We start from the raw sequence: 57,671 nt of genomic DNA on the forward strand, positions 1-57,671 counted from the left end.
TACGAGGGCGACCAGCTCGGCCAGGGCAAGGAGAACGCCCGCAACTTCCTCAAGGACAACCCCGATCTCGCCAACGAGATCGAGAAGAAGATCCTTGAGAAGCTGGGTGTCGGAGTCAGGCCCGACGACAGCGCCGCCGAGTCCGGTACGGACACGGCAGGCGGTGCCGTGGCTCCGGCCGACAGCGCGAAGTCGGTGCCCGCCCCGGCCGGCAAGTCCAAGCCGGCCAAGACCGCGGCGGCCAAGAGCTAGACCGTGACGCGTCGTACGGAGTGGCCGGTCAGCGCCACTGACCAGCACGCCGGACCCGGTCGCGGAGACGCCGCCGAGTACATGGCCGGGTCCGAGGGCGCGTACGAGGCCGAGGCCGGTCCCGGCCGTGACACGGGCTCGGACGCCGGATTCGGCGAGGGAGCAGGCCGTCGTGCCCGTTCCCGCACCAGGAGCAGCGGCTCCCCTTCCTCGTCGAGGGCCGAGAAGGGGGAGCCGCGAGACCCGGTCGAGCAGGCGCGCAACATCTGTCTGCGCCTGCTCACCGGGACCCCGCGCACGCGCAAGCAGCTTGCGGACGTCCTGCGCAAGCGGGAGATCCCGGAAGAGGCGGCCGAAGAAGTGCTCTCGCGCTTCGAGGACGTCGGGTTGATCGACGATGCGGCGTTCGCGGACGCCTGGGTGGAGTCCCGGCACCACGGACGCGGACTGGCCCGCCGAGCTCTCGTCCGTGAGCTGCGCACCAAGGGGGTGGACTCCGCCGTGATCGACGAGGCCGTCGGGCAGCTCGACTCGGAGCAGGAGGAGGCGACCGCCCGCGAGCTGGTCGCGCGAAAACTGCGCTCCACCCGTGGCCTGGATCGGGACAAGCGGCTGCGCCGCCTTGCGGGCATGCTCGCGCGCAAGGGGTACGGGGAGGGCATGGCCCTACGGGTCGTGCGGCAGGCGCTGGAGGAAGAGGGCGAGGACACGGAGGGTCTGGACGAGCCCTTCTGACCGGGCGCGTACGGACTGGTACGGGGGAGCGTTGGAGGTGTGGCCGCCCATGGTCGGGCCCCCTGCGGGGGAGGGCGGAGCGATCACTGCCCGGCGAGGGCGGCGCGGGTGATGGTGGCGTCGATCAGGGCGAGCGCGTCGGCGGCGGTGCGGCCGGGGCACCGGTTCCAGGGCCCGATCAGCCCGGTCCAGCCCTGGGAGCGGAGTTCGGCGACGAGCCAGGCGCCGGCCCGGTCCACGGTGTCGAGGGAGCCGTAGCCCAGGCGGTGCGCGGTGAGGAGGGCACCGCAGATGCACCGTGCGCCGCGTGCGTTGCGGAGCCGGTACGGGGTGTTCTGCCAGCCCCATTCGGTCAGGATCTGCCTCGCGTAGGCGAGGTGCGTGGAGGGCCGCACCTCGGGCTGGCCGATGCGCCGCCAGGAGTGGAGCCGGTCGGGGAGGACCGCACCCAATCGCCCGGGAAGCGGCCGTTCGCGCGGCGCGGTCGCAGGCAGGGCACGAACGGAGTCGGCGATGAGCTGATCGACCGGCACGGACAGCAGATCGCGCCAGTCGGCCGGCTCACGGCCGGGCGGCAGCTGTTCCGGGGCGGCGGGGGAGGAAGTTACGGGGTCGGGGGCCGTGGCTTCCCAGCCGGTGACGATCTGCTGCCACGCCTCGGTGTCATGGAGGCGAGCGGCCTGGGCGTCCAGTTGATCGGGGGTGAGGGTGAGGGCGGGGGTCGGCATGGGTGCGAGGTCTCCGTCACGTCGGTCCTTGGCGTTGAGGCGAATGTCCGTCGGGTACGGGGATTGCTCCACCGGAGCGTGGCGTTCGGGTGTGTCGGGGCGGATTCGGGGGAATCGCGGGCGGCGTGACGGGGCGGCTCCGGACGGGATGAGACACGGCAGGCTCCAGTGCGCGGGTGGCGGGTGGCGGGTGGCGGGTGGGAAGAAGCAGGTATCTGCGCACGGAGCGGGGTGTGAGGTGGGGCCGGGGATGCCTTGAGGAGTGAGGCGGAGACGCCTTGCGGGGTGGAGAGCCTGCGCAGGGGCGGGTACGGGGCGGGCGTCGCGGTCGCTGTGGAGTTCGTGACTCGACCGGTGAATCGCTCGTCACCGGCGCCGCTGCCTACAGTCGCGGGCCGGCAGTCGGTGATCTGACGCCGCCTCATGACCAGGTCGGCTGCTACCTGGACAGCCCTCGGCCACGGACCTGCCCCCGCCCTTTGCCCCGCTGCGGCGCAGTCCGTCCCGCTGGTCCCCGCAGTCCTCGGCAGCGGATCGGCCGGGTCGGTCGGGCCGGCCGCCTTCAGTAGCCGCTACGCCCGGCGACACGGTGCCCACCGCAGTGCCGCCCTGTTCGTGCCGGGTGGGCACCGCCGCGCCGCCGCCGCACTGGCCGCCACCACGCTGCCCGGCCGATTCACACCCAGGCCCCGGGCCTTGCAACCCTGCGCCGGGAAACCCGAGCCTGGTTCGCACCCCGAGGCCCGGGCTCCGCCCGTCACCCCGAGACCTGGGCCCCGCCCGTCACCCCGAGGCCCGGGCTCCGCCCGTCACCCCGAGGCCCGGGCTCCGCCCGTCACCCCGAGGCCCGGGCTCCGCCCGTCACCCCGAGGCCCGGGCTCCACCCGTCACCCCGAGACCTGGGCCCCGCCCGTCACACCTCGACGACCGGTAGCCCTGCGGCGCGCCACGCCTGGAAGCCGCCGATCAGGTCGGTTGCCCGGTGCAGTCCCAGCTGTCGCAGGGATACGACGGCGAGGCTCGATGCGTAGCCCTCGTTGCAGATCACCACGATCCGGAGATCGTGGCTCACCGCCTGTGGGGCTCGGTGGCTTCCTCGCGGGTCGAGGCGCCACTCCAGTTCATTGCGCTCGACGACCAGCGCTCCCGGAATCAGTCCGTCCCGTTCACGTAGCTCCGCATAGCGGATGTCCACGAGGAGTGCGCCGTCCGCAGAGGCGGCGGACGCCTCCTGCGGGCCGACCCGGACGTAGCCCGCCCGGACCTGTTCCAGCAGCTCATCGATCCCGATCCCGGCCCCGACCTCAGCCCCACCCTCAGCCTCAGCCTCGCCCTCAGCCCCGACCGGCTCCGTGTCGCCCTCGTGGCTGTCGCTCACAGCCAGTCCTCCGGCCGTTCGACCTGCTCAAGGCGGAGCAGCGCACCGTTGCGGCTGTAGCGCCGGATCCGTGGCAGCGGCGGGTAGTACGCGTGGACGGAGACGGCATGCTCGGAGTCCGACTCGTTCAGCACCTCGTGGACGTGATGGCGGCCGAACGCCCTGCCCTGGCCGGTGGCCAACTCGCGGGAACGGTCGATGCCCTCGGTGAGTTCGAGGGTCTTCCAGCCGTCGGTGGGCAGCCGGGCGGCGAGCGACAGCTCCTTGAGCGTGCCGGCCGCGGTGGTGAAGGCGCCGACCGAGTCGGCGTGGTCGTGCCAGCCCGTACCGGTGCCCGGCGGCCAGCCGATCAGCCACGCCTCGCTGCCGCCGGGCCCTTCGAGCTGGATCCAGGTACGGCCCTCGGGATCGAGGGGGAGCGAGGCGACGATCTCGGCGTCGGCGGCGACACGGCGGACGAAATCGAGCAGCTCCGCGGCCGTCGGGCCGGAAGCGGCATCGGCGGCGGAGGACATGCGTACAGAGGGTGATGAAGGGGCAGACACAGGGACCGTCCTGAGGGTTCGCGCGGAGGCCCGCCCGTACGGCAGCGCGCACGGCGGGGCAGGGGAAGGCGATTCAGCAGGACGGCCGACACACGCAGCCCGCATAGCGGACGAGGTCCATATGGACCCTCCGCCACAGGCGCACATCGGTGTCGGTCACGTTCCGGAGTACACCATCTGCGTCCGCATCGGTCAATTGATGCCCGCGGTCTGGTCGGAACGAAGAGCCGCGCGCACCGCCCCACCACGTACCGCGTCCGCCGCCGCGAAGAGATCCCGGGGCTGCACCCCGCCGAACGACGCCACGAGATGACCGTCCGGCCTGACCAGCAGCACGGTGTGCGCCGACGCCCCCGGGTAGCTCTCCGTCACCAGCAGCTCGCCCTTCATCGGCAGGGCGTCGACGGCGGCGGCGAGGCGGGGCATGACACCTGCGGTCATCCAGTGACGCCGGTCCCAGACCCCGGTCCCGGGCGCCACCAGAACCACCAGCAGATGCCCCTGTCCCAGCCGTTCCCGCAGCCGTACGGTCGTCCCGTCGGGGGCCGTCACCCGCACATCGGCCACCGGCGCACCGGGGGGCGTACCGACAGATGTGTGCGCCTCGGCGCGTGGGGGCGCAAGGGGCGAATGCGAGTAGGAGGGGGGCGCACCGAGGGGGCCACAGCCCAGATGTCCGTCGGCGAGCAGCGAATCGTGCTCCCGTGCGCTCCCCGGTACCAGCGTCCGCAGCCCTCCGCCGCCACGCAGTATCGGCAGCGACTGGTCCGCGGCGCGCAGCCGCGCGGCGACCGCGGCCCGGCGCTCGGCCTGGTAGCTGTCGAGCAGTACGTCGGAGGTGCCGTGGTGCCAGTCCTGGGCCAGCTTCCAGGCCAGGTTCTCGGCGTCCCGCAGCCCCTCGTCGAGCCCCTGGGTGCCCAGTGCGCCCAGCAGATGGGCGGCGTCACCGGCCAGGAAGGCACGGTCCACCCGCCAGCGCAGGGCGAGCCGGTGGTGCAGCGTGTAGACGCCCGTGTCCAGCAGCTCGTACGGAGGCGTCTCCCCGCACCAGCCCGCCAGGGTGTCCCGGACCCGGGTGATCAGCGCGTCCGGGGTGACGAGCTCGCCGCGCGGCGGCAGCAGCCAGTCCAGCCGCCAGACGCCGTCCGGCAGCGGCCGCGCCGTGACCTCGGCGCCGCCGGTGCGCCACGGCGGCAGCCGGTGCAGCACGGCCTGTCCGGGCCAGGGCAGCTCGGTACGCAGCGCCGCGACGGCGTGCCGCTCCACCGCCGTACGCCCGGGGAACCGGATGTCGAGCAGCTTGCGCACGGTGGACCTGGCGCCGTCGCAGCCCACCAGGTAACTCCCGCGCCACCAGGTCGCGTTCGGCTCCCTGGTGTGCACGGTGACGCCGGTGGCGTCCTGCTCCAGAGTGTCGATCCGGCTGTACGGGGCCACCCGCACCAGCTCCTGCGCGGCCACCGCGTCCCTCAGCTCCCGCGTCAGGACGTGCTGCGGCAGATGGACGGGGGCCGGCAACGGATCGCCCTCGGCGGAGTCCTCGCCGAGCGGCAGCTCACGCACCAGCTGCTTGCGCCGCATCGACCGCCACCCGGACCACCGCACTCCCTCGTGCCGCAGCGCCTTGCAGCCCAGCCGCTCCACCAGGGCCGCGGTGTCCTCGCGCAGCACCACGGTGCGTGCGGGGCGCGTCTCGTCCTTGCCCGGGTCCTCGTCGAGCAGGACGGAGGGAACGCCCTGCGCCGCGAGGGCGAGCGACAGCGCCAGGCCTACCGGCCCGGCGCCGACGACGATCACCGGGTCCACGGCGCGGCTCCTGAGATCCGTTCGGATGACGCGGACGCGAGAAGCGAGCGGATCGAAAGATGGATGGCGGGTTGAGGAGGCGTGGCGACGGAGAGGACAGGGGGCGCGATCACAGAACGTATGCAACCTACTGCCGGTGCCCGCGTCAAGCGACACCGGAAGGCGGCGAGGGGCGGTGGCTCATCCGCCACCGCCCCTCGGGAACCTCGTACGACGAGCCGTCAGACGGCGCTCGCGCCGTCGACCGCGGGCGACGGCGTACCGGTGGTCCCCGGTGCGCCCCCGGACCTGGCCCGCCGTCCGCGCTTCTCGATCCAGGTGGCGAGTGCCGAGAGCAGGAGGCACATGCCGATGTAGATGGCGCCGATGACGATGATGGTCGAGACGTAGGGGTACTGCCCGTTCACCTGGGTGTTGGAGGCGATCAGACGGGCGGTCTGAAGCAGCTCCGGGTACAGGATGATGAAGCCCAGAGAGGTGTCCTTGAGAGTGACCACGAGCTGGCTGATGATCGTCGGCAGCATGGCTCGTACTGCCTGCGGGATCAGCACGCTGACCATCACCTGGGTCTTGCCCATACCGAGGGCGTACGCCGCTTCGCCCTGTCCCTTGGGCACGGAGTTGATGCCCGCGCGCAACACCTCGGCCTGGACACAGCCGTTGTAGACCGACAGGCCGAGCGCCAGCGCCCACATCGAGTAGTCGGTGAGGAAGCCGACCCAGATCGCGTAGATGGTGATCAGCAGCGGGATGGAGCGGAACAGCTCGATGAACGCGGTGGCCAGCCAGCGGACCGGTTTGTGGTCCGAGAGACGGCCCACCGCGAGGATCACACCGAGGATCAGCGAGCCGATCGCGGCCAGGCCGAAGGCCTTCAGGGTCGCGAGTACGGCGTCGGCGATGTTCTGCCGGATGCCGGAGTAGTTGAAGATGTCCCACATCTCGGGGGCCAGATGCCCCTTGTCGGACAGCCGCACGAAGCTGAGGACGAGCAGGGCCAGGATGGCCAGGGACCCGGCCACGGCGTAGAGCCGGTTGCGTACGGCGGCCTTCGGGCCCGGTGTGTCGTAGAGAACGCTGGCACTCATCGGGCGACCTCCATACGACGTTCGACCAGCCAGAACAGACCGCTGATGGCAAAGGTGACGACCAGATAGCCGAGGGCCACCCAGATGAAGACGGGAGCGATGGCGTAACCCCGGTCACTCATGAGCTTCTGCCAGCCGAACAGCTCCGTGACACTGAATGCGCCGGCGATCGCCGAGTTCTTGGTGAGCGCGATGAAGATGCTGCTCAGCGGCGGGATGACGGTCCGTGTGGCCTGCGGCAGCACCACGATCCGCAGCGTCTGGGAGAACGTCATGCCGATGGAGCGGGCGGCCTCGGCCTGGCCCAGCGGAACGGTGTTGATGCCGGAGCGGACCGCTTCGCACACGAACGACGAGGTGTAGAAGCCGAGTGCCAGCGAGCCGAGCAGGAACGGGCTCATGCCGGGGAAGAAGATCTCCGGCACGACGAAGAAGGAGACCAGGAAGAGGAGAGTCAGAGGGGTGTTGCGCAGCAGCGTCACCCACGCGGTGCCGAAGATCCGCAGCGGCGGCACCGGCGAGACCCTGAGCCCGGCGACGAGGACACCGAGGACCAGCGCGATGACCGAGCTGACAGCGGTGATCGACACGGTTCCTATGAAGCCGTCGCGAAACTCTGGAAAATTGTCGAGCAGTACATTCATGAGGTCTCCGCGTCGGCAGGCAGCGGCATCTGGGCAGGGGAGAAGGGGTGCCCCGTACGCGCTCGGGGAGGCAGAGGCGCGTACGGGACACTTCGGTCAACCGGTGGCGTCAGTAACGCTCGACGGCCGGCGGAGCGGTGTACTCGGAGTCGGACAGACCCAGGGTCGCCTCGTAGATCTTCTGGTACGTGCCGTCCTTGACGTGCTTCTCCAGCGAGTCGTTGATGGCGTTGCGCAGCACCTTGTCGTCCTTGTTGAGACCCACGCCGTAGGGCTCCTCCGTGAACGGCTTGCCGACGACGCGGAGCTTGCCGTTGTTCTGCGCCGCGTAACCCTTCAGGATCGAGTCGTCGGTGGTGACCGCGTCGACCTGCTTGGTCAGCAACTGCTGCACGCAGTCGGAGTACTTGGCCAGTTCGACGACATCCGCGCCGTACTCGGGCTTCTTGATCTCCTGGAGCGGCGTGGAGCCGACGATGGAGCAGACCTTCTTGCCCTTCACGGCGTCCTTGCCGGTGATGGACGTGTCGTCCTTGCGCACGAGCAGGTCGGCACCTGCCTTGTAGTACGGGCCGGCGAAGCCGACCTGCTTCTTGCGCTCGTCGTTGATGGTGTAGGTACCGACGAAGTAGTCGACCTGCCCCTTGGAGATCGCGGTCTCACGGATGCCCGAGTCCACGGTCTTCCACTCGATCTGGTCCTTCGAGAAGCCCAGGTCGGCGGCGATCATCTTGGCGATCTCGATGTCGAAGCCGGACCGCTCCTTCGTCGACTGGTCCTCGAAACCGAGGTAGGGCTGGTCGGCCTTGGCGCCGATGATCAGCTTGCCGCGCTTCTTCGCCGCCTTGAAGGCCGGCGAGTCCAGGTCGACGCCGGATGCGACGGTGTACTTCGGCAGCTCGGGGGCGCCCGAGGCGCCGGGCTTGGTGCCGGACGGCTTGTCGCCGGCCGAGCCCTCCTTGCCACCACAGGCGGTCGCTGTCAGGGCGAGGACGGCGATGGCCGCGACGGCGGCCGACTTGCGGAGATTCATGTGAACTTTCCTTATGCCGTAGGTCGTTGTCGTCAGTGGTGAAGGATCTTCGACAGGAAGTCCTTGGCCCGGTCACTGCGCGGGTTGCTGAAGAACTGGTCGGGCGTGGCCTCTTCGACGATCTTTCCGTCCGCCATGAAGACGACCCGGTTCGCGGCCGAGCGCGCGAAGCCCATCTCGTGCGTGACGACGACCATCGTCATGCCGTCCCGGGCGAGCTGCTGCATGACCTCCAGCACCTCGTTGATCATCTCCGGGTCGAGCGCGGATGTCGGCTCGTCGAAGAGGATCACCTTCGGGTCCATCGCCAGCGCCCGCGCGATGGCCACGCGCTGCTGCTGACCGCCGGAGAGCTGGGCGGGGTACTTGTCGGCCTGCGTCGCCACACCCACCCGGTCCAGCAGCGAACGGGCCTTGTCCTCGGCGGCCTTCTTGTCCGTCCTGCGGACCTTGATCTGGCCCAGCATCACGTTCTCGAGCACCGTCTTGTGCGCGAAGAGATTGAACGACTGGAAGACCATGCCGACATCGGCACGCAGCCTGGCCAGCTCCCTGCCCTCCTGGGGCAGCGGCTTCCCGTCGATCGAGATCGCGCCCGAGTCGATCGTCTCCAAGCGGTTGATCGTGCGGCACAGCGTGGACTTCCCGGACCCGGAGGGCCCGATGACGACCACGACCTCGCCACGCGCGATCGTCAGGTCGATGTCCTGGAGTACATGCAGCGCGCCGAAGTGCTTGTTGACGTTGCTCAGTACGACAAGGTCGTCCGCCGCAGGCGCGGCGTCCCCGGCACCCTTGGTCACTGAAACTCCGCTCATCGGCTTCATGCTCCGTCCTCCTCGGTTGGCAAGGACCCTAGTGACGCGGTGCTACCAGCGTCATTACATCTGAGCGGAAATTGAGGATAACGATCCGGCGGCAACCGGACACTCCGTGTGAAGGGTGCGCGAGATGTGACGCCTGCGGCGTACCGGGTGGATAACAGATGGCCGGATGCGGCAGGCGGGCCTTGACTGATCTGCCTCTCATCGGAGTGGATGCCCTGGTACGCCATGACGTGAAACGCCTCGGTACGGGGAAGTGACGGGGAGTGTACGAGAGACCGCACCGACACCCGCCGACACCCGCCGGCAGGCGCCCCGTCGAAACCATCCAGGAAAGCCGTCCGAGAAACGGAGAGGGAGGCCATGAGACTGCTGCTCGTCGAGGACGACAACCACGTCGCCGCCGCCCTTTCCGCGATCCTGGCCCGGCACGGCTTCCGGGTCGTGCACGCGCGCAGCGGCGAGGAGGCCCTGCAGGCGCTGCTGCCCGCCGACACGGAGCCGTTCGGTGTCGTGCTCCTCGATCTCGGCCTGCCCGACCAGGACGGCTACGAGGTGTGCGGCAAGATCCGCAAGCGCACCTCCACCCCGGTGATCATGGTGACCGCGCGCGCGGACGTACGGTCGCGGATCCACGGCCTCAACCTCGGCGCCGACGACTACGTGGTCAAGCCGTACGACACCGGCGAACTCCTCGCCCGTATCCACGCCGTCAGCCGGCGCAACGCACCGGGCGAGGACACCGTGCCCATGCCCGTCGCCGGGTTGCGTCTCGGCCATGTCCACATCGAGCTGCCGACCCGCCGGGTCAGCGTCGACGGATCGGAAGTCCAGCTCACCCGCAAGGAGTTCGATCTGCTCGCGCTGCTTGCCCAGCGCCCCGGCGTGGTGTTCCGCCGGGAGCAGATCATCAGCGAGGTGTGGCGCACGAGCTGGGAGGGCACGGGGCGCACGCTCGAAGTGCACGTCGCGTCCCTGCGTTCCAAGCTGCGGCTGCCCGCGCTGATCGAGACGGTGCGCGGAGTCGGCTACCGCCTCGTTGCGCCGTCCGCGTAGAGGCGTACGACCCAGGTGCGCACCCGGCTGCTTCCCCTGCTCATCGTTCTCATGGCGGGCGTGCTGCTCGCTCTCGGCTTCCCGCTGGCCGTCAGCGTGGCCGCCGCCCAGCAGCAGCGCGTCGTCATCGACCGCATCGACGACACGGCACGCTTCGCCGCACTCGCGCAGTTCATGACCGATCCGGCCGCCGGGTACGACGAGCGCCGGCGCACCCTGCGCAATGAGCTCGACACCTACGCGTCCGTGTACGGCATCCGGGCCGGTGTCTTCCGCCGCGACGACAGCGCCATGGCCAAGGCCCCCGCCGCCTGGCAGCTTCCGCTGGAGGGGGAGGGGCGCGAGGCGTTCAAGGAGGCCCTGCTCGGGCGGCGCAGCCACGATCCGCCGCAGGTCTGGCCGTGGCAGAACGGCCGGGTCGTCGTCGCCTCACCCGTCGTACGGGACGGCGATGTCGTCGCCGTGGTGGTCCTCGACTCGCCCACCGAGGGGATGCGCTCGCGCACGATCCGCGGCTGGCTGCTGATCGCGGCCGGCGAAGCGGTCGCGATGCTGGTGGCCGTCGGCGCCGCGATCCGCCTCACCGGCTGGGTCCTGCTGCCGGTGCGGACACTGGACGCGGCCACCCACGACATCGCCAGCGGACGCATGCGATCGAGGGTCGCGGCTTCCGGCGGGCCACCGGAACTCAGGCGCCTGGCCCGGTCGTTCAACGAGATGGCCGACAACGTCGAGGACGTGCTGGAGCAGCAGCGCGCCTTCGTCGCCGACGCCTCGCACCAGCTGCGCAACCCGCTCGCCGCTCTGCTGCTGCGGATCGAGCTCCTCGCCCTCGAACTCCCCGAGGGCAACGAGGAGATCGCCTCCGTGCGCACGGAGGGCAAGCGCCTCGCCCAGGTCCTCGACGACCTGCTCGACCTGGCGCTGGCCGAACACGCCGCGGCCGATCTGCAGCTCACGGACATCGGTGCGCTCACCGCGGAGCGCGTCGCGTCCTGGCGGCCGGTCGCCGAGGAGAAGGGGGTACGGCTCCGGGCGGACGGCTCGCCCGCGGTAACGGCCTGGGTGGATCCCATCGCGCTGTCGAGCGCGCTCGACGCGATCATCGACAACGCCCTGAAGTTCACCCCTGCCGGGGAAGAGGTCGTCGTCACGGTCGCCTCCGGCCGGGACGACGTCACGGTCGTCGTCACCGACCGCGGGCCCGGCCTCACCGGGCAGGAGATGGAACGCATCGGCGACCGCTTCTGGCGCAGCACCCAGCACCAGAACATCCAGGGCTCCGGCCTCGGGCTCTCCATCTCGCAGGCGCTCCTGGCGGCCGGCGGCGGCTCCCTGAGCTACGCGGCCCGTGAACCGCACGGGCTGCGGGTCACGGTCTCGGTGCCGCGCAACGGCCCGCAGGGCTGAGCGGAACGGCACGAAGAAGAGAGGAAGAAGGGCGATCAGGGCTTGACCGAGCGGTAGTAGCGGCTGGCCCCTTCGTGCAGCGGCAGCGGATCGGTGTAGATCGCCGTACGCAGATCCACCAGCTGGGCCGCGTGCACCTCGCGCCCGATCCGGTCCCGGCTGTCGATCACGGTCCGGGTGAACGCCTCCGTCATCGCCGGATCGGAACGTTCCGTGGTCACGAGCACATTGGCGACCGCGACCGTCGGCACCGCCTGGTCCTGCTGCGCATTGTGGTAGGCGTCGGCGGGCATCATCGCCGAACGGTAGTAGCGGGCGGACCCGCCCGCCGCCTGGAGCTCCTTGACCAGCCCGGCCTCCAGCGGCACCAGCCGGATCGCGAACCGGGCCGACAGCTCCTGCACCGCGGACGTGGGCAGCCCGCCGGACCAGAAGAAGGCATCGAGGCGGTCGTTCTCCAGTTGCTTCGGCATGGTGTCGATACCGGCGGAGACCGGTGTCACGTCCTTCTCGGGGTCGAGCCCCGCGGCCGTCAGCAGCCGGTCGGCGACCAGCCGCACGCCCGAACCCCGCTGCCCCACCCCGACCCGCTTGCCGCGCAGGTCCGAGACCTTGCGGACCTCCGAGTCGCGGGGCACGACCAGCTGGATGTAGTCGTCGTACAGCCGCACACAGCCCCGCAGCCGGTCCGCGCCGGGCTTGCCGCCGCGCAGGTAGGTGGCAAGGGCGTCGGTGGTGGCGATGGTGAAGTCGGCCTTCCCGGTCGCCACCCGGGCGATGTTCTGCTGCGATCCCTCACTGGTCTGCAGCCTTATCGACACCTCGGGCAGATCCCTGGCCAGGTCGCCCTTGAGGCGCTCGCCGTAACGCTGGTAGACCCCGCTGCGCACACCGGTACTGAAGGTCAGCGTTCCGGTCGGGGCCGGCTGCCCCAGCGGCAGCAGCCACCACAGCAGCAGCCCGAGCACGACGGCGAGGGCGGTGCACAACTGGAGAACGCGTCGCCTGCCGATACGGGAGAGTGCCTGGAGCATGGCGGCGATCCTGCCAGCCCGCTCCGGCGATGACCAGGGCCGCTTCCCGGCGGCGGGCGGTCACCGGGCGGGGTATCCATCATCGGGGCCCGGTCGGAGCCCTTACCCTGGACGGGTGAGCGGCAACGACGTGGCTGGTGGAGTAGTGGACGATTTGAAAACGTACGAGGTGCGCACCTACGGGTGCCAGATGAACGTCCACGACTCCGAGCGGCTCTCGGGGCTGCTGGAGGGCGCGGGTTACGTACGTGCCGCCGAGGGCTCCGACGGTGACGCCGACGTGGTCGTCTTCAACACCTGCGCGGTGCGGGAGAACGCCGACAACAAGCTCTACGGCAACCTCGGCCGGCTCGCCCCGATGAAGACCAAGCGGCCGGGCATGCAGATCGCCGTCGGCGGCTGCCTCGCGCAGAAGGACCGCGACACCATCGTGAAGCGCGCCCCCTGGGTCGACGTCGTCTTCGGTACGCACAACATCGGCAAGCTGCCCGTGCTGCTGGAGCGCGCCCGTATCCAGGAGGAGGCGCAGATCGAGATCGCCGAATCCCTGGAGGCCTTCCCCTCCACGCTGCCCACCCGCCGCGAGTCCGCCTACGCGGCGTGGGTCTCCATCTCCGTCGGCTGCAACAACACCTGCACCTTCTGCATCGTCCCGGCGCTGCGCGGCAAGGAGAAGGACCGCCGCACCGGCGACATCCTCGCCGAGATCGAGGCCCTGGTCGCCGAGGGCGTCTCCGAGATCACCCTGCTCGGCCAGAACGTGAACGCGTACGGCTCCGACATCGGTGACCGCGAGGCGTTCTCCAAGCTGCTGCGCGCCTGCGGGCAGATCGAGGGCCTGGAGCGGGTCCGGTTCACCTCGCCGCACCCCCGCGACTTCACGGACGACGTGATCGCGGCGATGGCCGAGACGCCCAATGTGATGCCGCAGCTCCACATGCCGATGCAGTCGGGCTCGGACACGATCCTCAAGGCGATGCGGCGTTCGTACCGGCAGGAGCGCTTCCTCGGCATCATCGAGAAGGTGCGCGCCGCGATGCCGGACGCCGCCATCTCCACCGACATCATCGTGGGCTTCCCCGGCGAGACCGAGGAGGACTTCGAGCAGACCATGCACGCGGTCCGCGAGGCGCGCTTCGCCAACGCCTTCACCTTCCAGTACTCCAAGCGCCCCGGCACCCCGGCCGCCGAGATGGAGGGGCAGATCCCCAAGGAGGTCGTCCAGGAGCGGTACATGCGCCTGTCGGTCCTTCAGGAGGAGATCTCCTGGGAGGAGAACAAGAAGCAGGTCGGCCGGACGCTGGAGATCATGGTCGCGGAGGGCGAGGGCCGCAAGGACGGCGCCACCCACCGCCTCTCCGGCCGGGCCCCCGACAACCGCCTGGTCCACTTCACCAAGCCGGACGAGGACGTGCGCCCCGGTGACGTGGTGACCGTCGAGATCAGCTACGCGGCCCCGCACCACCTGCTCGCCGAGGGCGCACCGCTCGCCGTGCGGCGGACCGGGGCCGGGGACGCCTGGGAGAAGCGCAACGCCGCCGAGACCGCCGAGCCGGCCGGAGTGATGCTGGGACTGCCGACCGTCGGAGTCCCGGCACCGCTGCCCGCCGCGGCGGCCCCGGGCTGCGGCTGCGACTGACACCGGGCCGCCCGACGGCGGCCTGCGCGCTCGCCCCCGGCCGCCACCCGAGGTGGCCGGCCCGCAGCGCCCGGACGATACGCTGCCGACCATGCTTGTCGCCGCCGCTGTCTGTCCCTGCCCACCCCTGCTGGTACCCGAGGTCGCCGCCGGTGCCGCGCCCGAGCTCGACACCCTGCGGGACGCCTGTGCCGACGCCCTCGGCGTGCTCGCCGCCGCGCGCCCCGATCTGCTGATCGTGGTCGGGCCCGCGGACCCGCCGGACCGCGGACCGCACCCCGAGGGGACCACCGGAACCTTCCGGGGCTTCGGCGTCGACCTCGGCGTACGGCTCGGCCGCGGTCTCGCCACGGCGACGGACCGCCCGCTGCCGCCGTCCCTCGCCGTCGCCGCCTGGCTGCTGGCCCGCGCGGAATGGGCCGGTGCGCCGGTGGAGGGGCTGGGCGTGGGGGAGCCGCTGGCGGCCGACCGCTGTACGGGCGCCGGGCGGGACCTGGCCGCCAGGGCGGACCGGGTCGCGCTGCTCGTGATGGGTGACGGCAGCGCCTGCCGCACGCTCAAGGCCCCCGGCTATCTGGACGAACGCGCCGAGGCCTTCGACGCGGCGGCCGCCCGCGCGCTGGGCGCGGCGGACCCGGACGCGCTGATCGCGCTGGACGAGTCACTGGCGTACGAACTGAAGGCGGCGGGCCGGGCGCCCTGGCAGGTGCTCGCGGGTGCGGCACAGGGGGCGGGCCTGACCGGACGGCTGCTGTACGAGGACGCCCCGTACGGCGTGGGCTACCTGGTCGCCGCCTGGTCCTGAGCCGCCGCCCGGGGACCCGCGGGCGACGGCCGTGCAGCGGTGCCGCTCCACGGCCGTCACCCGGACTTGATCAGTTCACGGTCAGGAAGCGGGCGGTGTACCACCCTCGTCCTTGGAAGCGGGCGGTGTACCACCCTCGTCCTTGTGGGACAGGCGCTCGACCGCGTCCTTGGCCTTCCGCGCGCCGGACTCGATCTTGTCGCTGTACTTGCCCTTGGTCTTTTCGTCGACCGTCCGTGCGGCCTTGTCGAGCCCCTGGTCGATCTTGTCCCCGTGCTGATGCGCGAGTTCGCCGACCTTGTCCTTGGCGGGGCTCAGCTTGGCCTTCAAATTGTCCAGGAAGCCCATCGGGCACCTTCCCTGCTGGGGGACTACGGTCGAGCGCTTCTTCAAACCATGAAAAAGCGCCCATATTCAATGTGAATTCTACTGGTGTGCACGAGGAACCGCGTCGCCCGGAGGAGCTGGCCGGACGGGTGGCGGACGGGTCCTGGCCGGGACGGTGAACGATTCCCGTTCCCGGCCGGTCACCTCACTCGTTCGGGAAGAGCGCCGGAGGTTTGCGAGACTGTGGCAGTGAGAAGCACAGCTCCCGCACCGCGGGTCATTACCGTCGTCGGTCCCACTGCGGCCGGAAAGTCCGATCTGGGAGTATTTCTTGCTCAGCAGCTCGACGGCGAAGTGGTCAATGCCGACTCCATGCAGCTCTACCGGGGGATGGATATCGGTACCGCGAAGCTGACGCTCGCAGAACGCGGATCCGTCCCGCACCACCTCCTGGACATCTGGGACGTCACCGAGACCGCCAGCGTCGCCGAGTACCAGCGGCTGGCCCGCGCCGAGATCGACCGGCTGCTCGCCGCCGGCCGCACCCCCGTCCTGGTCGGCGGCTCCGGCCTCTACGTGAAGGGCGCCATCGACGCCCTGGAGTTCCCCGGCACGGACCCCGGCGTACGGGCCAGGCTGGAGGAGGAACTGGTCGAGCGCGGCTCCGGAGCGCTGCACGCCCGGCTCGCCGCCGCCGACCCCGAAGCCGGCCGGGCCATCCTGCCGAGCAACGGCCGCCGGATCGTCAGGGCCCTCGAAGTCATCGAGATCACCGGCAAGCCCTTCACCGCCAACCTCCCCGGTAACGATGCGGTGTACGACACCGTCCAGATCGGCGTCGACGTGGCCCGCCCCGAACTCGACGAACGCATCGCCCTGAGGGTCGACCGGATGTGGGCGGCCGGCCTGGTGGACGAGGTGCGCGCCCTGGAGGCCCACGGCCTGCGCGAGGGGCGGACCGCCTCCCGGGCGCTCGGCTACCAGCAGGTGCTCGCCGCGCTGGCCCAGGAGTGCACCGAGGAGGAGGCGCGGGCCGAGACCGTCCGCGCCACCAAGCGATTCGCCCGCCGTCAGGACTCGTGGTTCCGCCGCGACCCGCGGGTCCACTGGCTGAGCGGCGCCGCGGAACACCGCGGGGAACTCCCGCGCCAGGCGCTGGCGTTGGTCGAACGAGCGGTTACAGCCTGATCACGTGATGGCATCGGGAAGCCCTGCCCGTCATTTCGGCGACCTGGAGCGTGCCATCATCGAGCATCGATCGACCAGTGGAGTCCGAGTTGGGAGGGCGCGTGGCGATGGAGGCCGGCCCTCGCGACACTGAACAAGACGCACCGGACGAGCTGCACGGGGCGGGAAGTCTGAGCCCCGACGGGCCGGACGAGCTCGAAGCGACCCCCGAGGTCGAGGTCGAGCTGCGCCCCGCGCGCCGGCTGCGGATCTGGCAGCTGGCACCGATCGTCATGCTCGCCGCGGTGGGATCGCTGATGTTCGCCTTCCCGCTGGCCTTCGAGTTCGGCGACGGCGGCGCGGTGGTGGCCATGCTCGGCCTGCTGATCAGCTGCTGCGCCGCGGGCTGGGGCATGATGGCCGCCCGGCGGGTGGGCTACACCTGGCCCGGCCTGCCCCAGCGCGGCTCGGGCGAGCGCTCCGACTGGCGGGTGATCGCCCTGTACGTCGTCGTCGGCGGCGCGCTGGTCGCCCTGGCCGTCTGGCGGGTCGCACGGCTCCAGTGACGGCCGGCGCCGGCCCTTCACGCAGGTCCCGGCGTCACGCCGGCGCCCGCGGGACGGCCCGGGGACGCCGGTTGTCGGCGCCGTTTCGTACAGTTGCCCTGTGAGCAACTCGCAGATCGCCTTCCTCAAGGGTCATGGCACCGAGAACGACTTCGTGATCGTTCCCGACCCGGACAACGCCATCGACCTGCCCGCGTCCGCCGTCGCCCGGCTCTGCGACCGCCGGGCCGGAATCGGCGGTGACGGGCTGCTGCACGCCGTACGGTCCGCCGCGCACCCCGAGGCACAGGCCATGGCGGCCGAGGCCGAATGGTTCATGGACTACCGCAACGCGGACGGTTCGATCGCCGAGATGTGCGGCAACGGGGTCCGGGTCTTCGCCGGGTACCTCCAGCGCGCCGGACTCGTCGAGGAGGGCGACCTCGCCGTCGCGACCCGGGGCGGCGTGAAGAAGGTGCACATCGCCAAGGACGGCGCCATCACGGTCTCCATGGGGCGCGCGCTCCTGCCCGAGGACGGCGTCACGGTCAGCCTCGACGGCCGCAGCTGGAACGCCCGCAACGTGAACATGGGCAACCCCCACGCGGTCGCCTTCGTCGACGATCTGGCCCACGCCGGCGACCTGCTCTCCGTACCGCCCTTCAGCCCCGCGGCCGTCTACCCCGACGGCGTCAACATCGAATTCGTCGTGGACCGCGGACCGCGCCACGTCGCCATGCGGGTCCACGAGCGCGGCTCCGGCGAGACGCGCTCCTGCGGCACGGGCGCCTGCGCAGTCGCCGTCGCCGCGGCTCGCAGGGACGGCGCGGACCCCGCGGAGACCGGCACCCCGGTCACGTACACGGTCGATCTGCCGGGCGGCACCCTTGTGATCACCGAGATGCCGGACGGCGAGATCGAGATGACCGGCCCCGCCGTGATCGTCGCCGAGGGCGTGATCGACCCCGTCTGGCTCGAAACGGTGACCGGTTAGGACTTCGCTCGAATGGGTGATCCGTTTCACGCTGGGCGAGAGCGGGACTCCGCCACGTGGTGGGCTCGGTAGCATCAAGCACCGGCCCGGAGGCGCGACCGCATCTCCCCACCGCCGGTCGACGTCGCCGGAGGTGCCGCATGAGCGCAGAGGCCACCAGCCCAGGTGCCCCCATCCGCAGGCGGGGCCGTCCCCGGATCGATCTGCGCAGGCTCGGCCGTGTCGCGCTGCTCGGCCCCGTCTCCCGCGACCGGCTGCCCGACGCCATCGGCCATGTCGCGGAGGCCCACCGGGCCCACTACCCGGATGCCGACCTCTCGATCCTGCGCCGGGCCTACGTACTCGCGGAGTCCTCGCACCGGGGCCAGACGCGCAAGAGCGGCGAGCCGTACATCACCCACCCGCTCGCGGTCACCCTGATCCTCGCCCAGCTCGGCGCGGAGACCACGACGCTCACCGCATCGCTGCTCCACGACACCGTCGAGGACACCGATGTGACCCTCGATCAGGTGCGGGACCAGTTCGGCAAAGAGGTCTGCTATCTCGTCGACGGCGTGACCAAGCTGGAGAAGGTCGACTACGGCGCGGCCGCCGAACCGGAGACCTTCCGCAAGATGCTCGTCGCCACCGGGGACGATGTCCGGGTCATGTCCATCAAGCTCGCCGACCGGCTGCACAACATGCGCACCCTCGGCGTGATGCGGCCCGAGAAACAGGCCAGGATCGCCAAGGTCACCCGGGACGTACTGATCCCGCTGGCCGAACGGCTCGGCGTGCAGGCCCTCAAGACCGAGCTGGAGGACCTGGTCTTCGCGATCCTCCACCCCGAGGAGTACGAACGGACCCGCGCGCTGATCGACGCCGCCGCGCGGCCGGAGGGCTCCGGCGCCGCCAGGCAGGACCCGCTCGCGACCATCGCGGAGAACGTCACGACGGTGCTGCGGGAGGCCGGCATCCCCGCCGAAGTCCTCATCAGGCCACGCCACTTCGTGTCCGTGCACCGGGTCGGCGTCAAACGCGGCGAACTGGGCGGCACCGACTTCGGCCGGCTGCTGGTGCTCGTCGGCGAGGACGCCGACTGCTACGCCGTGCTCGGTGAACTGCACACCTGTTTCACCCCGGTGATCTCCGAGTTCAAGGACTTCATCGCCGCCCCCAAGTTCAACCTGTACCAGTCGCTGCACACCGCCGTCGTGGGCGAGGACGGGGCGGTCGCCGAAGTCCTCATCCGCACCCACCGGATGCACAGGGTCGCCGAGGCCGGAGTCATCGCCCTCGGCAATCCGTACGCCGCGGACGGCGGCACCGGCCCCCAGCCCGCCGAACCCGCGGACGGGGAGCGCGCCGACCCCACCCGGCCGGGCTGGCTCTCCCGGCTCCTCGAATGGCAGCAGTCCGCCCCGGACCCCGACACCTTCTGGACCACGCTCCGCGCCGACCTGGCCCAGGACCGGGAGGTCACGGTCTTCCGGACCGACGGCGGCACGCTCGGGCTGCCCGCCGGGGCCAGCTGCGTCGACGCCGCCTACGCGCAGTACGGCGACCAGGCGCACAACTGCATCGGAGCCCGGGTCAACGGCCGCCTGGCCACCCTCGGCACCGTGCTCAGCGACGGCGACACCGTGCAGCTGCTGCTTGCCGAGGACGCCGCCTCGGGCCCCTCGCCCGACTGGCTCGACCACGCCCGTACCCCCGCCGCCCGCATCGCCATCACCGGCTGGCTCGACGCCCACCCCGAGGACACCCACGGCCCGCACGCCGGCCGGCCCGCCCGGACCGGACCCGGGCAGCCCGGCCACTCCAGGCCCGGCCCGCAGCCGCAGCAGACCACCGGCGGCGGGCCCGCCACGGCCGCGAGCGCCGTGGCGGACCGGCCGGACGCCCCCGTACGGCTCGCGGGCTGCTGCACCCCCGTACCCCCCGACGCCGTCACCGGATTCGTCGTACGCGGCGGCGCCGTCACCGTGCACCGGCAGGAATGCCGCGCCGTCGCCCGGATGCGATCCGTCGGCCGGTCACCGGTCGAGGTGAGCTGGACGGACGCCACCGAGTGCCGGGTCACACTGGTCGCCGAGTCCTTCGGACGCCCCCGGTTGCTCGCCGACCTCACCGAGGCGATCGCGACGGCGGACGCGGCGATCATCTCCGCCACCGTCGAACCGCCCAGCGAACAGCGGGTCCGGCACACCTACACCCTGCAACTCCCCGACGCGGCCGGACTGCCGGCCCTGATGCGCGCCATGCGTGACGTGCCCGGGGTGTACGACGTGAGCCGCGCCAAGCACCGCGCCGTCACCGTCTGACTCCGCCGGGCGGAGCCATCCGCCACAGGTATCTCGTTCGGGTGGCGCGGCGCGCGCCGCGCCGGTCCGGCGGGACGTCGCTGGTAGCGGTAGTTCATGCCGTTCATCTCCCGCCGTCTGCGGGCCGCCCTGCTGGCCACCGCATCAGCCACCCTCGTCGCAGCCACCATCCCCTCACCCGTGCCGCTCGGCATCGGCGATCCGCTCTTTCCTCACCTCGGCAACCCCGGGTACGACGTCCGGGCCTACGACATCGGACTGACCTACCACGGCGACAACACCAAGCCGCTGGACGCCGTCACCAGGATCGACGCGCGGACCACCGAACCGCTCGACCGGATCAACCTCGACTTCACCCGGGGCAAGGTCCGCTCGGTCGAAGTCAACGGACTGCGCGCCGACTTCGCCGTCGAGGACGAGGACCTGGTCATCGAACCCATGGGCCGGCTCCCCGCCGGAGTGCCGCTGCACATCACCGTCCGGCACACCAGCGACCCCACCGGCGAGCGGGACAGCGGCGGCTGGCTGCCCACCGCCGACGGCCTGGCCATGGCCAATCAGGCCGACGCCGCGCACCGGGTCTTCCCGAGCAACGACCACCCCGCCGACAAGGCGTACTTCACCTTCCGGGTCACCGCGCCCAAGGACCTCACCGTGGTGGCCAACGGACTGCCCGCCGGTACGGTCCGGCACGGTGCCGACACCACCTGGACCTACCGGACCGAGCACCCCGTGGCCACCGAACTGGCCCAGGTCTCCATCGGCCGGTCCACCGTCCTGCACCGGACCGGCCCGCACCGGCTGCCGATGCGCGACGTGGTGCCCACCGCCGACCGCAAGCGCCTCGAACCCTGGCTCAGGAAGAGCCCTGCCCAGCTGGAGTGGATGGAACAGCAGGTCGGCCGCTACCCCTTCGAGACGTACGGACTGCTCGTCGCCCACACCGAAACCGGCTTCGAGCTGGAGACCCAGACGCTCTCGCTCTTCGAGCGCTCCCTGTTCGTCGGGACCGACTACCCCGAGTGGTACCTCGAATCGATCATGGTGCACGAGCTCGCCCACCAGTGGTTCGGCGACAGCGTCTCCCCGCAGCGCTGGTCCGATCTGTGGCTCAACGAGGGACACGCCACCTGGTACGAGGCCCGCTACGCCGAGGACCACGCCGACAAGCCGCTGGAACGCCGGATGCGCGAGGCCTACACCAGGTCCGACGGCTGGCGGGCAGCGGGCGGCCCGCCGGCCCGCCCCGACGCCCCGGAGCCTGGACAGAAGATCAGCCTGTTCCGGCCGGTGGTGTACGACGGCAGCGCGCTGATCCTCTACGCGCTGCGCCAGGAGATCGGCGAGAGCGCCTTCGACCGGCTGGAGCGGAGCTGGGTGAAGAAGCACCGGGACTCCAACGCCACCACCGAGGACTTCGTCCGCCTGGCGTCCCGGACCGCGGGCCGCGACCTGACCTCGTTCCTCGACGGCTGGCTGTACGGGAAGAAGACCCCGCCGATGCCGGGGCACCCGGACTGGCACAGCAGCAAGCCCGCCGGACAGCGGTAAACCCGGGTGACGAGTGCGACGGACCGTGCCACTATCGACGAGTCGCCGCGGCGGCCGGACCGGGATTCCCGACAGCGGGAATCATCGGGAGGCGTCACGCGTTGTGACTGATGTAGCAGACTTCCAACGACGTAAGGATCCAATGACCTCCTCTTCTTCCCTTCCCCAGGACGCGCAGGATGCGCAGAGCGCTACGGAGAATGTCACCGAAAGCCTCACCGAGAGCCTTCGGGCCGACGCCCTGATGGAAGAGGACGTCGCCTGGAGCCACGAGATCGACGGAGAGCGGGACGGCGAGCAGTTCGACCGCTCCGAGCGCGCCGCGCTGCGGCGTGTGGCCGGGCTCTCCACCGAGCTCGAAGATGTCACCGAGGTCGAGTACCGGCAGCTGCGCCTGGAGCGCGTGGTGCTGGTCGGCGTCTGGACCTCGGGGACCGTGCGTGACGCGGAGAACTCCCTCGCGGAGCTGGCCGCACTGGCGGAGACGGCGGGCGCCCAGGTGCTCGACGCCGTCTTCCAGCGCCGCGACAAGCCGGACCCGGCCACCTACATCGGTTCGGGCAAGGCGCTGGAGCTGCGCGACATCGTCCTCGAATCGGGGGCCGACACCGTCGTCTGCGACGGTGAGCTCAGCCCCGGTCAGCTGATTCACCTGGAAGACGTCGTCAAGGTCAAGGTGGTCGACCGGACCGCCCTGATCCTCGACATCTTCGCCCAGCACGCCAAGTCCCGTGAGGGCAAGGCGCAGGTCTCGCTGGCTCAGATGCAGTACATGCTGCCGCGGCTGCGCGGCTGGGGTCAGTCGCTCTCCCGGCAGATGGGCGGCGGCGGTTCCAGCGGCGGTGGCGGCATGGCCACCCGTGGTCCCGGTGAGACCAAGATCGAGACGGACCGGCGCCGGATCCGCGAGAAGATGGCGAAGATGCGCCGGGAGATCGCGGAGATGAAGACGGGCCGCGAGATCAAGCGCCAGGAGCGCAAGCGCAACAAGGTGCCGTCGGTCGCCATCGCCGGCTACACCAACGCGGGCAAGTCCTCGCTGCTCAACCGGCTGACCGGTGCGGGAGTACTGGTGGAGAACGCGCTGTTCGCCACCCTCGACCCGACCGTGCGCCGGGCCGAGACGCCGGGCGGCCGGCTCTACACCCTGGCCGACACCGTCGGATTCGTACGGCACCTGCCGCACCACCTCGTCGAGGCGTTCCGCTCCACGATGGAGGAGGTCGGCGAGTCCGACCTGATCCTGCACGTGGTGGACGGCTCCCATCCGGTGCCGGAGGAGCAGCTCGCCGCGGTGCGCGAGGTGATCCGCGAAGTCGGCGCGGTGGACGTGCCCGAGATCGTGGTGGTCAACAAGGCGGACGCGGCCGATCCGCTGGTGCTCCAGCGACTGCTGCGCATCGAGAAGCACGCGATCGCCGTCTCGGCGCGCACCGGAGCCGGTATCGAGGAGCTGCTCGCACTCATCGACACCGAACTGCCGAGGCCGTCGGTCGAGATCGAGGCGCTCGTCCCGTACATCCAGGGCGGGGTCGTCTCCCGGGTGCATGCCGAGGGCGAGGTGATCTCCGAGGAGCACACGTCGGAGGGCACCCTGCTCAAGGCGCGGGTGCACGAGGAGCTGGCGGCCGAGCTCTCCTCGTTCGTCCCCGTGGCGCACTGACCACGTCGCGACAAGGCTCGTAACGCCCGAAGGCCCGCCCCGACCGGCGGTTTCTAGGGATCGTCGCAACACGTGGTTGGTTTGGTCAGGCGGCGAGTAGTTTATGCAGGCGCTCGGCTGGGGTTTCCCAGCCGAGCGTTTTGCGTGGGCGGCCGTTCAGTTCAGCAGCGACCGCGTCGAGGTGTTCGCGCGGGTGGGCGGCGAGGTCGGTGCCCTTGGGGAAGTACTGGCGGAGGAGGCCGTTGGTGTTTTCGTTCGAGCCTCGTTGCCAGGGGCTGGCCGGGTCGCAGAAGTAGACCGGGACGTTGGTGGCGATGGTGAAGGAGCCGTGGCTGCCCATCTCGCTTCCCTGGTCCCAGGTCAGGGACCTGCGGAGGTGGGCGGGCAGGGTCTGGACCGTGGTGACCAGCGCGTCCCGGACGCTTTCGGCGCCGTGGTCGCCGGGCAGGTGCAGGAGCATGACGTAGCGGGTGGCGCGTTCGACCAGTGTGCCGATGGCCGACTTCCCGTCCTTGCCGATGATGAGGTCGCCCTCCCAGTGACCGGGGACGGCACGGTCCTCGGCTTCGGCGGGGCGTTCGCTGATCATGACCATCGGGGTGGCGAACCTCGGCTGGCGCTGCTGGGCCTGGCGACGCGGCTTGCGCCGGGCGCGGCCGGTGCGCAGGGCGCGGGCCAGCTCGCGGCGCAGTTCGCCCCGGCCTTGGACGTAGAGGGCCTGGTAGACGGTCTCGTGGACCACGTGCATCTCCGGCTGCTGGGGGAACTGCCCGCAGAGCCTGGCAGATCTGTTCAGGGCTCCACCGTAGGTCCAGGTGGTTCTGGACGAAGTCCCGCAGCCCGGGGTTCTGGCCGATCTTCCCCGGCTTGGGGCGGGGCCGGCGGGCATCGGCGCGGGCCTGGGCCGCGTGCGGCCGGTACTGGCCGTTGCCCGGATGCCGGTTGCGGCGGATCTCCCGGCTGACCGTGGACGGGCTGCGGCCCAGCTCAGCCGCGATCGCACGGATCGTTGCCTTCTCCCGCAGCCGGTCGGCAATGTGAATGCGGTCGCTCTCACGCAGATACCGCGAGGGACCGGGCGGGGGCGCCACCGCGTTGATCGGTGGCGCCCCGGTGCTCCCGCCGGACGGGGCACGGCCGTTACGCCAGCGCCGCCCGGTCTTCTCATTGATGCCGACGATCCGGCACGCCTCTTTGCTGCTCACACCCTGCTGCATGAGCTGAAGGTAGAGGCGCCGTTCCTCGGACAAGGGACGGCGCCCCTGGATGACGGACCGGTCCCGGATCTTGAAATCCATCGCATCCCCTGGGCTGGGGTGTTGCGACGATCACTAGAACTCAAGACCCAGGGGCGGGCCTTCGGTTGTCACGGGGTAACGGCCGCCGTCAGCGGCCGGCGAACTTCTCGCTCATCGTGGTGAAGACGTCCTTGGCGCCCGGGCCCAGGTGGGGGCCGGCCAGCCAGCCCGAAGTCACCGGTCCGATGGACGTGTTGGAGACCAGCACCGACTTGCCGCCACTGCCCTTGCGGAACCAGCCGCCGCCGGACGACCCACCGGTCATGCTGCAGCCGATGCGGTACATCGCCGGAGTGCTCGGGCTGATGGAGAGCCGCCCGGGGCGGTCGACGCACTTGTGCATGATCAGGCCGTCGTACGGGGGAGCGGCAGGGTATCCCCAGGCGCCCATGGCATCGATCCGCGAGATCTCGGGGGCGTCGAAGTCGACCGCCAGGGCGTTGCCCACAGTCTCCTCCAGGGACTTGGTGCCCTTCTCCGGCTTCACGTGCAGCACCGCGTAGTCGTAGGGGGCACCCTCGCCCCCGGTGGGGCCGCCGTCGGCGAGCCATTCACCCGAGGTCGTCGCCCAGTCCGCCCAGTACGCGCCGTACGGGGCGATCTCCTGCGGCTGCGCGTTCTCCAGCGCGGCGGCGGACTTGCCCTGGTCGTTGTACGCGGGCACGAAGACGATGTTGCGGTACCAGCCGCCCTTCGAACCGGCGTGCACACAGTGTCCGGCGGTCCACACCAGGTTGGACCTGCCGGGGTTCTCCGGGTCCTTGACGACCGTGCCCGAGCAGACCATCGAGCCCTCGGGGGAGTCGAAGAAAACCTTGCCGACGGGGGCCGCGTAGTCGTGGTACGGCGTCTTCTCACGCTCGGCCCGCACCGGGGCGGGCTCCGGGTCGCTGACGCCCTGACCGCCGGAGACGTCGCCGGCCGCCATGGTCTTGGCCGGGTCCTTGGCCGACTTCATCCGGTCGGGCTTCCACAGCCCCTCGATGACCGGGTTGACGAAGTCCTTGGCCTCACGCAGCCACTTGTCCTTGTCCCAGTTCTTCCACTCGCCGTCCTTCCACTTCTCCGGGTCGACACCGTGCTTCTTCAGCGTCTCGGCCAGACCGTCGGGCAGGGAGCCGCCGGCGTCCTGGCCACCCGCGGAGTCGGCGGCGGGCTTGCCGGTCGCGTTGTCCTCGCTCGGGCCACAGGCCGTGGCCGTCAGCGCGAGCGCGGCGACCAGACCGGTCGCGGCGAGCAGCGGACGTATGGATCGCATGGAAAGGGTTCCCCCTGAGATTTCCGAAATTGCCATGAACGTGTCATGCGGTTCGGTGGCCGGACCGGCGGCCACCGAAGATGCAGGGGCCCACCCTATGACGGCTTGGAGCATGTCCCTGCCACGGCGGCACGGCCCGCAGGAGGCGCGGCCGCCCGGCGGCGCCGCACGACGGACAGCGGCCCCCGGCGCGCAACTGCCGCGCCGGGGGCCCCTGATGTGCCATCACCGTCACCGTTCCCGGAACCGGGCCGGGTGACGGGCCGTCATCACTGTCCCGCGTACTTCTTGCTGACCGACTCGTAGACGCCCTTGGCCTCCTTGCCGAACCGCGGCCCGGCCAGCCAGCCCGCGGTCACCGGCCCGATGGAGGTGTTCGAGACCAGCGCGGGCTTGCCGTCCTGCCCGTCCGCGACCCAGCCGCCGCCGGACGACCCACCGGTCATCGTGCACCCGATGCGGTACATCGTCGGGTCCTGCGCGGTCAGCGAGAGCCGGCCCGGCTTGTCCGTGCACTGGAACGCCTTCTGGCCGTCGTACGGCGGAGCGGCCGGGAAGCCGGTCGCCGTCATGCCGGCGATCTTCGGCACGGCCGGGGCGTTGAACTCGACCGGCAGCGCGGAACCGACCGTCTCCTCCAGGGACTTGCCCGTCGAACCCTTCTCCGGCGTCACGTGCAGCACCGCGAAGTCGTACGGCGCGCCCAGCCCGCCCGTCGAGGAGCCCTGCGAGATCCACTGGTCCGACGTCTGCGCCCAAGTGCCCCACCACACGCCGTAGGGGGCGATCTCCTGCTTGGTCGCCTTCTTCAGCTCGGCCAGCGACAGACCCTGGTTGTTGTACGACGGCACGAAGGCGATGTTGCGGTACCAGCCGCCCTTCTTGCCGGCGTGCACACAGTGCCCGGCGGTCCACACCAGGTTGGACTTCCCGGGGTGTGCCGGGTCCTTCACCACGGTCGCGGAACAGACCATGGAGCCCTCGGGGCCGTCGAAGAGCAGCTTCCCGGACTCGGCGGCGTTGGCGTGGTACGGCGTCCGGACGCCTGCGGCGCGGACCGGCGCGGGCGTCGGGTCCGTCACGCCGACGTCACCCGAGATGTCGTTGTCGACCGGCTTCTCCGGCGACTTGTCCGCGTCCCGCATCCGGTCCGGGTCCCACAGGTCCTCGATGATCGGGTTGACGAAGTCCTTGGCCTCCCGCAGCCACTTGTCCTTGTCCCAGTTCTTCCACTCGCCGTCCTTCCACTGGTCGAGATCGATCCCGTGTTCCTTCAGCCGGTCCTTCAGGTCGTCCGGGATGGTGATCTTTCCGTCCGAGGACTGGCCGGCGGGAACGCTCGGCTTGTCACTCGCGTTGTCCTCCTCGGGACCGCAGGCGGTGGCGGTCAACGCGAGCACCGCGGTGGCCGCGGCCACGGCGAGCACCGACGAGGACCGGCGACGTGCCCTCCCCTGACGTGCGGCGAGCGCCGGTCGAATGAGTCGCATGTGGTGATCCCCCTGGGACTTCGTAACTCAACACTTCTGTACTGCACTGCGGTACTGCTCCGAGCCACCTGCTCCGAACACCCTGCTGACCCTCGGACGACTTTCCGAGGCCTGTGCGGCCCCCCACTATGCCGGTGCCGATGGGGACGGCGAGCGGCAGGGCCGTGGTTCCGCGTCCGCAAGGATCTTCCGATTTACCCGTGATCCGCCGTGCCCGGCGTCGTTGGTACGTGCAAGGGACTCGGGAACAGCGTTCGTCCCCGCAGTCCGCCCGTGCGCCGGCGTACCGATGTGCAACGCAACCGTTACAGCAGGAGGACCAACAGCCGTGGCCGTGACCGAACCAGCCCCGGTGGCAGCACCGGCTGTGCACGAGGGGATCCTGCGCCGCCAGTCGCTGCGCGAATCCGCCGCCCGGACCTATGCGCGCTCACTGCCGATCGTGCCGGTGCGGGCCCGGGGGCTGACCATCGAGGGCGCCGACGGGCGCCGATACCTCGACTGTCTCTCCGGAGCCGGCACCCTGGCGCTCGGACACAACCACCCGGTCGTCCTGGAGGCCATCAAGAAGGTCATCGACTCGGGTGCGCCGCTGCATGTGCTCGACCTCGCCACCCCGGTCAAGGACGCCTTCACCACGGAGCTGTTCGCCACCCTGCCTCGGCAGTTCGCCGACGACGCCCGGATCCAGTTCTGCGGACCGGCGGGCACGGACGCGGTCGAGGCGGCGTTCAAGCTGGTCCGCGGCGCGACCGGCCGCAGCGGCCTCCTCGCCTTCACCGGCGCCTACCACGGGATGACGGAAGGGGCCCTCGCCGCCTCGGGCGGCGCCGAGGACGTACGGGTGACCAGGCTGCCCTTCCCGCGCGACTACCGCTGCCCCTTCGGTATCGGCGGCGAGCGCGGCGCGCAGATCGCCGCCCGGTGGACCGAGAACCTCCTGGACGATCCCAAGGGCGGCACCCCGGCACCGGCCGGGATGATCCTCGAACCGGTGCAGGGGGAGGGCGGCGTGAACCCCGCCCCCGACGGCTGGATGCGCCGGATGCGCGAGATCTCCGAGGCCCGGGACATCCCTCTGATCGCCGACGAGGTCCAGACGGGCGTCGGCCGCACCGGCGCCTTCTGGGCGGTCGAGCACAGCGGGATCGTGCCCGACGTGATGGTGCTCTCCAAGGCCATCGGCGGTTCCCTCCCGCTCGCCGTGATCGTCTACCGCTCCGAACTCGACACCTGGCAGCCGGGCGCCCACGCCGGCACCTTCCGGGGCAACCAGCTCGCGATGGCAGCGGGCACGGCCACCCTCGCCTTCGTACGGGAGAACCGCCTCGCCGAGCGCGCCGCGACCCTCGGCGCCCGCATGCTCGCCCGCCTCCAGGCGCTCGCCACCGACCACCCCACCATCGGTGACGTACGCGGACGCGGCCTGATGATCGGCGTCGAGCTGGTCGACCCGGAGGCCGCCGTGTCCGGTGACAGCCCCGAGCCGCCGCCCGCCCCCGCCCTGGCCCTCGCCGTCCAGCAGGAGTGCCTGCGCCGCGGGCTCATCGTCGAACTCGGCGGACGCCACTCCACCGTCGTCCGCCTGCTCCCTCCCCTCACGCTCACCGACGAACAGGCGACAGCGGTCGTGGACCGCCTCGCCGACGCCCTGGCAGCCGCCGAGCGCCTGCCGTACCACCGCACCACGACCGGGTCGATCCGCTGACCCCGGACACCTTCACAAGAAAGACCGCCGTGAACTCCACCCCCGCGCCCCAGGCCGACGGCTCGCCCCCCACCCACCAGCGAGGGCAGACCGGGCACACCGGCCCGCTCGTCCTGGAGCAGTCCGCCGTGCCGCGCCAGATGACGGCACCGCACGACGAGCGCCGCACCCCGAAGTCCAGGGCCACCGGCGGGGCGCCGGCCGACCCGCTCGACCACCCGGACCCACTGCGGGCCGCCGACCTGGCAGGCGCGGAGAACCTGCTGCGCTGCTGGGTTCGGGAGACCGGCCTGGCCGGGCCGGACGGGCCCACACTCCGCATCCCGCTCCCCGCCAGCGGCACGGCCCTGCTCGTTCCCGTCCTCTACTGGTCGGTCACGGGCTGGCACCGCTTCGGCCCACCCGCCCTGGAGGGGGCGCCCGAAGGAGCACCGTCCGCCGACGCCGTCACCGTCGCCGCCCTGCTGGGCCGCGAGGCCGGCCGGGACGAGGGGGCCGACATGGTGGCCCGGGTCGCCGACTCGGTACGCCGTACCGCCGGATTCATCGCCGAGCGGCGCCGTGCACCCCACGCCCCGGCCGAAGCGGACCTCTTCCTCACCGCGGAGCAGTCGCTGCTGCTCGGCCACCCGCAACACCCCACCCCCAAGAGCCGCGAGGGGCTCTCCGACGCCGAATCGCGCCTCTACTCTCCCGAGTCGCACGGCTCCTTCGCGCTGAACTGGATGGCTGTCGACCGGTCCGTGCTGGCCACCGACTCCGCCTGGACCGACGGAGGCCGTCCGGTGCCGGCCACGGAACTGGTCACCGCGCACGCCCGGGGGCTGCGCCTCCCCGACAACACCGCACCGATTCCGCTCCACCCCTGGCAGGCCCGCGAACTCGTACACCGCCCCGAAGTCGCCGCGCTGCTCGACGCCGGACTCCTCCACGACCTGGGACCGCACGGCGAACGCTGGCACCCCACCTCGTCCGTACGCACCGTGCACCGGCCCGGTGCCGAGGTCATGCTCAAGCTCTCCCTCGGCGTTCGCATCACCAACTCCCGCCGGGAGAACCTCCGCAAGGAACTCCACCGCGGAGTGGAGGTCCACCGGCTGCTCCGCAGCGGACTCGCCACCCAGTGGCACGCCGCCCGTCCGGGCTTCGACATCGTCCGCGACCCCGCCTGGCTGGCCGTCGACGGCCCGGACGGCTCGCCCGTCCAGGGTCTCGATGTGATGCTCCGCCACAATCCGTTCGGGCCGCACGACGACGCGGTCTGCATCGCGGCGCTGACCGCCCCCCGCCCCTGGCCGGGCAGGGCGGGCATGCACTCACGACTCGCCGAGATCGTGCTCTCCCTGGCCGCCGCCACCGGGCGGACCGTGGGCGCCGTCGCCGCCGAGTGGTTCCTGCGCTACCTGGACCGCGTCGTGGGCCCCGTGCTCTGGCTCGACGCCCACGCGGGCGTGGCACTCGAAGCGCACCAGCAGAACACCCTGGTGATGCTCGGCCCCGAGGGCTGGCCCGTCGGCGGCCGGTACCGCGACAACCAGGGCTACTACTTCCGCGAGTCCCACCGCACAGCGCTGGAACAGCGGCTCGCCGGCATCGGATCGGTCAGCGACACCTTCGTCTCCGACGAGGTCACCGACGAACGCTTCGCCTACTACCTGGGCATCAACAACGTGTTCGGCCTGATCGGAGCGTTCGGCGCCCAGCACCTCGCCGACGAACGCGTACTCATCGCGGCCTTCCGCCGATTCCTCCGCTCATCCGCGGCGCTGGGTTCACCGCTCCCCACACACCTGCTGGAAAAGACCCACCTGCGGTGCAAGGCCAATCTGCTGACCCGGATGCACGGCCTTGACGAACTGGTCGGTCCCGTCGACACCCAGTCCGTCTACGTCACCATTGCCAACCCCCTTTGTGCCTGAAGGGACATGATTACCGCCTGAACCGCCGAGAGGAGAGCAACACCGTGGCTCCCGCCGATGCGCACACCGACGCCGGGACCGGTCCTGCCCCGCAGTCCGACACAGGTGCCGAGGACACCCTGGACCTGGAGCTCTCCGAAGAAATCCTCGCGCTGTTCGGGGAGGACCCCCCGGCCGGCGAGGCGAGGCGCCCGCTGCCCGGCGCACCCGCGTCACCCGCGTCGTCCGTTCCGGGCGGCGCGGGCCCGGCGGCGCGGGCCCGGCCGGCCATGAGCAGGGCGGCCGCCTCCGACCTGCTCGACCACCCGGCCGACTGGCGACCGGTCACCACCCCGGCCGGAGTCTTCCAGCTCGTCCCCGTACGGCTCGAACGTGATCTCGCCGTACTGACCCGCTGGATGAACGACCCCGCCGTCGCGGCCTTCTGGGAGCTCGCCGGACCCGAAGCCGTCACGGCCGCCCATCTGCGCCCCCAACTGGAGGGCGACGGACGCAGCGTCCCCTGCCTCGGCGTGCTGGCGGGCGTCCCCATGAGCTACTGGGAGATCTACCGCGCGGATCTCGACCCGCTGGCACGTCACTACCCGGCCCGTCCGCAGGACACCGGGATCCACCTGCTCATCGGCGGTGTGCACAACCGCGGGCAAGGCGTCGGGACCACTCTGCTGCGCGCCGTCGCCGGCCTCGTGCTCGACAACCGCCCCCGGTGCGCGCGTGTTGTCGCGGAGCCCGATCTGCGTAACACCCCGTCCGTCTCAGCCTTTCTGAGTGCCGGATTCCGCTTCTCTGCGGAACTCGAACTCCCCGACAAACGAGCTGCCCTGATGGTCCGCGACCGAATCCACCGTGCCCAACTGTGAACGAACTGCTGCCCAATTCACCCCGCTCGAACCCCATCGGTTCCACCCCGAGGAGTCCCCGTGCCGAAATATCCCGCGAGCCATGATTCAGCGGAGTCCGCCGAGCTGCTCAGCACGCCAGAACTGAACCGGGAGGTCTGGGACGGAGCCGCCGCCCGGCTGCTCGCGAAGATGCTCGGTCAATTCGCCTACGAGGAAGTCGTCGAGCCGGTCGCTCAGAACGGCCCGGACGATACCTACACCCTCGGACTCGATGACGGAAAATGTCTCGTCTTCAGTGCCAGGCGGGGCGTGTACGGGAGTTGGCACATCGCCCCCGACTCGATTCTGGAGATGCCCGGGAGGGCCTCCGGGACGCCGGACGGCGAGCCGGGCCGGAATTCGGGGCCGGACGCCGGAGCCGTGCCCTTCCGCGATCCGCTCCAGTTCCTCGTCCGCGCCCGACATCTCCTCGACATCGACGGCGCCACCCTCGGGCACCTGATCCGCGAGATCACCACCACCCTCACCGCCGACGCCCGGCTCGACCACACCGCGCTCCCCGCGGCCCGGCTGGCCGACCTCGACTACGCCGAGCTGGAGGGCCACCAGACCGGCCACCCCTGGCTCGTCGCCAACAAGGGCCGCCTCGGTTTCTCCGCCGCCGACGCCGCCCGCCACACCCCCGAGGCCCGCAAGCCCCTCACGCTGCCGTGGATCGCGGTCTCCACAAGGATCGCCGCCTACCGCGGAGTGGCCGCGCTGGCCGGCCCGGAGCGGCTGTACGCGCAGGAGCTCGACCCCTCGGTCCACGACTCCTTCGCCGCCGTGCTCCGTGCCCGCGGCCTCGATCCCGCCGGCTACCTCTTCCTTCCCGTGCATCCCTGGCAGTGGGACGAATGGATCGTTCCGGTCTTCGCCCCCGCGATCGCCGCCGGTGACATCGTTCCGCTCCACCCCGACGCGGACCTCAGGCTCGCCCAGCAGTCCATCCGCACCTTCAGCAACGTGGCCCGCCCGGACCGGCACACCGTCAAGCTGCCGCTGTCGATCCTCAACACACTGGTCTGGCGCGGGCTGCCCACCGAACGCACCCTCGCGGCCCCCGCCGTCACCGCCTGGGTCCACGGCCTGCGCGACCAGGACGCGTTTCTGCGCGACACCTGCGGGGTCATCCTGCTGGGCGAGGTGGCCTCGGTGACCGTCGAGCACCCGCTCTACGACCACCTTCCCGAGGCCCCGTACCAGTTCAAGGAGATCCTCGGCGCGATCTGGCGTGAACCCCTCCAGCCCCGGCTCGCCCCCGGCGAGCGGGCCCGGACGCTCGCCTCGCTGCTCCACACCGACCCGCAGGGCCGCGCCTTCACGGCCGAGCTCGTCGCCCGGTCCGGGCTGACACCCACCACCTGGCTGACCCGCCTCTTCGCCGCGATGCTGCCGCCGCTGCTGCACTTCCTCTACCGGTACGGCACGGTCTTCTCCCCGCACGGCGAGAACGCCATCGTGGTCTTCGACGAGCACGACGTACCGGTGCGGCTGGCGATCAAGGACTTCGTCGACGATGTGAACGTCAGCGCCCGGCGGCTGCCGGAGCACGAGTCGATGCCCGAGGACGTACGCCGGACGCTGCTCACCGAGGAACCCTCCTTCCTCATCCAGTTCATCCACTCCGGACTCTTCGTCGGGGTGTTCCGCTTCCTCTCCCCGCTCTGCGAGGAACAGCTGGGGGTCCTGGAGGCCGATTTCTGGTCACTCGTCCGGGCCGAGATCCTGCGCCACCACGCCCGCTTCCCCGAGCTCAAGGAGCGGTTCGAGATGTTCGACCTGCTGACACCCCGCATCGAACGCCTCTGTCTGAACCGCAACCGCCTGCACGTCGACGGCTACCGGGACCGCCCCCAGCGCCCGCACGCGGCCGTCCACGGGACCGTTCCCAACCCGCTCCACCCCGCCGCCGGTGTCCGGGAGTGTCCCTGATGTCAGTGGCGCCCCGTACGCTGGTCGGGCTATGACGAAGCCATCCCTCCCCGAGCTCCTGCACGCCGCCGTGACCGCCGTCGGCGGTACGGAACGACCTGGTCAGGCCGCCATGGCCGGGGCCGTCGCAGAGGCCGTCGACGACAATTCCCATCTGCTCGTCCAGGCCGGTACCGGCACGGGCAAGTCCCTCGGCTATCTGGTGCCCGCGCTGGCGCACGGGGAGCGGGTCGTGGTGGCCACGGCGACGCTGGCGCTCCAGCGCCAGCTCGTGGAGCGCGACCTTCCGCGGACGGTCGACGCACTGCATCCCCTGCTGCGCAGGCGCCCCGATTTCGCCATGCTCAAGGGGCGGTCCAACTACCTCTGCCTGCACCGGCTCCACGAAGGGGTGCCGCAGGACGAGGAGGAAGGGCTCTTCGACCAGTTCGAGGCCGCCGCCCCGTCGAGCAAGCTCGGCCAGGACCTGCTGCGGCTGCGCGACTGGTCGGACGACACCGAGTCCGGCGACCGCGACGACCTCACTCCCGGGGTCTCCGACCGTGCCTGGGCACAGGTCTCCGTCTCCTCCCGCGAATGCCTGGGCGCCGGCAAGTGCGCGTACGGCGCGGAGTGCTTCGCCGAGCTCGCCCGGGAGCGGGCCAAGCTCGCCGATGTCGTCGTCACCAATCACGCCCTGCTGGCCATCGACGCCATCGAAGGTGCGCCGGTGCTCCCGCAGCACGAGGTGCTGATCGTCGACGAGGCCCATGAGCTGGTCTCCAGGGTCACCGGGGTGGCCACCGGCGAGCTCACCCCCGGCCAGGTCAACCGCGCGGTGCGCCGAGCGGCGAAGCTGGTCAACGAGAAGGCCGCCGACGCCCTGCAGACCGCGTCGGAGGGGTTCGAGCGGGTCATGGAGCTGGCGCTCCCCGGCCGTCTGGAAGAGGTCCCCGAGGACCTCGGCTACGCACTGCTGGCGCTCCGCGACGCCGCGCGTACCGTGATCTCGGCCCTGGGCAACACCCGGGACAAGTCCGTCCAGGACGAGGACGCCGTCCGCAAGCAGGCCCTGGCGGCGGTGGAGACGATCCACGGTGTCGCCGAGCGCATCACCCAGGGCTCGGAGTACGACGTCGTCTGGTACGAGCGCCACGACCGCTTCGGCGCCTCCCTGCGGGTCGCGCCGCTCTCCGTCTCCGGGCTGCTGCGCGAGAAGCTCTTCACCGAGCGGTCCGTCGTCCTGACCTCCGCCACGCTCAAGCTCGGCGGGGATTTCAACGGGGTGGGGGCCTCGCTCGGCCTCGCCCCCGAAGGCACCGCGGGCGACGACCTTCCGCAGTGGAAGGGGCTCGACGTCGGCTCGCCGTTCGACTATCCGAAGCAGGGCATCCTGTACGTCGCCAGGCATCTGGCCACGCCGGGGCGGGAGGGTTCCCGCACCGACATGCTGGACGAGCTCGCCGAGCTGGTGGAGGCGGCGGGCGGGCGGACCCTCGGGCTGTTCTCCTCCATGCGGGCGGCCCAGGGCGCCGCGGAGGAGCTGCGTGGCAGGCTGGACAAGCCGATCCTGCTCCAGGGCGAGGAGACGCTCGGTGAGCTGATCAAGAACTTCGCCGCCGACCCCGAGACCTGCCTCTTCGGCACGCTGTCGCTATGGCAGGGCGTCGATGTGCCGGGGGCCAGCTGCCAGTTGGTGATCATGGACCGGATCCCGTTCCCGCGCCCCGACGATCCGCTGATGAGCGCGCGCCAGAAGGCGGTCGAGGAGGCGGGCGGCAATGGGTTCATGGCCGTCGCGGCGACGCATGCCGCGTTGCTGATGGCGCAGGGGGCCGGCCGGCTGGTCCGGGCCACCGGCGACAAGGGTGTGGTCGCCGTACTCGATCCGCGCCTGGCCAATGCCCGGTACGGCAGCTATCTGCGTGCCTCGCTGCCCGACTTCTGGTACACCACCGACCGGAATCAGGCGCGCCGCTCGCTCGCGGCGATCGACGCGGCGGCCAAGGCCGACGGCAAGTAGGGCGCATCGGGCGTCCGGCGGCATGGGCAGGGCCCCGGGATCGGCGCAGTGGATCCCGGGGCCCGGTCAGAACCGGCGGGCTTCACACCCGCCGCAGCACCGCCACCACCTTGCCGAGGATCGTCGCCTCGTCGCCCGGGATCGGCTGGTACGCGGAGTTGTGCGGGAGCAGCCAGACATGGCCGTCCTCCCGCTTGAAGCGCTTGACCGTGGCCTCACCGTCCAGCATGGCCGCCACAATGTCGCCGTTCTCCGCGACGGGCTGGCGGCGCACGGTGACCCAGTCGCCGTCACAGATCGCCGCCTCGATCATCGAGTCACCGACGACCTTGAGCACGAACAGCTCGCCGTCGCCGACGAGCTGGCGGGGGAGCGGAAAGACGTCCTCGACCGACTCCTCGGCGAGGATCGGGCCACCGGCGGCGATCCGGCCGACCAGCGGCACGTACGACGCGGCGGGCTTGCCGGTCGTGTCGGTGGGCTGCGAGCTGGGCTGGTCCGAACCGCGGACCTCGTACGCCCGCGGACGGTGCGGATCGCGGCGCAGGAACCCCTTGCGCTCCAGGGCCATCAGCTGATGGGCGACGGAGGACGTGCTGGACAGGCCCACCGCCTGACCGATCTCCCGCATCGAGGGCGGATATCCGCGCCGCTGCACGGAATCCCGGATCACCTCGATCACGCGCCGCTGCCGGTCCGTGAGCCCCGAGCTGTCCGCCCGGATTCCAGGAGGTCGACCGGGCAATGAGCGCGCTGGACGCGCGGGCTCTGGCCCCTCCATGTTCGTGACTGAGTCATTCATGGCATGCACCGGCTCGAATCGGCTCTGGGAGCGGTCCTGGGCAGTGATGGTGGCACTGTCTGCGGTGGTGGTCACGTCGGCCCCTCTCGAATGGTCTCCCTAGCTGGACAACGGTAGTAGCTTTCGAAAGGTTGCGCCAAACACACGTTCGAGTGAAAAACGAATAAAAGTCTGCCGCGTGTTCTCTGCCGGGTGTATGTGCGATGGCCGAGGGGCCTGGGGCGCGCCGCGGGCGGCCCGCAATTCGGGCTTTCACGGTAGCGGCCGCCGGTGCGGAGCCGCCATGTGGGGTGGCCGTCGGGCCGTTGTTCGAGTCCGACAGCCGGGGCCCCGTAATCCTGGCGGCCGGACCGTTCCCGTAACCTCGTACGCGGCCGTACGCTGCCTGCCGGTCGCTCGTGATGCGCGACACGCGGTAGGGCCGAATGCGCACCCAAACCCAAGATCTAGTGGTTGGATTGCTCCGGCCACCCAGAAGTTGTGGTCCCCGGTCCGCCGGGGGTGTGGCCATCGCCTATGCTTGAGGCAGCTTCGAGGGGCCCCGGCGGGCCCTGAAGAGGCTATTCAGTCGTGCTGTGAAGGAGGGTTGGGAGCCATGCACTGCCCCTTCTGCAGGCACCCCGACAGCCGGGTCGTCGACAGTCGCACCACCGACGACGGCACGTCGATCCGACGCCGCCGCCAGTGCCCCGACTGCTCCCGCCGTTTCACGACGGTGGAGACCTGTTCGCTGATGGTGGTGAAGCGCAGCGGCGTGACCGAACCCTTCAGTCGCACCAAGGTCATCTCCGGCGTGCGCAAGGCGTGTCAGGGCCGGCCGGTCACCGAGGACGCCCTCGCCAAGCTCGGCCAGCGGGTCGAGGAGGCGGTGCGCGCCACCGGCAGTGCCGAGCTGACCACGCATGACGTGGGCCTGGCGATCCTCGGCCCCCTGCAGGAACTCGACCTCGTCGCGTATCTGCGCTTCGCGTCCGTGTACCGGGCGTTCGACACACTCGAAGACTTCGAGGCCGCCATCGCGGAACTCCGCGAGCGGCGGCCTCGCGTGGAAGGACGCGGGAGCGGCGAGATCCTTGAGGTCCCCGTTCCCGCCGTCGCCGCCGACTGATCGGCACCGGCCGACCGACACGGTTCCGTGGATCGGCGGCAGGGCGGCTTCATAGACCTGCTCCGGGCGCTCTGCGTGGCGTCCGAGGCATCAGAGACAGACTGTGCCCCGGGAAGTTCTGGGCACTTCAGGGTGTTTTTGCCCACATATGGGAGGCGGCATGACAGAGACGGCGAGCGGCCCGGCACGAGGTTCCCGAGTCAAGGGAGCCAAGTCGAGCAAGGGTCTGCGCATCGAGCGCATCCACACCACCCCCGGCGTACATCCGTACGACGAGGTGGCGTGGGAGCGCCGTGACGTCGTCATGACCAACTGGCGCGACGGCTCGATCAACTTCGAGCAGCGTGGCGTCGAGTTCCCCGACTTCTGGTCGGTGAACGCGGTCAACATCGTCACCAGCAAGTACTTCCGCGGGGCCGTCGGCACCCCGCAGCGCGAGACCGGTCTGCGACAGCTGATCGACCGGATCGTGAAGACGTACCGCAAGGCCGGCGAGGACCACGGTTACTTCGCCTCTCCCGCGGACGCCGAGATCTTCGAGCACGAGCTGGCGTACGCCCTCCTGCACCAGATCTTCAGCTTCAACTCGCCGGTCTGGTTCAACGTCGGCACGCCCCAGCCGCAGCAGGTCTCCGCCTGCTTCATCCTGGCCGTCGACGACTCCATGGAGTCGATCCTCGACTGGTACAAGGAAGAGGGCATGATCTTCAAGGGCGGCTCCGGCGCCGGCCTGAACCTCTCCCGTATCCGCTCCTCCAAGGAGCTGCTCTCCTCCGGCGGCAACGCCTCCGGCCCGGTCTCCTTCATGCGCGGTGCCGACGCCTCCGCCGGAACGATCAAGTCCGGTGGCGCCACCCGCCGCGCGGCCAAGATGGTCATCCTCGACGTCGACCACCCCGACATCGAGAACTTCATCGAGACCAAGGTGAAGGAGGAGGAGAAGATCCGCGCCCTGCGCGACGCGGGCTTCGACATGGACCTGGGCGGCGACGACATCACGTCCGTCCAGTACCAGAACGCCAACAACTCGGTCCGCGTGAACGACGAGTTCATGAAGGCCGTCGAGTCCGGGGGCAAGTTCGGGCTGCGCGCCCGGATGACCGGTGACGTCATCGAAGAGGTCGAGGCCAAGTCCCTCTTCCGCAAGATGGCCGAGGCCGCCTGGGCCTGTGCCGACCCCGGTATCCAGTACGACGACACCATCAATGCCTGGCACACCTGCCCGGAGTCCGGCCGGATCAACGGCTCGAACCCGTGCAGCGAGTACATGCACCTGGACAACACCTCGTGCAACCTCGCCTCGCTGAACCTGATGAAGTTCCTCAAGGACGACGGCAAGGGCAACCAGTCCTTCGAGTCCGAGCGCTTCGCCAAGGTCGTCGAGCTGGTCATCACCGCGATGGACATCTCCATCTGCTTCGCGGACTTCCCGACCCAGAAGATCGGTGAGAACACCCGCGCCTTCCGCCAGCTCGGCATCGGCTACGCCAACCTCGGCGCCCTGCTGATGGCGACCGGCCACGCCTACGACAGCGACGGCGGCCGCGCCCTCGCCGGTGCCATCACCTCGCTGATGACCGGCACCTCGTACAAGCGCTCCGCCGAGCTCGCCGCGGTCGTCGGCGCGTACGACGGCTACGCCCGCAACGCCGATCCGCACCAGCGCGTCATGAAGCAGCACGCCGACGCCAATGCCGCGGCCGTCCACGTGGACGACCTGGACAACCCGATCTGGGCCGCCGCGACGGAGGCCTGGCAGGACGTGATCCGGCTCGGCGCGAAGAACGGTTTCCGCAATGCGCAGGCCTCGGTCATCGCGCCCACCGGCACCATCGGTCTCGCCATGTCCTGCGACACCACCGGCCTTGAGCCCGACCTCGCCCTGGTCAAGTTCAAGAAGCTGGTCGGCGGCGGCTCGATGCAGATTGTCAACGGCACCGTCCCGCAGGCCCTGCGCCGCCTGGGCTACCAGGAGGAGCAGATCGAGGCGATCGTCGCCCACATCGCCGAGCACGGCAATGTGATCGACGCCCCCGGCCTGAAGACCGAGCACTACGAGGTCTTCGACTGCGCGATGGGCGAGCGTTCCATCTCCGCGATGGGTCACGTGCGCATGATGGCCGCGATCCAGCCGTGGATCTCCGGCGCGCTCTCCAAGACGGTGAACCTGCCGGAGACGGCCACCGTCGAGGACGTCGAAGAGGTCTACTTCGAGGCGTGGAAGATGGGCGTCAAGGCGCTCGCGATCTACCGCGACAACTGCAAGGTCGGCCAGCCCCTCTCCGCGAAGACCAAGGAGAAGGAGAAGGAGGCGGTCACCGCCAAGGCCGAGGAGACCATCCGTACCGCGGTCGAGAAGGTCGTCGAGTACCGCCCGGTCCGCAAGCGTCTGCCCAAGGGCCGTCCCGGCATCACCACCTCCTTCACGGTGGGCGGCGCCGAGGGCTACATGACCGCCAACTCCTACCCGGACGACGGTCTCGGCGAGGTCTTCCTGAAGATGTCCAAGCAGGGCTCCACCCTCGCGGGCATGATGGACGCCTTCTCCATCGCCGTCTCGGTCGGCCTGCAGTACGGCGTCCCGCTGGAGACGTACGTCTCGAAGTTCACCAACATGCGCTTCGAGCCGGCCGGCATGACGGACGACCCGGACGTGCGGATGGCGCAATCGATCGTCGACTACATCTTCCGCCGCCTCGCGCTGGACTTCCTGCCCTTCGAGACCCGCTCGGCGCTCGGCATCCACTCGGCCGAGGAGCGCCAGCGGCACCTCGACACGGGTTCGTACGAGCCCTCCCTCGAGGACGAGGAGCTGGACATCGAGACCCTGGCCCAGTCCGCCCCGGTGCGGACGGAGCCGCTGAAGGCGGTGGCCGCGGTGCAGGAGGCGGAGAAGCCCGCCCCGAAGACCGCGCACACCTCGGCGGAGCTCGTCGAGATGCAGCTGGGCATCAGCGCGGACGCGCCGCTCTGCTTCTCCTGCGGTACGAAGATGCAGCGCGCCGGTTCCTGCTACATCTGCGAGGGCTGCGGCTCGACCAGCGGTTGCAGCTGACCGCCCGCGCGTTCGCGCCGGGCGCACCGTTGTGCATGATGTGTCCGGGCGGCTGAACCACAGCCCGGGGAGGGCGTCGACTTCCGGTCGGCGCCCTTCCGGCGTGCTCCGGTCGGGACCGCGCAGGGTGCCGTCCGGTCTGCGTGCGGCGGCACCCGCGGTGTGGCACGATCTCGCAGATGACCAGCAGACCCGATGAGGCGCAGCGCCTGCGCGACCTTGCGCGGTTGCGCCGGGTCCGTGACCGGATGGACCGGGAGTTCGACCAGCCGCTGGACGTCGAGGCGCTCGCCCGTGGCGTGCACATGTCGGCGGGGCACCTGAGCCGCGCGTTCCGGCAGGCGTACGGCGAGTCTCCGTACGGCTACCTGATGACGCGGCGCATCGAGCGGGCGATGGCGCTGCTGCGGCGCGGTGATCTCAGCGTCACGGAGGTATGTTTCACGGTCGGCTGCTCGTCGCTGGGCACCTTCAGCACGCGCTTCACCGAGCTGGTCGGCATGCCCCCCAGCGCCTACCGCCGAGAGGCCGAGCGGGCCACCGCGGGCCTGCCGTCGTGCGTCGCGAAGCAGGTGACCAGACCGGTCAGGAATCGAGAAGCGCGGCCACCGGGCCACGAATAGCGTGACGCTCATGGACCTCACGATTCACACGAGCTTCCTTCCGCACCACGACCCGGACGCCTCGCTGGCCTTCTACCGCGACGTCCTGGGCTTCGAGATCCGTAACGACGTCGGATTCGGCGGGATGCGCTGGATCACGGTCGGCCCCACCGGCCGGCCCGGCACGTCGATCGTCCTGCACCCGCCGGCCGCCGACCCCGGTGTCACCGAGGACGAGCGACGTACCATCACCGAGATGATGGCCAAGGGCACCTACGCCATCATCACCCTGGCCACCCCCGACCTCGACGGCACCTTCGACCGGCTGCAGGCCGGCGGCGCCGAGGTCGTCCAGGAGCCGACCGAGCAGCCGTACGGGATCCGCGACTGCGCCTTCCGCGATCCCGCGGGCAACCTCATCCGCATCAACGAGGTGCGCTGAACCGTCCGGCGACCGCGGGCCAGGACCCGCGCGAGCCGCTGCACGACGGGGCGTCGGCCGGCCCGACGCCCCGTTCCCACGCCGTACGAAGCCGGTGACGAGACCGGTGGGATCCGGTTGCATCCGGTGACGGAACCGCTGATACCGAGCCGGGCGACGCAGACAGAGACCGCCGCGGCGGTTCCGCCCGACAGATGGAGACACGATGAGCATGGCCAAGAGGACGGACCCGCAGTCGCCTGCGCCGCACGCCGCCGACAGTCACGACCTGATCCGCGTGCACGGCGCGCGCGTGAACAACCTCAAGGACGTCAGCATCGAGATCCCGAAGCGCCGGCTGACGGTGTTCACCGGGGTCTCCGGTTCGGGCAAGAGCTCACTGGTGTTCGGCACCATCGCCGCGGAGTCGCAGCGGCTGATCAACGAGACGTACAGCGCCTTCGTGCAGGGCTTCATGCCGACCCTGGCGCGGCCCGAGGTCGATGTGCTCGACGGCCTGACCACCGTGATCACCGTCGATCAGCAGCGCCTGGGCGCCGACCCCCGTTCCACGGTCGGCACCGCCACCGACGCCAACGCGATGCTGCGTATCCTCTTCAGCCGGCTGGGCAAGCCGCACATCGGCTCGCCCCAGGCGTTCTCCTTCAACGTCGCCTCGGTCCAGGCGAGTGGTGCGTTCAAGGTCGATCGCGGTGCCGACCGGACCAGGACCGTCAAGCGGACCTTCACCCGCACCGGCGGCATGTGTACGCGCTGCGAAGGCCGGGGCACGGTCTCGGACATCGACCTCACCCAGCTCTACGACGACTCCAAATCGCTCTCCGAGGGCGCGTTCACCATTCCCGGCTGGAAGTCGGACAGCTTCTGGACCGTGCGGGTCTACGCCGAGTCCGGGCTCCTCGACCCGGACAAGCCGATCCGTAAATTCACCAAGAGGGAGATGCAGGACTTCCTCTACCGGGAGCCGACCAAGGTGAAGGTCGAGGGCGTCAACCTCACCTATGAAGGGCTGATCCCCAAGATCCAGAAGTCGTTCCTGTCCAAGGACAAGGAGGCGTTGCAGCCGCACATCCGGGAGTTCGTGGAGCGGGCGGTCACCTTCACCACCTGCCCCGAGTGCGACGGCAGCCGGCTCAGCGCCGAAGCCCGGTCGTCCAAGATCGCGAAGCTGAGCATCGCCGACGCCTGCGCCATGCAGATCAGCGACCTGGCCGAGTGGGTGCGCGGCCTCGACGACCCCTCCGTGGCCCCGCTGCTCGCCGCGCTGCAGCGGACCCTCGACTCGTTCGTGGAGATCGGACTCGGCTACCTCTCGCTCGACCGGCCGTCGGGCACGCTGTCGGGCGGCGAGGCGCAGCGCGTCAAGATGATCCGCCACCTCGGCTCCTCGCTCACCGATGTCACCTATGTCTTCGACGAGCCCACCATCGGCCTGCACCCCCATGACATCCAGCGGATGAACGACCTGCTGCTGCGGCTCCGGGACAAGGGCAACACGGTGCTGGTCGTGGAGCACAAGCCGCAGACGATCGCGATCGCCGACCACGTCGTCGACCTCGGCCCCGGCGCGGGCACGGCGGGAGGCACCGTCTGCTTCGAGGGCACCGTGGAGGGGCTGCGCGCCGGCGACACCGTCACCGGCCGCCACCTCGACGACCGGGCGGCCGTCAAGAAGACGGTGCGCAAGCCCACCGGGGCACTGGAGGTCCGGGGCGCGAGCGCACACAACCTTCAGGGCGTCGACGTCGACATCCCGCTCGGCGTGCTGACCGTCATCACCGGCGTCGCGGGCTCCGGCAAGAGCTCGCTGGTGCACGGGTCCATCCCCGCGGGCGCGGAGGTGGTCTCGGTCGACCAGGGCGCCATCCGCGGTTCGCGGCGGAGCAACCCGGCGACGTACACCGGGCTGCTCGACCCGATCCGCAAGGCGTTCGCGAAGGCCAACGGTGTGAAGCCGGCGCTGTTCAGTCCCAACTCCGAGGGTGCCTGCCCGACCTGCAACGGCGCCGGTGTCATCTACACCGATCTGGCGATGATGGCGGGCGTCGCCACCACCTGCGAGGAGTGCGAGGGGAGGCGGTTCCAGGCCTCGGTGCTCGACCACCACTTCGGGGGCCGCGACATCAGCGAGGTGCTTTCGATGTCGGTGACCGAGGCCGAGGAGTTCTTCGGCGCCGGCGAGGCGCGCACACCGGCCGCGCACCGGATTCTGGAGCGGCTCGCCGACGTCGGTCTCGGCTACCTCAGCCTCGGGCAGCCGCTGACCACGCTGTCCGGCGGTGAGCGCCAGCGGCTGAAGCTGGCGACCCACATGGCCGACAAGGGCGGTGTGTACGTCCTGGACGAGCCGACCACCGGGCTCCACCTCGCCGATGTCGAGCAACTGCTCGGACTGCTCGACCGGCTCGTCGACTCCGGGAAGTCGGTCATCGTCGTCGAGCACCACCAGGCGGTCATGGCGCATGCCGACTGGATCATCGACCTGGGCCCCGGCGCCGGTCACGACGGCGGCCGGATCGTCTTCGAGGGCACCCCCGCCGACCTCGTGGCCGCCCGCTCCACCCTCACCGGCGAGCACCTCGCGGCGTACGTGGGCTCCTGACCGGGGGCTGTGCGGCGGGGCTCCGTGGCACGGGCCTCGCGGCGCGGCTTCACAGCGTGGGCTCACGGCGGGTGCCTCGCGGCCCACATCGGTGCTTGCCGGGGCCTCGCGCGGACGTGTGACATGACCGCGCGAGGCCCGGAGTGGTCGTGTTCCCGCAGCATTTGGACGGGACCGGGCGCCGTGACGTGTCACATGCCGGGCGTACGGCTTCCCATCGTCGCGGCGAACGAATCGGGGTCGCCGTCGAAGCCCCGGACCGTGCCGTGGAACTCCCAGGCCCCGGAGGTGCCCCGGACGAACTCGGCCACGGTCGCCGCGGTGGCGTCGCCGACCGCGGAGAAGTCGTCCTCCGAAAGGTTCGTGTAACCCTCCCGGACCTGAACCACGGTGCTCTCTATCCCGGCGAAGGTCTTGTGGCCGTCGCGCTGCTGGATGGCGACCCCGACGACGACCCGTGTGTACGCGGTCGACAGCCGGTTCAGTTCCAGCGTCATCACCTCGTCGAAGCCGAAGCCCTGACCGGTCCTGCTGTCGCGGTTGAGGGTGATGGTGCCGTCCGGTGAACGGCTGTCGAAGTGCACGAGGTACGCGGGGCTGCCGTACGGCGCTTCGGCCAGGTAGGTCCCCGCGATTATGTCGAGGTCATGGGGCGGAGCACCATGAGGGCTGGGATCCCATTTGAGTCTGACTTCGACCTTCTCGATGTCCTTGTTGGGCGTGCTCATCGGACTTGCCTCCCTGGCTTTCCGCTGGGCCGTCGGGCCGTTCGCATCACCCGATCATGTCCGTAACCGGGCGCGGATCCAACCGGCTCGGATTTCGGCGATGGATTCGGGCCATGGGGGCATCGGCCTGCCGGTCCGTCGGGCCGCGGTCCGACGGACCGGTTCAGTGCGGGATGCGGCGCGGCGGTCGCTGCCGGACCTCGTCCCGGAAGTTCTCGATGGCGCTGCTGACCTGACGGATCAGATGGGTGTCCTCGATCCGGTCGAGATAGTGGCAGTTACGGGCCACACCGTCCAGCTCGAACGCGAAGCAGAGGGTCATCAGAGGGTTGATGAAGAGCTCGCTGCCACGCGTGCGCGACGTGAACTGGGCGTTCCCGAAGGCCCCTTGGACGGCGGCGGCTATCGACCCGTTCACGATGCTGGGGTGGTCGGGCGTGTGGCGCTGGGCGTGTGCCACGGCATCGACGAAGAGCGCGCCCTCACGTGTCGTTCGGGACACGGAGAAGGCGCCGAGGAACGAACCGTCGCGTTCGAGCGCGGCGATGTTCTCCAGTACGAGACCGTGGCTCACCCCGTGGTACGCGTCGATGCCGAAGCCGACGGATACGACGAGGCGCTCCGGTACGTCGATCGCGGCGAGCGCGGCGACGCCGGCCAGATCCTCCTCCGGGGTGCCGAGGCCGGATTCGTCCCCGCGCATCAGGATGTCCGTGCCGCCGTCGACCAGGACGACCGCGTCGATGTCGTACTTCTCGATCAACGCCCGGTAGGCCGCGCGGAGCGGCTGTACGCCGACCCGGGAGAAGGCGTGAACCGTGTCAGGGTAGCCGTGCAGTCCGAGCCACTGGGCCAGCGTCCGCTCCGGGAAGTACGCCTGGTGCAGGGCCGTTTCCGGGGTGATGGCGGCGACGTCCGGGGCGAGCCAGGAATCGAGCGGCAGCCCTTCGAGGGCGCTGAACGACAGATTGGCCAGCTGTACGTGCTTGCCCTGGTGGAACAGGGAGAGCGCGATGGGGAGTCCGGCGTAGATGTCGAAGCCGCCGCCGGCCCCCGTGACGAGGACACGTTCCGCGGATTCGAGCCGGGCGAACAGGGGGTTGATGTGCAGCGAGGCCATGGGGACCATTCTGCGATCAACGGCGTTCACTCCGGGCGCACTTCACCGGACTCCACCGGAGCGTGACCCGCGCCGTGCCCGGCACCGTACGATGGCGCGGTGCTGGTCAAGTGGATTCGTTGCACCGTGGTGGACCGTCGAGGTTTTGAACGGGGGCAGCGGAAATGGGTGGAGCTGCCGGGTGCGCCCGGGTTCAAGGGGCGGGGCGGCGGGTGGAGCCGCGAGCATCCGGACGTGGCGCACATCTTCGCCTTCTGGGAGAACCGGGTCTTCTACGACTCGTTCATGGCGCGTTCCCACGACGGACTGGCAGCCGCGCAGTCCGGTACGTACAGCGACATCCAGGTCAAGCTGTTCGAGTACCGCTTCGACGTGAAGACGGGCTTCGAGCCGCGCTTCACCGACGCGGATGTCGTCCGGGTGGCGCACAGCAAGGTGCGCGAGGACCGGGTGGAACACTTCGCGTTGATGCAGGAGCGGGTGTGGAATCCGGCGATGGCCGGATCGCCCGGCATGCTGCGCGGGGTGTTCGGGGAATCGCCGGGTCATGAGTTCCTGGTGTTGTCCATGTGGCAGTCGAGCGCCGAACGTGGCAAGTACCGGGCGGGGAGCATCGAGCGGCTGTCACAACGCACGCAGATCGACGACGACGTCGTGGAACTGGCCGGGGACGTCGTGCAGTTGGAGTCGTCGTGGACGGTGTGACCGGCCCGGCCGGAGAGGTGCGGCCTGAGAGCTGAGCCGGCACCCCGGGCCGACAGCGCTGAGTCGGCAGCCCTGAGCCGGGCGCGCCTGGCCGGAGCGCTGCAGGTGGCCGATCAGGCGGGCTCCGCCGGGGTGTCGAAGACTCCGGCGCGGGCGGCGGCCAGTGCCGCGTCGGCAGCGCGGTCGGCCAGCGCCGCGTTTATCGGCTCGCGGGTGATGAACAGGCTGAAGAACAGGGGCGAGACCACGGCCCTGATGAGCGCCGCGGCGTCCGCGCGCCGGTCCAGCTCGTGCCGGGAGACGGCGCGCGCGACCATCACCTCGCAGCGGGCGAACCGCACTGCGTAGAAGGCGTTCAGCGCCTGCGCGGCGCGCTCGGAATGGAAGGCCGCGGCGATGAACGCGGTCGGTGCGGCCGCTGCGGCGGGATCCTCGAAGGACGCGGCCGTCGTGTGCGCCAGAGCCCGCAGATCTCCTTGCAGGCTTCCGGTGTCGGGCGGTGTCCAGCTGTCCTCTCCGGCCAGGTCCAGGGCGTCCGCGAGGAGCCCTTCGAGGTTGCCCCAGCGGCGGTAGAGGGTGGTCTTGTGGATGCCGGAATGCTCCGCGACGTGGTCGATGGTGAGGCCGGGGTAGCCGTGCTCCACCAGGCCGGTGAGGACGGCGTCACGGACCGCCGCCCGGGTACGCGCGGTCCGGCCGCCCGGACGGCGGGTGCCGGGGGCGAGCGGGGACGCCGTCGGGTCGGTCTCCGGTGCGACTCTCTGTCCAGTCAATTGCTACTCCTGTTGCATTAGTGAGCTTCAGTGTGCCACACTCGCCTTAATGCGACAACGAGTGCGTTAAGTCGCTCTCGATCGACCTGACTCGGAGACGCCCTTGCCCACACAGATCACTCTGCGCGGCGTGACCATGTCCCGCGGCGACCGGCTGTTGCTCGACGATGTCTCGCTCACCGTGCGCCCGGGCGAACGGATCGGCATCGTGGGGGAGAACGGCGCGGGGAAGACGACCCTGCTCCGGCTCCTCGCCGGGCTCGAACGGCCCGACTCCGGCAGCGCGTTCACGGCCGCCGACCGCGGCACCGGCCTGCTGGCCCAGACCCCGCGGCTGCCGCCCGAAAGCACGGTCCAGGACACGATCGACGACGCGCTGACGGAACTGCGCGCGATGGAAAGGAAGTTGCGGGAGACCGAGGCGGACCTCGGCGCGGCCGACGAAGCCGCGCTCGCCGCCTACGGAGAGCTGCTCACCGAGTTCGAGCTGCGCGGCGGATACGAGGCGGACGCCCGCGTCGAAAAGGCGATGCACGGTCTCGGCCTCGCCCGGACAGAGCCGGCCAGGAAGCTCGGCAGCCTCTCCGGCGGCGAGCAGGCAAGACTGGGCCTCGCCTGTCTGATCGCGGCGTCCCCCGAGGTGATGCTGCTCGACGAACCCACCAACCACCTGGACGGAGCCGCGCTCGACTGGCTGGAGGGCACCCTCCGGTCCCACCCCGGCACCGTGATCGCCGTGTCCCACGACCGGATCTTCCTGGAACACGTCGCCACCGCGGTGCTGGAGGTCGACGCCGACCGGCGCACGGTCGTGCGCTACGGGGGTGGCTACGCGGGATTCCGGGCCGAGCGGAGCGCCGCACGGCAACGCTGGGAGCAGTCCTACGCCCAGTGGTGCGAGGAGACCGCACAACTGGAGGAGTACACGGCGACCACCGCCCACGGCGTCGCCGCCGGCCGTGCCATCAAGGACAACAACAAAATGGCGTACGACCGGGCTGCGGGCCGGGTCCAGGCCTCCGTTTCCGGCCGGGTCCGCAACGCTCGCAAGCGCCTGGAGCGGCTGCGGGCGGAGCCCGTCCCCAGGCCGCCGGACCCGCTGCGCTTCGCCGCCCTGCCCAGGGCCGGCGCGACCGCGGGAGAGCTGGTGTCCCTCACCGGCATACGCGTCGGTGACCGGCTCTCCATCGACCGGCTCACCGTGGCGGCAGCCGACAGACTGCTGATCCACGGTGGCAACGGGGCGGGGAAGTCCACCCTGCTCCGGGTCATGGCGGGCGTGCTCGAACCGGACGCGGGGCGCGTCGTCCGGCGCGGCGGGATCGGCTACCTCGCCCAGGAGGTGCCGGTGCACCGCCCGGCGGAGTGCGTGCTCACGGCGTTCGGCCGAGGGCTGCCGCTCACCGAGGACGAGCGGGGGGAACTGCTGTTGTCGTACGGACTGTTCCGCTCCCGGGACCTCCGGGTGCCGGTCGGATCTCTTTCGGCGGGGCAGCGCAGACGGCTCGCCCTCGCCCGTCTGCTGGCCCGGCCCGCGGATCTGCTGCTGCTCGACGAGCCGGCGAATCACCTGGCACTCGGACTCGTACAGGAACTGGAGGAGGCACTGGCCCAGTGGCAGGGGGCGCTGGTGGTGGTCTCGCACGACCGGCTGCTGCGCCGCCGTTTCACCGGAGACATCCGCCGGCTGGAGGCCGGACGACTGCTCGAATGAGCCGCAGCCGATCTAGGGTCGGTACATGGCACGACCGCAACGCATTGTCCTCGTCCGGCACGGGGAGTCCGAGGGAAACGCCGACGACACGGTCTACGAGCGCGAGCCCGACCATGCGCTGCGGCTCACCGCGAGAGGGCTGAGACAGGCCAGGGAGACGGGCGTGCGGCTGCGCGAGTTGTTCGACGGCGAGCGGGTCAGCGTGTACGTCTCGCCCTACCGCCGCACCCACGAGACATTCAGGTCTCTCGGCCTGGACCTGGAGAACGTACGGGTGCGCGAGGAGCCGCGGCTGCGCGAGCAGGACTGGGGGAACTGGCAGGACCGCGACGACGTGCGTCTGCAGAAGGCGTACCGGGACGCGTACGGGCACTTCTTCTACCGCTTCGCGCAGGGGGAGTCCGGAGCCGATGTGTACGACAGGGTCGGGGCCTTCCTGGAGAGCCTGTACCGGAGTTTCGAGGATCCCGGCCATCCGGAGAACGTCCTGCTGGTCACTCACGGACTGACCATGCGTTTGTTCTGCATGCGCTGGTTCCACTGGTCGGTGGCCGAGTTCGAGTCACTGTCCAACCCGGGCAACGGGGAGACCCGCACGCTGATACTCGGTGCGGACGGCCGCTACACCCTTGACCGGCCGTTCGAGCGCTGGCGAACCCCTGAGCCGTACGGCATCACCGGATAGAGTGGAAGGGCGATGACAACCGCTGACTCTGCTTCCGGCCAACGGGCCCTGCGCGCCCTGGCCAGCCTGCGCGGGCTCTCCGTGGGAGACGCACTGGGCTCCCAGTTCTTTGTGCCTGCCAACTATCCGCTGCTGAAGCGGCGTGAACTCCCACCCGGCTCCTGGCAGTGGACGGACGACACCGAGATGGCGTGCTCGGTGCTGGCCGTGCTGGTGGAGCACGAACGGATCGACCAGGACGCGCTCGCCCACTCCTTCGCCGACCACCACGACTTCGACCGCGGTTACGGCCCCGCCGTGAACCGGCTGCTCAGACTGGTCCGGGAGGGCGGTGACTGGCGGGAGCTGGCGTCCGCGCTGTTCCAGGGACAGGGGTCCTGGGGCAATGGCTCGGCGATGCGGATCGCACCGCTCGGCGCCTGGTACGCGGACGATCCGGAGCAGGCCACCCACCAGGCCGAGATCTCCTCGTACACCACGCACCAGCACCGCGAGGCGGTCGTGGGCGCGATGGCCGTCGCGGCGGCGGCCTCACTGGCGGCGGCCACGACCGGGCCGCCCACCCCGGCGGAACTGCTCGACGGCGTCATCGCGCTCGTACCCCGCAGCGCTGTCGGTGCCGGGCTGCGCCGGGCCCGCGACATGCTCGACTACGGCGACGCCGGAACGGTCGCGGCGGTCCTCGGCAACGGCCGGCGTACCAGCGCACACGACACCGTTCCGTTCGCCCTCTGGTCGGCGGCGCGGAGCCTCGGCGACTTCGAGCAGGCCTTCTGGGTGACCGCCCAGGCGGGCGGCGACGTCGACACGACGTGTGCGATCGTCGGCGGGATCGTCGCGGCGGGCAGGGCGGGCGCGCCGCCGGCCGACTGGACGGCGCGGACGGAGGAGTTGCCGGACTGGTTCCCACAGCGGCCGGGCGGCAGCTGAGCCGCCGACGGGCGGAGCGCAGGGCCGGGCCGCCGGACTGTCACGGTACGGCCACAGCTCCCTCCCGCACGGTTCGGAACAACGAGCGGAAGCTACTCTTTCGGCCACGCCGCCGTTGATGATCATTCAGACGGGCGTGCGCCGAAAATGAGACGCCGGGGTGCCTCAGCCGCCGCCCTGCGGGCGGTGTGCGCGGACCTCGGTGGGGGAGGGGTCCCATGTCCGATCACATGTCAGAAACGCCCCGGCCGGCAGACGGACCGGAGCCGTCCGAGCCGTCGGGGCAGCCCGGAACAGCCGAGCGGATCGCATCGTCGAAGGCGGCGCCGTCACAGCCCCGCAGCACCGTTCCCGAGCCACCGAAAGTGCCCGGATACGCGCAGCACGGCGGGCAGTATCCGCCCAACCCCTGGCGGCAGGGCAGCTCTCAGCAGGCCTCCGCGCTGTCCACACTGCGCCCGGCGCCGCCCGCCGCCATCCAGGGCGCGACGCTCTGCTGCGTCGTTGCCACGGCGATACTGAGCGCCCTGCTGCTGGGCGACGGTCTCGGTGTGAACGCGCTGATCGTCGCGGTCCCGGCAACGCTCGGGGCCTGCTTCGCCGCACGGACGGCCGGTCGCCGCCTCCGCCCGTGGACGGCGCTGTGGGCGCTCGGCGGGCTGGGGCTCCTCGCCGTCCCGGCCCTTCGGGACGCCGGCTGGCCCGTCTTCCTGGCCGTGGTTTCAGCCATCGCGCTGGGCTCACTCGCCCTGCACGGCAACCGCAGTTGGCTCGGGGTGTTCCTGGGGTCGCTGGGCCTGTTCAGCGCCATTGCGGACGGTCTGGCCTGGGGCGGGCGGGGCGTGCGCGCCCGAATGACGGGATCCCGCGGCCGGTTGGGGGTCGTTCTCCGCAGCGTCGCGGTGGCGGTCGTCCTGCTCATCGTGTTCGGAGCGCTGTTCGCGAGCGCCGACGCAGCCTTCGCGGATGTGCTCGGCGACCTGATGCCCGATGTTTCGCTCACCGGCAGCCCGTGGCGGTTCTTCCTCTTCCTGGTCGGTCTGGCCGGCGCGCTCGCCGCCGCGTACGCCGCAGCCGCTCCGATCCGCTGGGACGGCCTCACAGTCCGTCAGGGGAAGGCCCGCGGGCGGCTGGAGTGGGCCCTGCCGCTCATCGTGCTGAACCTGCTGTTCGCCGTCTTCATCGCTGTCCAGCTCACCGTGCTGCTCGGCGGATACGACAAGGTGATGGCCGAGACAGATCTCAGCTACTCCGCATACGCCCGACAGGGCTTCTGGCAGCTTCTCTGGGCCACGGTCCTCACACTGCTGGTGATCGCGCTCGCCCTGCGCTGGGCCCCACGCGGACGGGACGGCGACCGCACTCTCGTCCGGAGCGTGCTCGGTGCGCTGTGCCTGCTCACCCTGATCGTCGTGGCCTCCGCGCTGAGGCGGATGGACCTCTACGTCGACGCGTACGGTCTGACCCGGCTGCGGATGTCCGTGGCCGCCGTGGAGCTCTGGCTGGGCGTGGTGCTCGTCCTGATCATGGCCGCCGGAGTGTTCGGTGCCCGCATGCTGCCGCGTGCCGTGGCCGCGAGCGCGGCCGTCGGTGTCCTCGCGTTCGGGCTGATCTCGCCCGACGGGCTGATCGCTGAGCAGAACGTCCAGCGGTACCGCGACGACCACTCGATCGACATCGACTACCTCAAGGACCTGTCGGCCGACGCCGTACCGGCCCTGGACACGTTGCCCGAACCGCTGCGCTCCTGCGCCCTCACGGACATCGAACGGTCACTGCGCACCGACGACGTTCCCTGGTACGCCACCAGCTGGGGCGAAGCACGGGCCCGCGACATCCTGAAGCGGAATCCGGCCGGTCCGGCGCAGTCCTGCACCGGATCGCGCACGGGCACCGGAGGCAGCGATCGCGACGGTGACGAAAGCGATCCGTACGACCCGTACTGACCGGCCTGGGACCACGTACGCGCGGGCACGACGGCCCCGTGCACCGGCATCGCACCACCATGCCCACCGGCCTCGGAAGCGCCCCCTCCGAGGCACCGCGCCATACGGAACGTCGGCCTCCACCGCCGCGTCGCGACCCTTGCCGGGGCCGTGTCGCTACCGCGTGGCGGCCGACGGGCGCCCCGGGGTGTCGTAGGCCGCCCCATCGGCGTACGCTGACAGGCGCCATGCCGTACGAACCACCCACCCACACCGTCGAGCGCTCACTGCGCGCCACCACCGGTGCCAAGATCGTCGCCGGTGTCGACGAGGTCGGACGCGGAGCGTGGGCGGGACCGGTCACAGTGTGCGCAGCCGTCACCGGCCTCCGCAGAGCTCCCGCCGGACTCACCGACTCCAAGCTGATCAGCCCCAAACGCCGCGCGGAGCTCGCGCCGTTGCTGGAGCGCTGGGTCACCGCATTCGGTCTCGGCGACGCCTCCCCGCAGGAGATCGACGAGCTCGGGATGACGGCCGCGCTGCGCCTCGCCGCAGTACGTGCCCTTGAAGCCCTGCCGGTACGGCCGGACGCGGTGATACTCGACGGCAAGCACGACTACCTGGGACAGCCCTGGCAGGTCCGCACAGTGATCAAGGGCGACCAGTCCTGTATCGCGGTCGCGGCCGCTTCGGTGATCGCGAAGGTCCACCGGGACACGATGATGGCCGAACTGGGCGCGGATTCCGGCGAGTACGCCGAATTCGCCTTCGGGGCCAACGCCGGTTATCCCTCGCCCGTACACAGGGCCGCGCTGGAGGAATGGGGACCGACACCCCACCACCGTCTGTCGTGGTCCTATCTCGACGTGCTGCCCAGGTGGCAGCACCTCAAGAAGGTCCGTATCTCCGCCGAGGCGGCTGCACTGGAAAGCGGGGGCCAGCTCGGCTTCGACTTCTGATCGCGCACATGCACCCACCCGCCGACGCCCCGAGCGCCGGCGTTTGATAGACAACCACCCATGCCTCTCATCCCCGAGGAGCCTCAGATTCACGAGAGCGCCCAGGGTCCCCGCGTCACTCCGGCCGCCGGCCGTACCGCGTCGACCCCCCGTCCCGTACCCGGCCCGCGTTCAGCGGCCACGCCGCGCCCCGGTCGTCCCGGGCCCGGCCCCGCGAGGCCCGCGCCCCCGGCGCAGCGCCCGCACCCCACCCCCGGCCAACCCCGGACGGATACGCCGGAGAATCGTTCCGCACCGCAGATCCAGCTGATCCCCGCTTCGGCGGCCGGCGCACTCGATGCCGCCGACGAAGCGGTGGACCTGCTGCTTGAATCCGGCCGTGCACCGGGCGACATCCTGGTGCTCACCACCGGTGAGCAGCACCCGTGGGCCGCGCACGAACTCTCCTTCGGCGAGGCCGCCTACTGGGCGCAGCACGAGGCCGGCGACGATGTCTTCTTCGCCGGTGCCGCAGCCGCGGACCGGGTGCGGACCCGTCCGGTGGTGATCGTCGCGGTCAACGGTGGCGACACCGTCGACGGCGCGCTGACCGCGGCGCGGGAGCGTGCCGGAGCACTGCTGATCGTGTGCGGGGACCCGCAGCGGATCAACGCGGCGCTCGGTGCCGCGGTCTGATCCGTACGGCACACATGACCGTGGCCGCCGGCCCGGCTGTCCGACAGGGCGGCCGGGCTGGCGGTTCGTGGGTCAGCGGGCCGCGGTGTGCCGAAGCGCCTGCGAGGCTCCGCCGCCGGTGCGCAGCGGAGCCGGATCCTGGTCCAGCGAGACGTCGGCGAGAGCGGACGGCCGTGACATGGAGTTGGGACTGCGCCCGCCGCGACCCTCGCCCAGTACTTGCCAACCACCGCGGGTCAGCGTGATGTACGCGCCGCACCGCAGTCCGTGCAGTGTGCAGGCATCCCGCAGGCCCCACATCCACGCTCCGTCCTCCTCCGTCCAGGGCTCCTCGCCCTCACGGCAGTAGAGAAGCACCGCGGTACGGACAGGAGTGCGGCGACGAAGATCGTGCGGGATGACCCGGCGCAGATGCGCCAGCAGGGCGTTGCGGAACTCCCAGCCGTCCGCGGCGATGGAGCGCCGGGCGAACGAAGCGCTGGCCGCGAGGCGTTCCTCATGGTCGAGCACGGCGATCACAGCGGTCGCCGGGGTCGGCCGGTGCCGGGAGTGCAGGCCGCTGACGACTTCGCGGGGGCTGCGCAGCAGCGGTATCCCCGCTTCGGCCCACTCGGCGGGTTCGAGCATCCTGGCGAGACGGTTGGCCGAGTCGGCGGACGCCGACATCGAAGTGGCTGCGGACGGAGCGAATCCGAAGGTCACGATCCTCCCTTCGCATACGCGCCCATGGTGCGGGCAGGGTCGAGTGAGGGCGCACCGCGGCACAACCCTTCCGGGCCGCGAAAGGGACTGTGCGGGGAGCGAGTCCAATTCTTCCTGGCGTATCGGCGGGCGGCAACGAGCAATTGGCGCAGGTGACGGGAATCGGCCGAAATGACTCTGATATCCCTGCCCACGCTGTGCACGGATGACTCCTCCCATCACATCTGAACGGCGAGGACCAGCGGAAACACCGATCCGAGCCACTCGGTAGCCCGTCGGAACGCGGATGACACCCGAGCGCTCCCCGTGCCAGGGAACACCTGGGCGACCCGGTCCTCTGTGAGCTGTGTGTCACGTGGGGTGAAGTCGCCGATTGTCCGAGCCATCGGGTTGCATGGGGGCATGAACACCCTGGAGCTCCGCGCCGAAGCCGATGCCATCCTTGCCGAGCTCGTAGGCGACCCCGGGGGTTCGGCGCGGTTGCGGGAGGACCAGTGGCAGGCGGTGGCCGCACTGGTGGAGGAGCGCCGGCGCGCGCTGGTGGTGCAGCGCACGGGCTGGGGCAAGTCCGCGGTGTACTTCGTCGCCACCGCTCTGCTGCGCCGGCGTGGTGCCGGGCCCACGGTGATCGTCTCGCCGCTGCTGGCCCTGATGCGCAACCAGGTCGACTCGGCGGCCCGGGCCGGCATCCGGGCGCGCACCATCAACTCGGCCAACCCGGAGGAGTGGGACACCATTTACGAGGAGGTCGAGCGCGGCGACACCGACGTTCTCCTCGTGAGTCCGGAGCGCCTCAACTCGGTGGATTTCCGCGATCAGGTGCTGCCCAAGCTCGCGGCCACCACTGGTCTGCTGGTGGTGGACGAGGCACACTGCATCTCCGACTGGGGCCATGACTTCCGTCCCGACTACCGCAGGCTGCGGGCCATGCTCGCCGAGCTGGCCCCCGGCGTGCCGGTGCTGGCCACCACGGCGACCGCGAACGCGCGGGTCACCGCGGACGTGGCCGATCAGCTGGGTACCGGAGCCGGCGAGGCCCTGGTGCTGCGCGGCCCGCTGGAGCGGGAGAGCCTGCGGCTGGGTGTGGTCCGGCTGCCGGACGCCGCGCACCGCCTGGCCTGGCTCGCCGAGCACCTGGACGACCTGCAGGGCTCGGGGATCATCTACACCCTCACGGTCGCGGCGGCCGAGGAGGCCACCGCCTTCCTGCGCCAGCGCGGTTTCCGCGTGGCCTCGTACACCGGGAAGACGGAGAACGCCGACCGGCTGCAGGCCGAGGTCGACCTGCAGGAGAACCGGGTCAAGGCACTGGTCGCGACCTCGGCCCTGGGCATGGGCTTCGACAAGCCGGACCTGGGCTTCGTGGTGCATCTCGGCTCGCCGTCCTCGCCGATCGCCTACTACCAGCAGGTGGGGCGCGCGGGGCGCGGTGTCGCCCACGCCGATGTTCTGCTGCTGCCGGGCAAGGAGGACGAGGCGATCTGGCGCTACTTCGCCGATACCGCCTTCCCGCCCGAGGCGCAGGTCCGACAGACTCTCTCGGCCCTCGCCGGCGCGGGACGGCCACTGTCCGTGCCGGCGCTGGAAGCGGTGGTGGATCTACGGCGCACCCGCTTGGAGTCGATGCTGAAGGTGCTGGACGTCGATGGCGCGGTCAAGCGCGTGAAGGGCGGCTGGACGGCCACGGGAGCCGAGTGGGTGTACGACGCCGACCGCTACGCGTGGGTGGCGCGGCAGCGGGCCGCCGAACAGCAGGCCATGCGCGACTACGCGAGCACGTCCCAGTGCCGGATGGAGTTCCTGCGCCGACAGCTGGACGACGAAGGGGCGGCCCCGTGCGGCCGCTGTGACAACTGCGCGGGCGCCTGGGCCGATTCGGCCGTCTCGACGGACACCCTGATGGGCGCGGCCAAGGAACTGGACCGGCCGGGCGTTGAGGTCGAGCCGCGTCGGATGTGGCCGACGGGGATGCCCGCTCTGGGCATCGAGCTCAAGGGCCGTATCCCGGCCAAGGAGCAGTGCTCCACCGGTCGTGCCCTGGGCCGGCTCTCGGACATCGGCTGGGGCAACCGGCTGCGCCCGCTGCTGGCCGAGAACGCGCCCGATGGACCGGTCCCCGACGATGT

General features: G+C 70.6%; 47 protein-coding genes and 2 pseudogenes (1 of these 49 running past the window's edge). 30 read left to right on the forward strand and 19 right to left on the reverse strand.

From position 1 onward, the window contains the following. A pseudogene (locus ABZ622_RS24980) lies at nucleotides 1–252 on the forward strand (DNA recombination/repair protein RecA); the annotation flags it as partial. 3 nt (nucleotides 253–255) lie between these two features. After that, the gene (gene recX / locus ABZ622_RS24985) at nucleotides 256–987 is read left to right on the forward strand and encodes a recombination regulator RecX (protein WP_360546690.1); all 732 of its coding nucleotides are present in this window, start codon (nucleotides 256–258) and stop codon (nucleotides 985–987) included. 83 nt (nucleotides 988–1,070) lie between these two features. Here recX and ABZ622_RS24990 read toward each other — a convergent pair whose 3' ends face one another. The 9 genes from ABZ622_RS24990 to ABZ622_RS25030 all read right to left on the reverse strand — a co-directional run bounded on the left by ABZ622_RS24990 (nucleotide 1,071) and on the right by ABZ622_RS25030 (nucleotide 9,027). After that, nucleotides 1,071–1,715, reverse strand: coding sequence for a hypothetical protein (locus ABZ622_RS24990; RefSeq protein ID WP_360546692.1), 645 nt, complete (start codon nucleotides 1,713–1,715; stop codon nucleotides 1,071–1,073). A 913-nt stretch (nucleotides 1,716–2,628) separates the two neighbouring features. Then, nucleotides 2,629–3,006, reverse strand: a complete 378-nt coding sequence (locus ABZ622_RS24995; RefSeq protein WP_360546877.1) for a rhodanese-like domain-containing protein — start codon at nucleotides 3,004–3,006, stop codon at nucleotides 2,629–2,631. 83 nt (nucleotides 3,007–3,089) lie between these two features. Continuing rightward, nucleotides 3,090–3,608: a cysteine dioxygenase gene (locus ABZ622_RS25000; protein WP_360546694.1), complete on the reverse strand. Its 519-nt coding sequence runs from the start codon at nucleotides 3,606–3,608 to the stop codon at nucleotides 3,090–3,092. A 103-nt stretch (nucleotides 3,609–3,711) separates the two neighbouring features. Beyond that, nucleotides 3,712–3,798: a putative leader peptide gene (locus ABZ622_RS25005; protein ID WP_311605579.1), complete on the reverse strand. Its 87-nt coding sequence runs from the start codon at nucleotides 3,796–3,798 to the stop codon at nucleotides 3,712–3,714. 32 nt (nucleotides 3,799–3,830) lie between these two features. Further along, nucleotides 3,831–5,444, reverse strand: a complete 1,614-nt coding sequence (locus ABZ622_RS25010) for an FAD-dependent monooxygenase (protein ID WP_360546696.1) — start codon at nucleotides 5,442–5,444, stop codon at nucleotides 3,831–3,833. A 221-nt stretch (nucleotides 5,445–5,665) separates the two neighbouring features. Then, a complete protein-coding gene (locus ABZ622_RS25015; protein ID WP_360546698.1) occupies nucleotides 5,666–6,532 on the reverse strand; it encodes an amino acid ABC transporter permease in 867 nt (288 codons plus the stop codon). Then, nucleotides 6,529–7,176: an amino acid ABC transporter permease gene (locus tag ABZ622_RS25020; RefSeq protein WP_189546771.1), complete on the reverse strand. Its 648-nt coding sequence runs from the start codon at nucleotides 7,174–7,176 to the stop codon at nucleotides 6,529–6,531. The genes ABZ622_RS25015 and ABZ622_RS25020 overlap by 4 nt, the downstream gene beginning before the upstream one ends. 109 nt (nucleotides 7,177–7,285) lie before the next feature. Beyond that, the gene (locus ABZ622_RS25025; RefSeq protein WP_360546701.1) at nucleotides 7,286–8,209 is read right to left on the reverse strand and encodes a glutamate ABC transporter substrate-binding protein; all 924 of its coding nucleotides are present in this window, start codon (nucleotides 8,207–8,209) and stop codon (nucleotides 7,286–7,288) included. A gap of 32 nt (nucleotides 8,210–8,241) precedes the next feature. Further along, nucleotides 8,242–9,027 (reverse strand): amino acid ABC transporter ATP-binding protein, encoded by a 786-nt coding sequence (locus tag ABZ622_RS25030; protein WP_360546703.1) that lies wholly within the window; start codon nucleotides 9,025–9,027, stop codon nucleotides 8,242–8,244. Nucleotides 9,028–9,396: 369 nt separating this feature from the next. Here ABZ622_RS25030 and ABZ622_RS25035 point away from each other — a divergent pair, with 369 nt between their 5' ends. Both ABZ622_RS25035 and ABZ622_RS25040 read left to right on the forward strand, forming a co-directional pair. Further along, nucleotides 9,397–10,089 (forward strand): response regulator transcription factor, encoded by a 693-nt coding sequence (locus ABZ622_RS25035; RefSeq protein ID WP_124720932.1) that lies wholly within the window; start codon nucleotides 9,397–9,399, stop codon nucleotides 10,087–10,089. A 15-nt stretch (nucleotides 10,090–10,104) separates the two neighbouring features. Beyond that, nucleotides 10,105–11,499 (forward strand): HAMP domain-containing sensor histidine kinase, encoded by a 1,395-nt coding sequence (locus ABZ622_RS25040; protein ID WP_360546705.1) that lies wholly within the window; start codon nucleotides 10,105–10,107, stop codon nucleotides 11,497–11,499. A gap of 35 nt (nucleotides 11,500–11,534) precedes the next feature. Here the strand turns inward: ABZ622_RS25040 and ABZ622_RS25045 are convergent, their stop codons facing one another. Beyond that, a complete protein-coding gene (locus ABZ622_RS25045) occupies nucleotides 11,535–12,533 on the reverse strand; it encodes a TAXI family TRAP transporter solute-binding subunit (protein ID WP_360546707.1) in 999 nt (332 codons plus the stop codon). Nucleotides 12,534–12,678: 145 nt separating this feature from the next. On the opposite strand from ABZ622_RS25045, the gene miaB reads away from it, so the two are divergent. Both miaB and ABZ622_RS25055 read left to right on the forward strand, forming a co-directional pair. Further along, complete coding sequence (gene miaB, locus ABZ622_RS25050) at nucleotides 12,679–14,172, forward strand: tRNA (N6-isopentenyl adenosine(37)-C2)-methylthiotransferase MiaB (RefSeq protein ID WP_360546710.1); 1,494 nt, start codon at nucleotides 12,679–12,681, stop codon at nucleotides 14,170–14,172. Nucleotides 14,173–14,263: 91 nt separating this feature from the next. Next, nucleotides 14,264–14,977: a class III extradiol dioxygenase subunit B-like domain-containing protein gene (locus tag ABZ622_RS25055; RefSeq protein WP_360546713.1), complete on the forward strand. Its 714-nt coding sequence runs from the start codon at nucleotides 14,264–14,266 to the stop codon at nucleotides 14,975–14,977. Nucleotides 14,978–15,058: 81 nt separating this feature from the next. On the opposite strand, the gene ABZ622_RS25060 is transcribed toward ABZ622_RS25055, so the two are convergent. Continuing rightward, nucleotides 15,059–15,325, reverse strand: a complete 267-nt coding sequence (locus ABZ622_RS25060; protein ID WP_266911380.1) for an antitoxin — start codon at nucleotides 15,323–15,325, stop codon at nucleotides 15,059–15,061. A gap of 228 nt (nucleotides 15,326–15,553) precedes the next feature. Here ABZ622_RS25060 and miaA point away from each other — a divergent pair, with 228 nt between their 5' ends. From miaA to hflX, 6 genes are all read left to right on the forward strand, one after another. Continuing rightward, nucleotides 15,554–16,492, forward strand: a complete 939-nt coding sequence (miaA, locus tag ABZ622_RS25065) for a tRNA (adenosine(37)-N6)-dimethylallyltransferase MiaA (RefSeq protein ID WP_360546716.1) — start codon at nucleotides 15,554–15,556, stop codon at nucleotides 16,490–16,492. Between the two features lie 107 nt (nucleotides 16,493–16,599). Beyond that, nucleotides 16,600–17,037 carry a hypothetical protein gene (locus ABZ622_RS25070; protein WP_360546879.1) on the forward strand — a complete coding sequence of 146 codons (438 nt, stop codon included), beginning with the start codon at nucleotides 16,600–16,602 and terminating at the stop codon, nucleotides 17,035–17,037. Between the two features lie 100 nt (nucleotides 17,038–17,137). After that, a complete protein-coding gene (gene dapF, locus ABZ622_RS25075) occupies nucleotides 17,138–18,010 on the forward strand; it encodes a diaminopimelate epimerase (protein WP_360546718.1) in 873 nt (290 codons plus the stop codon). 140 nt (nucleotides 18,011–18,150) lie between these two features. After that, a complete protein-coding gene (locus ABZ622_RS25080; RefSeq protein WP_360546720.1) occupies nucleotides 18,151–20,313 on the forward strand; it encodes an HD domain-containing protein in 2,163 nt (720 codons plus the stop codon). 96 nt (nucleotides 20,314–20,409) lie between these two features. Beyond that, nucleotides 20,410–21,864, forward strand: coding sequence for a M1 family metallopeptidase (locus ABZ622_RS25085; protein WP_360546722.1), 1,455 nt, complete (start codon nucleotides 20,410–20,412; stop codon nucleotides 21,862–21,864). 142 nt (nucleotides 21,865–22,006) lie between these two features. Beyond that, nucleotides 22,007–23,527 (forward strand): GTPase HflX, encoded by a 1,521-nt coding sequence (hflX, locus tag ABZ622_RS25090; RefSeq protein WP_360546724.1) that lies wholly within the window; start codon nucleotides 22,007–22,009, stop codon nucleotides 23,525–23,527. A gap of 85 nt (nucleotides 23,528–23,612) precedes the next feature. Here hflX and ABZ622_RS25095 read toward each other — a convergent pair. From ABZ622_RS25095 to ABZ622_RS25105, 3 genes and pseudogenes are all read right to left on the reverse strand, one after another. Beyond that, nucleotides 23,613–24,856, reverse strand: a pseudogene (locus ABZ622_RS25095) (IS30 family transposase). Between the two features lie 57 nt (nucleotides 24,857–24,913). Next, entirely contained in the window at nucleotides 24,914–26,083 is a 1,170-nt protein-coding gene (locus ABZ622_RS25100) for a hypothetical protein (protein ID WP_360546726.1), read from the reverse strand. Between the two features lie 269 nt (nucleotides 26,084–26,352). Next, a complete protein-coding gene (locus ABZ622_RS25105) occupies nucleotides 26,353–27,573 on the reverse strand; it encodes a hypothetical protein (RefSeq protein WP_360546728.1) in 1,221 nt (406 codons plus the stop codon). Nucleotides 27,574–27,901: 328 nt separating this feature from the next. On the opposite strand from ABZ622_RS25105, the gene ABZ622_RS25110 reads away from it, so the two are divergent. Genes ABZ622_RS25110 through ABZ622_RS25130 form a run of 5 tightly spaced genes read left to right on the forward strand, consistent with a single transcriptional unit; the run spans nucleotide 27,902 to nucleotide 36,018 of the window. Further along, on the forward strand, nucleotides 27,902–29,281 hold the full coding sequence (locus ABZ622_RS25110; protein WP_360546730.1) for a diaminobutyrate--2-oxoglutarate transaminase family protein: 1,380 nt from the start codon (nucleotides 27,902–27,904) through the stop codon (nucleotides 29,279–29,281). A 29-nt stretch (nucleotides 29,282–29,310) separates the two neighbouring features. Next, nucleotides 29,311–31,200: an IucA/IucC family protein gene (locus ABZ622_RS25115; protein WP_360546732.1), complete on the forward strand. Its 1,890-nt coding sequence runs from the start codon at nucleotides 29,311–29,313 to the stop codon at nucleotides 31,198–31,200. Nucleotides 31,201–31,244: 44 nt separating this feature from the next. After that, nucleotides 31,245–32,060 (forward strand): GNAT family N-acetyltransferase, encoded by an 816-nt coding sequence (locus tag ABZ622_RS25120; RefSeq protein WP_360546735.1) that lies wholly within the window; start codon nucleotides 31,245–31,247, stop codon nucleotides 32,058–32,060. 60 nt (nucleotides 32,061–32,120) lie between these two features. Beyond that, the gene (locus ABZ622_RS25125; protein WP_360546737.1) at nucleotides 32,121–34,016 is read left to right on the forward strand and encodes an IucA/IucC family siderophore biosynthesis protein; all 1,896 of its coding nucleotides are present in this window, start codon (nucleotides 32,121–32,123) and stop codon (nucleotides 34,014–34,016) included. 31 nt (nucleotides 34,017–34,047) lie between these two features. Then, nucleotides 34,048–36,018 carry an ATP-dependent DNA helicase gene (locus tag ABZ622_RS25130; RefSeq protein ID WP_360546739.1) on the forward strand — a complete coding sequence of 657 codons (1,971 nt, stop codon included), beginning with the start codon at nucleotides 34,048–34,050 and terminating at the stop codon, nucleotides 36,016–36,018. Nucleotides 36,019–36,100: 82 nt separating this feature from the next. On the opposite strand, the gene lexA is transcribed toward ABZ622_RS25130, so the two are convergent. Continuing rightward, complete coding sequence (gene lexA / locus ABZ622_RS25135; protein ID WP_072488421.1) at nucleotides 36,101–36,895, reverse strand: transcriptional repressor LexA; 795 nt, start codon at nucleotides 36,893–36,895, stop codon at nucleotides 36,101–36,103. A 520-nt stretch (nucleotides 36,896–37,415) separates the two neighbouring features. Here lexA and nrdR point away from each other — a divergent pair. The 5 genes from nrdR to ABZ622_RS25160 all read left to right on the forward strand — a co-directional run bounded on the left by nrdR (nucleotide 37,416) and on the right by ABZ622_RS25160 (nucleotide 44,629). Then, nucleotides 37,416–37,928 (forward strand): transcriptional regulator NrdR, encoded by a 513-nt coding sequence (gene nrdR / locus ABZ622_RS25140; protein ID WP_266911355.1) that lies wholly within the window; start codon nucleotides 37,416–37,418, stop codon nucleotides 37,926–37,928. 160 nt (nucleotides 37,929–38,088) lie between these two features. Then, the gene (locus tag ABZ622_RS25145; protein ID WP_360546741.1) at nucleotides 38,089–40,983 is read left to right on the forward strand and encodes a vitamin B12-dependent ribonucleotide reductase; all 2,895 of its coding nucleotides are present in this window, start codon (nucleotides 38,089–38,091) and stop codon (nucleotides 40,981–40,983) included. Nucleotides 40,984–41,162: 179 nt separating this feature from the next. Next, nucleotides 41,163–41,606 (forward strand): helix-turn-helix transcriptional regulator, encoded by a 444-nt coding sequence (locus ABZ622_RS25150; protein ID WP_360546743.1) that lies wholly within the window; start codon nucleotides 41,163–41,165, stop codon nucleotides 41,604–41,606. 10 nt (nucleotides 41,607–41,616) lie between these two features. After that, nucleotides 41,617–42,027 (forward strand): VOC family protein, encoded by a 411-nt coding sequence (locus ABZ622_RS25155; RefSeq protein ID WP_360546745.1) that lies wholly within the window; start codon nucleotides 41,617–41,619, stop codon nucleotides 42,025–42,027. 205 nt (nucleotides 42,028–42,232) lie between these two features. Further along, complete coding sequence (locus ABZ622_RS25160) at nucleotides 42,233–44,629, forward strand: excinuclease ABC subunit UvrA (RefSeq protein WP_360546747.1); 2,397 nt, start codon at nucleotides 42,233–42,235, stop codon at nucleotides 44,627–44,629. A gap of 191 nt (nucleotides 44,630–44,820) precedes the next feature. Here the strand turns inward: ABZ622_RS25160 and ABZ622_RS25165 are convergent, their stop codons facing one another. Beyond that, on the reverse strand, nucleotides 44,821–45,357 hold the full coding sequence (locus ABZ622_RS25165) for a TerD family protein (protein ID WP_360546749.1): 537 nt from the start codon (nucleotides 45,355–45,357) through the stop codon (nucleotides 44,821–44,823). A gap of 163 nt (nucleotides 45,358–45,520) precedes the next feature. Continuing rightward, nucleotides 45,521–46,477: a DUF1152 domain-containing protein gene (locus ABZ622_RS25170; RefSeq protein ID WP_360546751.1), complete on the reverse strand. Its 957-nt coding sequence runs from the start codon at nucleotides 46,475–46,477 to the stop codon at nucleotides 45,521–45,523. A gap of 99 nt (nucleotides 46,478–46,576) precedes the next feature. On the opposite strand from ABZ622_RS25170, the gene ABZ622_RS25175 reads away from it, so the two are divergent. Continuing rightward, nucleotides 46,577–47,182, forward strand: coding sequence for a YdbC family protein (locus ABZ622_RS25175; protein WP_360546753.1), 606 nt, complete (start codon nucleotides 46,577–46,579; stop codon nucleotides 47,180–47,182). A 113-nt stretch (nucleotides 47,183–47,295) separates the two neighbouring features. On the opposite strand, the gene ABZ622_RS25180 is transcribed toward ABZ622_RS25175, so the two are convergent. Then, complete coding sequence (locus tag ABZ622_RS25180) at nucleotides 47,296–47,955, reverse strand: TetR/AcrR family transcriptional regulator (RefSeq protein ID WP_360546755.1); 660 nt, start codon at nucleotides 47,953–47,955, stop codon at nucleotides 47,296–47,298. A gap of 136 nt (nucleotides 47,956–48,091) precedes the next feature. On the opposite strand from ABZ622_RS25180, the gene ABZ622_RS25185 reads away from it, so the two are divergent. The 6 genes from ABZ622_RS25185 to ABZ622_RS25210 all read left to right on the forward strand — a co-directional run bounded on the left by ABZ622_RS25185 (nucleotide 48,092) and on the right by ABZ622_RS25210 (nucleotide 54,843). Next, the gene (locus ABZ622_RS25185) at nucleotides 48,092–49,669 is read left to right on the forward strand and encodes an ABC-F family ATP-binding cassette domain-containing protein (protein ID WP_360546881.1); all 1,578 of its coding nucleotides are present in this window, start codon (nucleotides 48,092–48,094) and stop codon (nucleotides 49,667–49,669) included. Between the two features lie 25 nt (nucleotides 49,670–49,694). Then, a complete protein-coding gene (locus ABZ622_RS25190) occupies nucleotides 49,695–50,354 on the forward strand; it encodes a histidine phosphatase family protein (RefSeq protein ID WP_360546757.1) in 660 nt (219 codons plus the stop codon). A gap of 12 nt (nucleotides 50,355–50,366) precedes the next feature. Next, nucleotides 50,367–51,284, forward strand: coding sequence for an ADP-ribosylglycohydrolase family protein (locus ABZ622_RS25195; protein ID WP_360546759.1), 918 nt, complete (start codon nucleotides 50,367–50,369; stop codon nucleotides 51,282–51,284). A gap of 218 nt (nucleotides 51,285–51,502) precedes the next feature. Continuing rightward, nucleotides 51,503–53,230 carry a DUF4153 domain-containing protein gene (locus ABZ622_RS25200; RefSeq protein ID WP_360546761.1) on the forward strand — a complete coding sequence of 576 codons (1,728 nt, stop codon included), beginning with the start codon at nucleotides 51,503–51,505 and terminating at the stop codon, nucleotides 53,228–53,230. Between the two features lie 227 nt (nucleotides 53,231–53,457). Beyond that, nucleotides 53,458–54,168, forward strand: a complete 711-nt coding sequence (locus ABZ622_RS25205; protein WP_360546763.1) for a ribonuclease HII — start codon at nucleotides 53,458–53,460, stop codon at nucleotides 54,166–54,168. A 60-nt stretch (nucleotides 54,169–54,228) separates the two neighbouring features. Further along, a complete protein-coding gene (locus ABZ622_RS25210) occupies nucleotides 54,229–54,843 on the forward strand; it encodes a hypothetical protein (protein ID WP_360546765.1) in 615 nt (204 codons plus the stop codon). Nucleotides 54,844–54,915: 72 nt separating this feature from the next. On the opposite strand, the gene ABZ622_RS25215 is transcribed toward ABZ622_RS25210, so the two are convergent. Further along, entirely contained in the window at nucleotides 54,916–55,545 is a 630-nt protein-coding gene (locus ABZ622_RS25215; RefSeq protein WP_360546767.1) for a hypothetical protein, read from the reverse strand. Between the two features lie 402 nt (nucleotides 55,546–55,947). Here ABZ622_RS25215 and ABZ622_RS25220 point away from each other — a divergent pair, with 402 nt between their 5' ends. Then, nucleotides 55,948–57,671, forward strand: the 5' portion of a protein-coding gene (locus ABZ622_RS25220) for a RecQ family ATP-dependent DNA helicase (protein ID WP_360546769.1). 436 nt of this gene lie beyond the right edge of the window; the window shows 1,724 of its 2,160 coding nt (coding positions 1–1,724); the start codon lies at nucleotides 55,948–55,950; its stop codon lies beyond the right edge, outside the window.

This window comes from Streptomyces sp. NPDC007164, from assembly GCF_040634135.1.
GTDB lineage: Bacteria > Actinomycetota > Actinomycetes > Streptomycetales > Streptomycetaceae > Streptomyces > Streptomyces sanglieri.

What these genes read in the sequence shown, in the direction of transcription:
- ABZ622_RS24990 (WP_360546692.1), bottom strand. Translation starts at nt 1,715, where the DNA reads ATGCCGACCCCCGCCCTCACCCTCACCCCCGATCAACTGGACGCCCAG.
- ABZ622_RS25000 (WP_360546694.1), bottom strand. Translation starts at nt 3,608, where the DNA reads ATGTCCTCCGCCGCCGATGCCGCTTCCGGCCCGACGGCCGCGGAGCTG.
- ABZ622_RS25015 (WP_360546698.1), bottom strand. Translation starts at nt 6,532, where the DNA reads ATGAGTGCCAGCGTTCTCTACGACACACCGGGCCCGAAGGCCGCCGTA.
- ABZ622_RS25020 (WP_189546771.1), bottom strand. Translation starts at nt 7,176, where the DNA reads ATGAATGTACTGCTCGACAATTTTCCAGAGTTTCGCGACGGCTTCATA.
- ABZ622_RS25025 (WP_360546701.1), bottom strand. Translation starts at nt 8,209, where the DNA reads ATGAATCTCCGCAAGTCGGCCGCCGTCGCGGCCATCGCCGTCCTCGCC.
- ABZ622_RS25030 (WP_360546703.1), bottom strand. Translation starts at nt 9,027, where the DNA reads ATGAGCGGAGTTTCAGTGACCAAGGGTGCCGGGGACGCCGCGCCTGCG.
- ABZ622_RS25035 (WP_124720932.1), top strand. Translation starts at nt 9,397, where the DNA reads ATGAGACTGCTGCTCGTCGAGGACGACAACCACGTCGCCGCCGCCCTT.
- ABZ622_RS25045 (WP_360546707.1), bottom strand. Translation starts at nt 12,533, where the DNA reads ATGCTCCAGGCACTCTCCCGTATCGGCAGGCGACGCGTTCTCCAGTTG.
- ABZ622_RS25055 (WP_360546713.1), top strand. Translation starts at nt 14,264, where the DNA reads ATGCTTGTCGCCGCCGCTGTCTGTCCCTGCCCACCCCTGCTGGTACCC.
- ABZ622_RS25060 (WP_266911380.1), bottom strand. Translation starts at nt 15,325, where the DNA reads ATGGGCTTCCTGGACAATTTGAAGGCCAAGCTGAGCCCCGCCAAGGAC.
- ABZ622_RS25070 (WP_360546879.1), top strand. Translation starts at nt 16,600, where the DNA reads ATGGAGGCCGGCCCTCGCGACACTGAACAAGACGCACCGGACGAGCTG.
- ABZ622_RS25080 (WP_360546720.1), top strand. Translation starts at nt 18,151, where the DNA reads ATGAGCGCAGAGGCCACCAGCCCAGGTGCCCCCATCCGCAGGCGGGGC.
- ABZ622_RS25085 (WP_360546722.1), top strand. Translation starts at nt 20,410, where the DNA reads ATGCCGTTCATCTCCCGCCGTCTGCGGGCCGCCCTGCTGGCCACCGCA.
- hflX (WP_360546724.1), top strand. Translation starts at nt 22,007, where the DNA reads ATGACCTCCTCTTCTTCCCTTCCCCAGGACGCGCAGGATGCGCAGAGC.
- ABZ622_RS25100 (WP_360546726.1), bottom strand. Translation starts at nt 26,083, where the DNA reads ATGCGATCCATACGTCCGCTGCTCGCCGCGACCGGTCTGGTCGCCGCG.
- ABZ622_RS25105 (WP_360546728.1), bottom strand. Translation starts at nt 27,573, where the DNA reads ATGCGACTCATTCGACCGGCGCTCGCCGCACGTCAGGGGAGGGCACGT.
- ABZ622_RS25130 (WP_360546739.1), top strand. Translation starts at nt 34,048, where the DNA reads ATGACGAAGCCATCCCTCCCCGAGCTCCTGCACGCCGCCGTGACCGCC.
- nrdR (WP_266911355.1), top strand. Translation starts at nt 37,416, where the DNA reads ATGCACTGCCCCTTCTGCAGGCACCCCGACAGCCGGGTCGTCGACAGT.
- ABZ622_RS25145 (WP_360546741.1), top strand. Translation starts at nt 38,089, where the DNA reads ATGACAGAGACGGCGAGCGGCCCGGCACGAGGTTCCCGAGTCAAGGGA.
- ABZ622_RS25150 (WP_360546743.1), top strand. Translation starts at nt 41,163, where the DNA reads ATGACCAGCAGACCCGATGAGGCGCAGCGCCTGCGCGACCTTGCGCGG.
- ABZ622_RS25155 (WP_360546745.1), top strand. Translation starts at nt 41,617, where the DNA reads ATGGACCTCACGATTCACACGAGCTTCCTTCCGCACCACGACCCGGAC.
- ABZ622_RS25160 (WP_360546747.1), top strand. Translation starts at nt 42,233, where the DNA reads ATGAGCATGGCCAAGAGGACGGACCCGCAGTCGCCTGCGCCGCACGCC.
- ABZ622_RS25165 (WP_360546749.1), bottom strand. Translation starts at nt 45,357, where the DNA reads ATGAGCACGCCCAACAAGGACATCGAGAAGGTCGAAGTCAGACTCAAA.
- ABZ622_RS25170 (WP_360546751.1), bottom strand. Translation starts at nt 46,477, where the DNA reads ATGGCCTCGCTGCACATCAACCCCCTGTTCGCCCGGCTCGAATCCGCG.
- ABZ622_RS25185 (WP_360546881.1), top strand. Translation starts at nt 48,092, where the DNA reads ATGTCCCGCGGCGACCGGCTGTTGCTCGACGATGTCTCGCTCACCGTG.
- ABZ622_RS25190 (WP_360546757.1), top strand. Translation starts at nt 49,695, where the DNA reads ATGGCACGACCGCAACGCATTGTCCTCGTCCGGCACGGGGAGTCCGAG.
- ABZ622_RS25195 (WP_360546759.1), top strand. Translation starts at nt 50,367, where the DNA reads ATGACAACCGCTGACTCTGCTTCCGGCCAACGGGCCCTGCGCGCCCTG.
- ABZ622_RS25200 (WP_360546761.1), top strand. Translation starts at nt 51,503, where the DNA reads ATGTCCGATCACATGTCAGAAACGCCCCGGCCGGCAGACGGACCGGAG.
- ABZ622_RS25205 (WP_360546763.1), top strand. Translation starts at nt 53,458, where the DNA reads ATGCCGTACGAACCACCCACCCACACCGTCGAGCGCTCACTGCGCGCC.
- ABZ622_RS25210 (WP_360546765.1), top strand. Translation starts at nt 54,229, where the DNA reads ATGCCTCTCATCCCCGAGGAGCCTCAGATTCACGAGAGCGCCCAGGGT.